This is a genomic window from Streptomyces sp. SID12501, from assembly GCF_010550245.1.
GTDB lineage: Bacteria > Actinomycetota > Actinomycetes > Streptomycetales > Streptomycetaceae > Streptomyces.
This window is the reverse complement of the sequence record NZ_JAAGLU010000031.1, coordinates 1-57,671: the sequence shown is the minus strand read 5'-3', so window position 1 is coordinate 57,671 and position 57,671 is coordinate 1. Positions and strand designations below refer to the sequence as shown.

The following is a 57,671-nucleotide window of genomic DNA, read 5'->3' as shown; positions in this document are numbered from 1 at the left end:
GAGTGCTGTTCCGAGGTCGTGCCCGCAACAGCTTCAGCGCGTCGTCAGTTGGTCGCGCGGTAACGGAATTGCCAGGACTGCCAGTTGGTCCCGGATGCGATGGACCAGGGTCTGCCACTGCCGGCTGAATCCCGGCTCCCGTTCCAGCACGTCCCACAGTGGAGCCAGGCTCCGGTGCACCCGTGCTCCGGGCATCCACAGATGCAGCAGGTGGTCGACGGCGGGGCGCAGCACATCCATCGTGCCCGGCCCGTCCGTCGATCCGAGTCGGCTGCTGCCTAGCAGCCTTGCGAGGGTCGTCAGCAACCAGTCGTGCCGCGCGAGATCCTCGCTCAGTCCGGCTACGACGGCCGGTTCCGTGCCGTCCGGAACCCGTAGCAGCAGGGTGCGCAGCTCGTCGTCGGCGACCGTGAAGCGTTCGATCGACGGGCCGCAGCCGGCCGGCGATGGCAGGGCCGCCCAACGCAGCTGGGTATGACGGGACTTCATGGGGACCTTGTTGTCGATCAGCGGGTGACGCAGCACCCGGGTGAGCAGGCCCTCGGTGATCTGCCCGAGATCCAGTTCACCGCGGCGGCACCCGGCGAGCACACCCTGTGCGGTCGCTTCCCCGGGCAGCTTCCCGAAGGGTTCCACCAGTCCGGGCCGTACGAGGTAGTGCCCCCAGGGCTGCCGCTCGTCGGGCCCTGCCGCGGGGGCCCGGAAGTAGGCGCTGGCCTGGAGGAGGCGACCCTCCGTGAGTACCGCGCGAGCGGCCACCGTGCCGACCGCGCGCACCTTCGAGCCGTTGGAGGTGGGCAGTCGGCAGTCCACTCCGGTGAGGGTGTCCGGCGACAGTACGTAGGAATTGGGGCGTTGCGAGACGAGGACCCGTTCGTCCGTACGCAGCCTGAGGAGTTGCTCGGCCGCCCCGACGTCCAGCGGGCGTGACGACCGCAGCAGACAGGTGCGTACTTCACCGCAGGCGAGCACGGCGCGCGTCATGTCCCCCGGGGCTCCCATGTCACGATCCCGTGTAGAAGACGTACGAGACTCGGTCGGCGACGGAGTCGGGGACCTTTATGCCCTCCTTGGCGGAGCGCTCGGCCACCTGTCCCAGCGCGCCCGCGTGAACGTCGGTCTGGTCGAGGACGACGCGCACGCCGTGCTCGACGGGCAGGAACCTGGACGGCAGCACGGAACACGTGCGGTAGGCGCAGAAGGCGGCGGCGGAGTCGTTGAGCTGAATCAGCGGCGCCAACTCGTCCCATTCGGCGGGGAATTCGCCCGGCTTGCGGGCCTGGGGAAGCAGCACGGCCTCGCCCTCGTTGCGGAGCAGCCCCAACCGGGCGAGTTGCCAGACCGCGGCGAGGAAGGGGCAGGACCAGGTACGCCGGCCACCCTCGTCGTCCCACAGTTCGACGTCCACGAAGACGGAGTGGCGGCGCGCCGCGGTCTCTCGGGGCGGCTGCCAGGCGCCGGCCGTCCTCATCGCCTGCTGGGTACGCGCCTCCGGGGTGCGTTCGCCGTTGGCCAGCCATCCGCTCTGCCCGACGGGTGGGCGCCGTCCGTCACTGCCGGGTGGTGGTGACTGGACCAGGCGGTTGGCCACGGATTCGGCGAGCGGGATCTTGTCCGCCACCGCGCAGGCGGACTCCCTGGCCAGGTAGTCGATGACCAGTCCGGCCCGCTCGGCCTCGGCGAGCAGCACGGGCAGGACGGCGGCGGGTGTGGAGAAGCGGGTGAAATAGTCGTCGATGAGGAAACACGTGCTGATCCGCGGGCGCTTGCCGCCTGCCTGAGCGGCGGCGTCGGCACGGACCGCGTCCGCCCAGGGCCGGACCCGCTCGAAGTGCCTGCGCAGCCGTCCGGGGCCACCCTCGAAGTCCTCCATGTACAAGTGCCCGAGTTCCAGGGAGAGATGGGACAGCGGAACGGACTGGGTGCGCGGCTCGGCGGTGGTCTCCCTGAACACGGATTCCGTCACGGCCGCCCCCAGTACGCGTCGTCCGTCAGCCGCCGGGCGATTTCCTCCAGGGCGTCCAGGGTCTCCTTGTTGGCGATCTGGGTGGCGATCACGTCTTCCTCGGTGATGAGTTGCTCACGCCAGTGAAGAATGGGCTCCAGCGGCACCGTTCCCAGCACCACGCTGTCACCTATGCCGTTCTCGGAAGCCAGACTTCTGAGCTTTTCGTCACACCGCTCCATCCATGTGGACTGGGCAGGCGTCGCATGGGACCGCAGCGGTGACTCGGGGCCCGGCACCGCGGCCCGTACGAAGCGGATCGCGTCCCGGAGCGCGTCCTCGTCGTGTCCCCGGTCCGCCCCGCCCTTCAGGATGCCGCGTTCCTTGAAGGCAAGCCCTGAGGCAGCGGTCACATGCTGCCGGGTCCAGCGGTGGAAGACGAGCCATCGGGCGTCGACGCCTCGCATCTCGGGCCGTGCGGTCGCTTCCAGGACCATGTCCATGGCGTAACTGCGCCCTGCGCTGAGATCCACGATGATCACGTCGAACTCGGCGTTGAGCCGGAGCATCAGGTCGACGCAGCGTCGCAGGGTCTCCTGGTCCGTGGCGAACTCTCCGCCGCTGAGATCACCGGGCATGAGGACGAGCCGGCCGGAGCCGTTGGGCCGGAGCCGCAGTACCGGGTGCTGGGTGCGGGCCCACACGTCCAGCCGGGCCGGCTCGGCCGTCTCGCCCTCCAGATAGGAGTGCAGACCGCCCTGTTGGACACCGCGTGTCGCCTCGGGCACATCGAAGACCACGGCGGCGGTGGGTGAACCGAAGTCGAAGTCGACGTAGCAGACGTCGTCGCCCGCAAGCGCCCGTTGGTAGGCGAGATTCGCGCTGGTGACGGAGCGGCCCGTGCCTCCCTTGTCGGAGGTGGCGAAGACGAGCATCGGTCACACCTCCTGCGCGGCGGCGGCCCTGGCCTGAGCCAGGGTGTCGAGTTCGCCGAGGACCGACAGTGTCAACGCACTGGCGGTCCCCGGCTGTTCGTCGATGATGCGGCGTGCGCGACGGAGCCTGATCTCGATACTTCTCAGTGACTTCCCTCGTTCGCTGTCGCCGGCCGCCGTGTGCTCCATCTGTTCGTAGCCGAAGAGATGGGTGGCCTCACTGAGCAACGCCCTTGCTGTGACAGCGAGTTCGGGACTGCGGATGGGCCGCTGTTCGTAGAGCTTGCGCGCCGCGACCAGGCACTCGGTGACGCGTTCGGTGACGCTCCAGGACGGTTGCTCCTCACTCGGCGGCGCACCGGGGTAGACGGCGTGGACGTTGTCCCACAGGCCTGCCCCCTCGCCGTCCTGGATACGTCGCTGCCAGAGATGGTCGAGGATGTCCTCGGCCAGCCGCAGCAGCCGGTCGTGCGAGGAGATGTTGCGGGACAACTCGCAGAGCTGGATGGTCCGTTTGAGCAGCTGCGCGGAGAAATCCGTCATCGTCCAGTGCAGTGGCGGGCCCGCTCTCTCGCTGCCTTGCAACGGCAGGGTGACACCCGGGTGGTGGAGTTCGACGGCGGGATCCGCGCGGGCCATGCGGCTGGTGATACGGCCTCTTTCAGCCAGGCGTTCCATGACGGCGACGGTGCGGGTGAGGTCGTCGTCGGTGGCGCGACGCCGTACGAGGTCGTGGACCACGATGGCCGCGACGGACAGCGAGAAGTAGTCGGACTCGAGCCGCTGTCCCGTCGTACGCCAGGGAAGGTCCTCCAGCGGCCAGCGGTCCGTGTCGAAGCGGGCGATGCCCGACCAGTACTGCTGGGTGATCTCCCAGCGGAGTCTGAGCGCGCCGGCGAGCGTCTGCTGCTCGGGGGTGAGCAGACCGAGGGTGAGTGTGCGGTCCGAGAACAGGTCCTGGATTCCGTCGAGGGCGACCACGGTGAAGTAGAGGTAGGGCACGGAGTCGGCGATGCCGGCGGGCTGACCGACATGCGGGGTGGTTTTCACCGCGGGCGCGTCCTTCACCAGGCTCCACGCCCAACCGCATTCGAACAGTTGCTGTTCGTCCCGGAGCGCCTCCTCGACGTCGACGCCCAGGGTGAGGCTCTCGGTGATGGTGGCACGCAGCGGCTTGAAGCGCGTCTGGAACTCCTGGAGCACGGCACGCTCGGAAAGCCGCCCCTGGCTGACGAGCCGGCGCAACCGCTGGCCCTGCGGGGAGTCGGGGTCGAAGACATTGACGGCGAAAGAGCGCAACAGACTGACCATCGCAGCGGTGAGCCGGACGCTGGTTGCCTCCCGGAGTCGCTTGATTGACTCCTTCATGTCCGAACGTGACGTCTTCTCTTCGTAGACCTTAAGGAATCCGAGCGTGGCAAGGCAGAGTGTGACCGACATGGAGAAGGAGTCGACGACTCCCAACTCCCGCTGTTCCCGGGTGACTTCCTGCTGTGGATCCTGGCTGCCGAAGTAGTGGCCGCCGCCGAATGTGGGGCTGCCCTCAGGTCCGGTGTGCATACTCATGAACTGGGTGAGCACCGTGACGAGGTTGCCCGGGATCTCCATACGCCCGCCGGCCCGCTTCAGGACCGCTTCGACGTCCCGCTTGGTGATGTCCGGCTCATCGAGACGGAAAGCGGGAATCTCGGTGGCGGGATACATGAGGCACAGCAGCCGCTCGGCGTCCGCCACACTGCTCAGACCTCCCCGTTCACCCCAGGACCACTTGCCTCCGTCGAATGAGTGCCTGGCAATGGCCTGCCAGATATCCAGCAGGTGCTGACGTGGCTTGATCTGCATCCCCATGCCCCCTCACACAGGTAGTGCCGCCATCTGCCAAATACGGGTGGCCGATTCAGAGGCGATTCTGGAATGCCCGATCGAGAAACCCGGAAATACCGCCAGAATTACCCGCGGTGATGACATCCGAGTCCCGGTGACCGAGTGCCAGGATGATTCCCGTGTGACCAGTACGCACCTCACCCAGACTGCAGAAGTCAACTTTCCCGGCGAACGGTTCCAAACTCTCCGCCACCTCCGCCTCATTGACGTCGCATGCCGGATAGAATTGATCGCCCACCGAATACCCCTTCGAGCCCTCCATGAACGCGGCGGCGAAAGGGGCACCCGGGGCGAGAGCGCGCATAAAACACTCGACAGCGTGCCGGAACTCGTCGTGGGAGCTCGACAGTGACTCGGCGACGAAGAACATGGTGCCGATCTGCCATCGCCCCCGACTTGGGCGGCGGCCCAGCAGATTGGGGCGCGCGAGGTCGAACAGATCACCTTTCCGGACCCGGACCACGTCGTGGAACCGCTCCCTCCGCCCGGAGTCGACCTCCTCGTAGGCCCGGTCGTCCTCGCGCAGCAGCTTCCAGAACGCGTCCCACTCCGGATCGAAGGCGCCCTGCTGGCCCTTCAGGTACGCCACGTTCTGCGGCGACCGCTCAAGCAGAGTGATCCGGCGACACCAGGGAAGCATGGACAGCGCCGGATAGAGGTTCGCTCCCGCACCCACGTCAATACCCAGAACCGGACGATGAGAATTCTCGCGAAAGTGATCACTGAAGTGCCGCCCAACCCGCTGGACGATCTCCTCGTCCGCGTCAAGCGGAACGCGGTAATTGTGATCGAAGTACACGCGAGGGTCGAAGGCATCCCACGGGGCGTCGGCGTTGAGCATATGGGTGCCCTCTGGAGATCTCAAGTCCATCGGTCCACGGTACACCTCGGCGACAACCCGCACCGTCTTTGCGGCGATGCGACAGAGCTGTGACACGAAGACACAGGGTCCTGCGAAAGGAATTTTGGTCCGGAACCGAACTTGATCGGCCCGACGCTGCCAGGGAATGCTGGTCGAACGCCCAGCGATTCCACAGATTGAGAGGAAGCAAGCCGTTCGGACCCTAATCACCCATATGAGGTCACAGGCCTCGACTCTTCACGAGGGGAGCGGCATGACTGCCGCATGGAAGAGCCTTCCCGAGGACCCGCCGTCACCGCTGAGAAACGTGACGGAGTCCGATCTTGACACCATCGCGCTGCTCGACCACGCGATCTTCACGAGGGACTCGTACTCGTACACCGTGCTGCGCCAGTTCTACGACCTCTACGCAAAGCACTTCCTCGTCCTCGACGACGACCGCGGCAACATCCAGGGGTACGTCCTGGTCGGCACGAACAGGGACGGCGAAAGCTGGGTGCTGGGCCTCGGCATCACGGAGGACCAGCGGGGACGCGGCCTCGGCCGACGGCTCATGTCGGACGTACTGTCCCGCCTGAGCACGGACGGCGTGCGCGAGGTGTCGCTCTCGGTCGCGCCCGGCAACGTCGCCGCGATCGATCTCTACAAGTCCCTGGACTTCACGACCGACGGCGAACTGCGCGAGAACTACTTCGGACCTGGCGGAGACCGCTACATCATGGTCCGGCACCTGTAAGCCCGGCCCCCTCAGCCCGTGAACCGCCTGACGTACCCGCGCTGCCAAGGCGTCTCCACCGCATGCCGGTCGTACCCCGCCCGCACGTAGGCCACCGCCTCCCCCGCCGGCACCCCGTCCAGTACCGCGAGGCACGCCAGCGCCGTCCCCGTACGTCCCCGCCCGCCTTCGCAGGCGACCTCCACCCGCTCGTCGGCCGCCCTTTCCCATGTCTCGACCAGGGCCGCGCGGGCGTCCACGCGGTCCTTCGGGAGCCGGAAGTCGGGCCAGTGGAGCCAGCGGAACTCCCAGGGAACTTCCGGGGGTTGGCGGCCGAGGAGATAGACGGCGTACGACGGGGACGGCGCCGTCGGGTCGAGGGGGCGGCGCAGGCCGCGTCCCCTGATCAGGCGGCCGGACGGCAGCCGCAGCACACCCGAGTCCCCCTCGCCCCAAAGCCCGTCGGCCCGATCGTCCATCCGCTCACCCATCCGCGCATCCCCCTGCCTCTCCATCCGTACATTCGAACGCGGTCCCGGAAGCAGGGCAACCGATTCCGGGGAAACGGTGGTCTGGTGGGCGAGAGGGTACTTGATGCAGGCCGAACAAGAGGCCCGGTTCCATGAGTTCGTCAGAGCGCGGTGGTCCCATCTGGTGCGCACCGCGTATCTGCTGACCGGCGACGCCCACCACGCCGAGGACCTGACGCAGACGGCGCTGGCGAAGGCGTACCGCTCCTGGCGGCGGGTCTCGCGTACCGACAGTCCGGAGGCGTACGTCCGTCGGATGCTGGTCAGTTGCAACAGTGACCGGTTCCGCAAGCGGCGTGTGCGCGAGGCGCTGACCGACGCGCCGCCCGATGTGGTGGGCCGCGACGAGGCCGTCTCATGGGCCGACGAACGCAGTGCACTCCTCGGCGCACTCGCCCAACTACCGCCCAAGCAGCGGGCGGTGGTGGTCCTGCGCTACTGGGAGGACCTGTCCGAGAGCGAGGTGGCCGACACCCTCGGCTGCTCCCAGGGCACGGTCAAGAGCCAGGCCTCCAAAGGGCTGGCGAAGTTGCGTGCGTATCCGGGCTGGCGCAGGTCATGGGCAACCCCGAGCCCAGTCAGACGTCACACGTTCGGGAAGGCATCCAGTGAACGGGGAACAGCGGCCGGAACAGCCGGAACAGTCAGAAGAAGCAGGGCAGCACGTGGGAAACGAGCACGAGAAGGGCTTCGAGGCACAGGTGCGCGGTTTAATCGCGGAGGACGCCTACACCATCCGGCCCTCGTCGGCGCCGCATCCGGCGATCCGCCAGCCGGGTGCGATCGAGCGGCGGCGCGTGGCGGCGGCCGGCGCGGTTCTGGTCGCGCTGACGGCGGCGCCCGTGGGTGGCGTACGCGCTGAGCGGGAACGGCGGCGTCAGGGCCCGGACACGGCGGCGGCGCCGGCCTCGGCCAGCGCTTCGCAAGGGAGGGCGCCGGCTCACGTGCAGTCGACGCCCGCTGGGCCAGCAGGACCGGCGACGCCGGGGCAGCTGCTCGACGGGATCACGCTGGCGCAGGCCTCGGACGGCCCGGAGAAGTGCCTCGCCTCGGCCCCTGGAGGCCAGAAGGGTAGGTCGCCCGCGGCGCGGACTGGGCAACGCTGTCGACTACCGGATCATCCTGGCCATGAACAGTGCTGCTGACTCCAACGCGCCCTGCGACCGCATCTTCGTCGACACGAGGGCGGTTTAACTCGATCGTGTGATGGTCGGCTTCCGGGCTTGCGGCACCTTAGGCCAGTCAGGCTACGGTGATCAGGCGATCTGGGACATCGGGGACGGTGCCAGCGTGCGGGGCCCCCGATCCACCGGAGTGATGGTTCGAGGCATCCCCGTCGCCTCTGGCCGTGCCCAATTGGTCAGGTCGCACAGGGAACTGGCCTCCCGGGATCGGACCACGGACAGGATCTGTGTCGGCGCCCCGGGGTCGAGTACGCCGGGGACCAGTACGCCCAAGACCGTTCGTGGCGCGCGGCTGAACAGACTCATCCCTGTTCAGTCCACAGGAACGGTACGACAACACGGGTAAGGCAACGATTCGGACTACGACCCGGGGTACGCGAAGACGCTGCCGTAGCCGAGTCACATATCCCGGGGCCGGAAATCCCGCGGGCGAAGGGGCGCCGTACAGGGTTCGGCGCCCTCCTTCGCGTCCGTGCCCATGCCTGTGTCCACGAACCTCCGGAGGGCAGAGGTCACCCCACTCCCCGTGACTCCTGGGCCACCCGTGCCTCGATCCCGCGGAAGTGCACCGCCAGCGCTCGCTGCGCGCTCTCCACGTCGTGGGCGCGCAACGCCGTCACGATGTCCCGGTGCCTGCGGGCCGTCAGCTCCGGCTCCGGGTCGTCGTGCCAGCCGCGGGCGCCCGAGACACGGCGGAACACCGTCCAGAAGGCGCCGAGCAACTGCGGCACGAGCGCGTTGCCGAGGGGGCCGTACAGGGCCTCGTGGAATTCGCGATCCAGTTCGGGAAAGCGTCGGCCCGAGCGCCCCGCCTCCTCCATCCGGGTGACGACCGACTCCAGCCGGTCCAACTGCGCGTCGGACAGCACGCCCGCGACCCGCCGGATGAGCCCGTCCTCCAGCACCTCCCTCACCTGGAGAATCTCGGCGAGCGCGGCACCGTCCCCGTCGTGCCGGGCGAGCGTACGGAACGTCAGTCCGTCAATCAGCGGCGTCAACGATGCCTGTCCGACGTACGTCCCGTAGCCGTGTCTGATCTCCACGATGTCGAGGGCCTGGAGTGCCTTGAGGGCTTCGCGGACGGAGTTGCGGCTGACCCCGAGGGTCGCCATCAGCTCGACCTCGGTGGGCAGCGGTGCGCCCGCCCGGAGTTTGCGGTCGAGGATCAGCTGCATGACCTCGCGCTGGACCTGGCCGCTCACCCGCCGCTCGGGCCGGCGTCGCTTCCCGGGCTCCTGAGACATGCGGCGCATCGTACGCTCGCCGGACATCCCACGTCCCACCTCCAGGCATATCAAAATCCAACTGCCGTGAATTCACCACACCCTTGATGCAAATATCAACTTCACCTTGGTCGAATTTCATATCGTCATTGGTCGCACCTTTGGCAGATACGCCATTCGTGTGCGATCTCTTGACCGGCCCCACCGCCCCTCTTATGGTCGCGCTGCCCCCTATGACGTAGGACGTCGTATCTCCTCACCTTTTCGGACCCCACCCCGCTGGAGGAATCGTGCGCGACGTGACCCGCTACGTGACCCACGACGTGACTCGCGACGTATCGACCGCCCCGCACCGCCGGTCGTTTCTGAAGTACACCGGCGCGCTGGGTGCCGCCGCCGCCATTTCCTCCTCCCTGTCGGCCTGTTCGTCCGGGCCGGAGTCGACGAACGACACCGGGGGCGGCACCGGGGGCGCGAACAGCACGCTCACGGCCGTGATCGGCTACGGCAACGACGGCAGCTGGGACCCCACGCAGACGGCCTCCGCCTTCTCCATGGCCGCCAACAACCACATCTACGAGGGTCTGATCGACACGGATCCGATCTCCCGCGAGCCGTACACGGCGCTCGCCACAGAGGTCCCCGCTGATCTCAGCAGCACCTCCTGGAAGTTCACGTTGCGGGCCGGGGCGACCTTCCACGACGGAAAGCCGGTCACCGCCGACGACGTGGTCTTCGTATTCGATCGAATCCTCGATCCGAACACGCAGACACTCGCCAAGGGGTTTTTCGCCAGTTGGCTGAAAGAAGTGAAAAAGATCGACGCGCAGAATGTCGAGCTGGTGCTGAAGTTCCCCTTCCCCGAAGGGGTTTCCCGGCTCACCCTGGCGAAGATCATGCCGAAGCACGTCTTCTCCCAGCCGGGCGGCTGGGACGAGGCGATCAAGGGAAAGGCGATCGGCTCGGGACCGTACCGGCAGACCGCGCACCACCCGAAGTCGAACACGACGTTCGAGGCGTTCGCCGCTTACAACGGGCAACGCAAAGCGGCGTTCAAGAAGATGAACTGGATGACGATAGTGGATGCCGCGCCCCGCGTCGCCAAGATCTCGGGGTCCAGTGCCGGCGCGCAGATCGCCGACAACATCCCGTACGCCAACATCCAGCAGCTCAAGAGCGGGGGGATGGACGTCCAGGGCGGGGCGGGGATGAACAACCTGTTCCTGATGTTCAACACCAAGCACAAGCCCTTCGACGACGTCCGGGTCCGCCAGGCGCTGCACTACGCCATCGACACGGAGAAGATGGTGGAGGTGGCCCTCAAGGGCCACGGCAAGCCGTCCTCGTCGTTCCTCAACGAGGCCAACCCCAGCTACCGGCGGGCGAAGACGGTCTACGACTACGACCCGGAGAAGGCGAAGGCGCTACTGAAGGAGGCCGGAGTCAGCGGGCTGGAGATCGAGATCCTGTCGGTGAACGTCAGCTGGATCCTCGACTGCCTGCCCACCATCAAGGCGTCCTGGGACGCGATCGGCGTCGAGACGACCCTCAACCCGCAGGAAACCACAGCGGTGTTCACGAAGATGGACCAGAAGCAGGACTACCAGGTCGTGTCCGCGGCCTCGAACCCCAACCAGTTCGGCCTCGACGCGGACCTGATCATGCACTACAACTACGGGCCGCAGAACCTCTGGATGGGCTACGCCCGTTGGGCCGACAGCGCTGTGGCCAAACAGCTCTTCAAGGACATGGACCGGGCGACCCAGGAGCCCACCATGGAGAAGAAGAAGTCGATGATCCAGGACTACATCGACGTCGTCGCCGAGGAGGCCGTGCTCTATCCGGTCGTCCACAACGAGCTGATGACGGCCTGGGACCCGAAGAAGCTCGCCGGTATAAGGGCACAGCCGTACCCGGGCATCAACCTCCTCCAGGCCAAGTGGGTCTGACCACAGCGGCTCTGACCACCGCCAAATACCGCTAGCTGTACGGGAGTTCGTACGTGGTCGCCATCGCCAGAATCCTGGCCCGCAGGATCGTCCTGCTCGTCCCGCTGATGCTCGGCATCGTGCTGTTCGTGTTCCTCGTCATGCGGTTCTCGGACGTCGACCCGGCCTCCGCGTTCTTCCAGGGCGCCAACCCGACCCCACAGCAACTGCACGACTTCCGCGAACAGAACGGCCTGCTCGATCCGTTCCTCGTCCGCTACTTCCACTTCATCGGTGACCTGCTCCACGGCGACATGGGCATCAGCGCGCTCACCCGCGCGCCGGTGCTCGACCAGGTCACCACCGCCCTGCCGCTGACCCTCCAACTCACCTTCCTGGGCCTGGCCATCGCGGTGGTCCTGTCCCTGCTGGGCGGCGTCACCGCGGCCATCTACCGGGACCGGCTCCCCGACCAAATCATCCGCGTCGTGTCGCTGACGGGGGTCGCGGCGCCGGGCTTCTGGCTGGCGCTGCTGATGATCCAGTACCTGGCCGTCGACCTGGGCTGGTTCCCGACCGGCGGCTACATCAACCCGGCCGACTCCTTCACCGGCTGGCTGAAGACGATGACGCTCCCGGCCTTCGCGCTCTCCCTCCCGGTCGCCGCGCAGCTCACGCGCATCGTCCGTACGGCGGTGGTCGAGGAGTTGGACAAGGACTACGTCCGTACGGCGATCGGCAGCGGCCTGCCCCCGAGGGTGGTGGTGGGCCGAAACGTGCTGCGCAACGCGCTCATCAACCCGCTCACGGTCCTGGGCCTGCGCGTCGGTTACCTGCTGGGCGGCGCGGTCGTCATCGAGACGATCTTCTCGCTCCCGGGGATGGGCAAGCTGATGATCGACGCCGTGAAGAACGGCGACCCGGCTGTCGTCCAGGGAGTGGTCCTGACGACGGCGACCGGCTTCGTGGTCGTGAACCTGGTCATCGACATCCTCTATCTCCTGGTCAACCCACGCTTGAGGGACGCGGCCTGATGTTCATGATGTTCGAACGGGGGCGCCTGGCCGCCCTCCTCTCCCGCCCGGGCATCCGCCTGCGCGGGTGGCGCCGCCTCCCGGTCATCTCCCGGATCGCGGTCTGCTTCCTCGCGCTGGTGGTGTTCGTGGCCGTCTTCGCCCCCCTCGTCTCCCCCGACGACCCCCTGGACCAACAGACCCTGACCGGCGGCACGGGAGCCCCCTCCGCCGAGCACTGGATGGGCCAGGACAGCCTGGGCCGCGACATCATGAGCCGCCTGATCCACGGCGCCCGCTGGTCCCTCGCCATCGGCCTCGGCGCCACCGCGCTCGCCCTGACGGTGGGCGCGCTGATCGGCGCGATCGCGGCGACGTCACGCAAGGCGGTCGACGAGACGCTGATGCGCTGCCTGGACGTGGTGATGGCGTTCCCGGGCATCGCGCTGGCCGCCGTGCTCGTCGCGGTCTTCGGCGGCGGCATCACGGTCCTGATCTGCGCGATCGCGTTCCTGTTCACCCCGCCGGTGGCGCGGGTGGTGCGGGCGAACGTCCTCGACCAGTACGGCGAGGACTACGTGACGGCGGAACGGGTGATCGGCGCCCGCACACCCCACATCGTCCTTCGCCACGTCGCGATCAACTGCGCAGCCCCCGTCCTGGTGTTCTGCACGGTGCAGGTGGCCGAGGCGATCGTCTTCGAGGCGTCGCTGTCGTTCATCGGCGCGGGCGTACGGCCGCCGGACCCGTCCTGGGGAAGCGTCATCGCGGACGGCAAGAACATGGTCCTGACGGGCGGTTGGTGGGCGACGGTCTTCCCCGGCCTGCTGATGCTGATCACGGTGTTGTCGTTGAACGTCCTCTCGGAGGGCGTGTCGGACGCCTGGGCGGCACCGGCGGCCAGGGACGTGAAGGTACGGGAGCAGGAGGACCCTCTGGAGGCTCCCGAGCCGGGGACGGGCAAGGTCCTGGCCCTGCCGGGCCTGACGGAGGCGGCGCAGCGCCTGCGCGCGAGAGCCCGCCCGGTACCGACCGGACAACCGGTACTGGCGGTTGAGAACCTGACGATCGGCTTCGCCGCGCGCCACTCAGGCGTGAACATCGTCGACGGCATCAGCTTCGAGGTCCACCCGGGCGAAGTCCTGGGCCTGGTGGGCGAGTCGGGCTGCGGCAAGTCGCTGACAGCGCTGACGGTGATGGGCCTGGAACCGAAGGGCACCCGGGTCACCGGCCAGGTCCGCTTCAACCAGCGGAACCTGCTCACAGAACCGATGCGCGTACGCCGCAAGCTGCTCGGCCACGAGATGGCGATGATCTACCAGGACGCCCTGTCGTCCCTGAACCCGGCGATGACGATCCGCTCCCAGCTGAAGCAGGTCGTACGCCGGGGAGGCCACCGCACACCGGAGGAACTGCTGGGTCTGGTGGGCCTCGACCCCGACCGCACCCTCCGCAGCTACCCGCACGAACTGTCGGGCGGCCAGCGTCAGCGGGTCCTGATCGCGATGGCCCTGTCCCGGGACCCGAAGCTGATCGTCGCGGACGAACCGACCACAGCCCTGGACGTCACGGTCCAGGCCCAGATCATCGAGCTGCTGCTGCGCCTGCGCGCGGAGCTGGACTTCGCCCTGATCCTGGTCTCGCACGACCTGGCCCTGGTGGCGGACGTGACGGACCGGGTGGTCGTGATGTACGGCGGCCAGATCGTCGAAACGGGCGTGACGGCCGACCTGGTCGGCGCCCCGTCCCACCACTACACCCGAGGCCTCCTGGGCAGCGTCCTGTCCCTCGAATCAGCAGCGATCCGCATGACCCAGATCAAGGGGACGGTCCCCTCCCCCGCCGACTTCCCCAAGGGCTGCCGCTTCGCGGACCGTTGCCCGATGTCGACGGAGGTGTGCCGTACGACGGCCCCCGATCTCCTGGGCATCCAGACCCACTTGGCGGCCTGCCACCACCCGGCGATCGACCTGACGGCGCTGGCGCCCACGGGAAGCGAGAGGGCGAAGTGAGCACCAATACGGCCACGGCTACGACTACGCCTGTGTCGACTCCTCTGGTGGAACTGTCGGACACACACGTGGTCCACAAGGCCCGCAGCGGCGGCCTGTTCACCCGTGACCGCGTGTACGCCCTGACAGGCGCAGACTTCACGGTCGCGCCCGGCGAGACAGTGGGCGTGGTGGGCGAGTCGGGCTGCGGGAAGTCGACGCTGGCGAAGGTGCTGGTGGGCGTACAGCCGCCGACGTCGGGCCAAGTGTCGTTCCGTGGCGACGACTTGTGGACGATGAAGCCGGCGGAACGCAGGTCGGCCATCGGAACAGGCACCGGCATGATCTTCCAGGACCCCTCGACGGCCCTGAACCGACGCCTGACGGTCCGCCAGATCCTGCGCGACCCGCTGGACGTGCACAAGCGAGGCACGAAAAGGGAACGAGACGAACGGGTAAGGGAGTTGATGGGCCTGGTGGGCCTGCCCCGCGCCCTGGCGGACGGCCTCCCGGGCCAGCTGTCGGGCGGTCAACGCCAACGGGTGGCTATCGCGAGGGCGTTGGCCCTGAACCCGGACCTGGTGGTGGCGGACGAACCAACCAGCGCCCTGGACGTGTCGGTCCGAGCCCAGATCCTGAACCTTCTCCTGGACCTGAAGGAGCGGCTGGGTCTGGCTCTGGTCTTCGTCTCGCACGACATCCAGACGGTACGGCGGATGAGCGACCGGGTGATCACGATGTACCTGGGCCGGATCGTGGAGGAGTCCCCGGCGGACGAGGTGACGGACGGGGCGCGTCACCCGTACACCCGGGCACTGTTCTCGGCGACGCCGGGCCTGCTGGACCCGATCGACCCGATCCCGCTGGTGGGCCCGGTCCCCTCGGCGACCCACCCCCCGTCCGGCTGCCCGTTCCGCACTCGTTGCTGGAAGGCGACGGAGGTGTGCGCGGAGGTGATGCCGGAGTTCACGGCCGCGTCAATCCCGGGACACCGGTTCCGTTGCCACCACCCTGTGGAGGAGGGCCGGGCGACGCGGGACCTGGTCGCCCAGGCGGTCGCCGCCGTGCCCGACGTACCCACGAAGCCTGTGGCTGACGCCCCCGACACCACCCCCTCCGTACAGCCGCACGGCCCGAAAGACCCCAGGGAGCCCTGATGACCTTCCCCACCCCGCTGACCGGTGTCGTCCCTCCCGTCTGCACTCCGCTGACACCGGACCGCGAGGTGGACGTACGCTCGCTCGTCAGGCTGGTCGACCACCTGGTCGAGGCGGGCGTGGACGGCCTGTTCGTGCTCGGTTCGTCGTCGGAGGCGGCGTATCTGACGGATGATCAGCGCAGGCTGGTGGTGGAGACGGTGGTGGGCCACGTCGCCGGCGCGCTACCGGTCCTGGCGGGCGCGATCGACATGACGACCCCCCGGGTACTGGACCACGTACGGTCGGTCTCGGCGGCGGGCGCGGACGCGGTGGTGGTCACGGCGCCCTTCTACACCCGCACGCACCCCTCGGAGATCTCCCGCCACTTCCGCCTGGTGGCGTCGGGCAGCCCGGTCCCCGTCGTGGCGTACGACCTCCCGGCCTCCGTGCACAGCAAGCTGCCTCCGGGTCTGGTTCTGGAGCTGGCGGCGGATGGCGTCCTGGCCGGCCTGAAGGATTCGAGCGGCGACCTGGCGTCGTTCAGGGCGGTGGTGACGGGGGCGCGGGAACACCCCGGAATCGGCGGGTTCAGCGTCCTCACGGGGAGCGAGCTGCTGGTGGACTCGGCGCTGGCGATGGGGGCGGACGGGGCGGTGCCGGGGCTCGCGAATGTCGACCCGGACGGTTACGTACGCCTGGACCGCTTCTGCCGGGCAGGCGACTGGGACCGGGCGCGGGCAGAGCAGGAACGGTTGTGCGTGCTGTTCGGGATGGTGGGGGCGGGGGATCCCGTACGGATGGGGGGCAGCTCGGCGGGGCTGGGGGCGTTCAAGGCGGCGCTTTATCTGCGGGGGGTCATCGACTGCCCGGTTACCGCCGATCCGCAGATCCCGCTGTCGGAGGACGAGGTGGAGAGGGTGGGGAAGTTCTTGGCGGGGGCGGGGTTGTTGTAAGGGCGCGCTGAGGGAGGGGCTGCGGTTTCGCGGTCCCTCCCTCTCCTTTCTTCTGGACCCGGTTCAGATCAGGGCCCCTCAGCCCACCCCACCCACCACCACCCGCCGGAACTCGATCGACTCGTAGGTCCCCTCGGTCCCCGTCTCGTAGAGCACCCCCACCAACCGTCGGTCCACGCGCACCAGATCCGAGTAGGCCGCCCTCCGGTCCGACAGCGTCAGCGCCTTCTCGAACGTCTCTCCCCCGTCCTCGCTCCGCCAGATGGCCATCGACCGTCGCTCCGTAGGTTCCGAGGGGCCTGCGAACAGCAACGCGTTCGAGCCGCCCCACAGTTGGAGGACGCTGCCCTGCACGATCGGGACGTCGTTCAGCGTCGGCTGGACGCTGTACGGGCGGTCCAGGGACTCCCCGCCGTCACTTGAGTAGGAGTCCAACCGGTTGCCCGGCATCAGGCCGTTCTGGTCCCTGGACGAGAAGTACAGCCTGCCGTCCGGGAGTTGGGCGGCGCTCGTTTCGTTGGCGTTCTCGATGCCGTCGTACGAGTCGTCCACGAAGCCCAGGTGCCAGGTGCGGCCGACGTTGTCGCTGTAGATCGCGTGGCCGCCGTAGTACTTGGACTCCTGGCCGGTGTCCGGTGAGCCCGTGGGAGGGGCGGCCGAGTGGTTGGACGGGATCACGATCCTGCCCGTGTGCGGCCCCCTCGACAGGTACACCGCGTGGCCCGGACCCGTCGCGTACCAGCGCCAGTTCGGGAGTTTCACCTGGGCCGTGATGTCGCGCGGGGGCGTGAAGCGGCGGCCGTCGTTCGTGCCGGAGCTGGTCTGGACGAAGACTCGGCGACTCTGCTGAGGCGTCACCTCGCCGCGCATGATCTGGGCCTCCGTCACCGCGCCGTCGTTGTACGACGTCACCAGGACGATGCGGCCCGTCTCCTCGTCCACCACCGGCGCCGGGTTGCCCCGCGTGTCACCGCGCCCGGCCGCGACCACCGACAGCGGGCCCCAGGTGCAGCCGCCGTCCGTGGAGCGACGCAGGACCACGTCGATGTTGCCGCTGTCGCCCGCGCCGCCGTGTCTGCCCTCGGCGAAGGCCAGGAGGGTGCCCTTGCGGGTCGTGACAGCGGCGGGGATGCGGTAGGTGTCGTAACCGCCCTTGCCCGCGATGTACGGCACGGACGAGGTGCAGTACGAGCGGGTGGCCGCCTGGGCCTTCGTCGCGGTGAGGTCGGTGCCGATGCCGGTGCCGGTGATCAGGGCCGCGCCGGTGGTGGCGGCGAGCAGGATGCGACTCAGGGGCGTCATCGCTCTCCCTTGCGGAGTGAGGGGGTCGGGACGCGGGAGTACCGGAGTGCCGGTACAACGGCGACAGGGTCCAACGGGGTCTGACAGGAAGTGACTGGATGCGACATTAACCCTGCTGACGAACCGTCACCACACGGGGGCGCGTACGGAACATACGTACCCGCACGCCCACCCCGCCCCTTTGCGCCACTCGCCCTCGGACCCGCTTCACCCCGCCCCCGGCGTCACCAACCCCGACTCGTACGCCACGATCACCAGTTGCGCCCGGTCCCGCGCGCCCAGCTTGCCCATGATCCGGCTGACGTGGGTCTTCGCGGTCAGCGGGCTCAGGCCCAGCGTCTCCGCGATCTCCGTGTTGTTGAGGCCCCGCGCGACCAGCCTCAGCACCCCGCGTTCCCGTTCCGACAGGCATTCGGGGCCGCCCGTCGTCGTCGGCGCCTCGGCGTTGCGCAGCAGGCGGGCTATCAGGCGGGCCGTGGGGCCCGGTGAGAGCAGTGCCTCGCCTGCCGCCACCGTGCGGATCGCGTCCAGGAGTTCCGCGGGCCTCGTGTCCTTGACCAGGAAGCCCGACGCGCCCGCGCGCAGCGCCTCCACCACGTGCTCGTCCGTGTCGTACGTCGTCAGGACCAGCACCTTCACGCCCGCCAGGTCCTCGTCGGCGGCGATCAAGCGGGTCGCCTCGATGCCGTCGAGGTCGGGCATCCGCAGGTCCATGACGACCAGGTCGGCGCGGGCGCTGCGGGCCAGTTCGACGGCCTGCCGACCCGTGCCCGCCTGCCCCACGACCTCCATACCCGGCGCCGACTCGACGAGCATCGCGAAAGCCGCCCGTACGAGCGTCTGGTCGTCGGCGAGCAGTACGCGAATGTCGGTCATCCGGCCACCTCCCGCTCACTCTCCCTCGCCCGGTTCACCGGCAGTGGAAGTACCGCGCTCACCGTGAACCCCCTGTCCTCCCCCGGCCCGGCGTCCAGTGTGCCGCCCACGCTGCGCGCCCGTTCCCTCATCCCCACCAGCCCGAACCCGGTGATCCCGTCGGCGCAGGACGCGTCCTCCCCCACCCCGTCGTCCGTCACCTCGACGCGCAACGCGCCCTCACCCCCGTACAGCAGCACTCGTACCGTCAGATCCTCCCGTCCCCCGTGTCGTACGGCGTTCGTGAGCGCCTCCTGGACGATCCGGTAGGCCGCCGCGCCCACCGCCGGGGGCACCTCGTGCGCCCGTACCTCCAGCTCGACCTCGGCGCCCGCCGCCCGCGCGGTCTCCGCGAGGTCGGGCAGGCCGGCTATGCCGGGGAGCGGGCCCCGTCCCTCGGCGCCGCCCTGGCCCTCGCGCAGCACCTCCAGCGTCGTACGCAGCTCACCGCGTGCCGTTCGGCAGGTCTCGGCGATGTCGTCCAGGGCCTTGGCCACCGCCGTCCGGTCCAGACGGTCCGGATCGGCGGCCAGGACGTGTGCGGCCACGGCGGTCTGGACGCCGACCAGAGTGATGGTGTGGGCCAGCAGGTCGTGCAGGTCGCGGGCGACGCGCAGGCGTTCCTCGGCGACGCGGCGGCGGGCCTCCTCCTCGCGGGTGCGTTCGGCCCGTTCGGCACGCTCGACGATGGCCGACACGTACTGGCGGTAGAAGCGGACGTCGATGCCGCAGAAGAGCACCGCGACGACCCAACCGGAGATCCGCACCAGCTCGACGGCCTGGTGCATGCTCACGGCGAGCATCACGCTCAGGGTGATGCCGAGGACCACGACTCCGGTCACGATCGTGCGCAGCGGGCGGCCGGTGACGGCGACCGTGTACAGCGCGATGTACGAAGCCGGGGTCGGCGCGGTGTGGTTGTAGTCGAGCGCGTGGTACGGCACGACGCACGCCAGCACCCCCACGAGCACCAGCGTCGGACGGCGCCGCCGCCACACGATCGGCACGTACGCGCCGAGCAGCAACGCCCAGCCGAGCGCGTTCGGACGGCCGCCCTGGTCGAGGGTGTCCGGTCGGCTGCTTCCCCCGTCGGTGAGCAGAGCGAGGGCCGTGGCGATCAGCGCGCCGGTCAGCGCCAGCAGCACGTCGTTGCGCATCGCGTGCGGGGCGCTGCGCGGGTCGCGGATGATCGCGGCCATGATCCGCTCGCCCACCCCGACGGGGGCCGCTCTTCCGGTAGTTGGCTGCACAGGGTCATCCTGCGTCAGCGGGCGCCCCGCCGTCAGGGAGGGGCGCCCGCCCGCTCGTACGACGGAGGTCATACGGGTTCCGGCTGCCGTTCCCGTCGTACGGCGTCCGGGTCGGGCCTGCGGGACAGCGCGCCCGGCCACCACACACGCCGGCCCAGTGCCACGCTCGCGCTCGTCACCAGGTACGTCCGGACGAGGAACGTGTCCAGGAGCACCCCGACGGCGATCACGAAGCCCAGTTCGACGAGTTGCACGAGGCCCATGTTCGTCAGCACCGCGAAGGTCGCGGCGAGGACGAGACCGGCGGAGGCGATGACCCCGCCCGTCGTTCGCAGCGCCGTGAGAGCCGCCGCCACCGGTTCCGCGCCGCGCAGCGCCTCCTCGCGCATCCGGTGCATGAGGAAGATGCCGTAGTCGACGCCCAGCGCGACCAGGAACACGAAGGACAGCAGCCCGAGTCCGGGGTCCGTGCCCTCGAAGCCGAGCAGCGGGCCGAACACCAGTCCGCCGATGCCGAGCGCGGCACCCCACACCGCGACCACGGCGACCACCAGCATCAGCGGCGCGACGAGCGAGCGCAGCAGCGCGACGAGGATCAGCAGCACGGACAGCAGCACGATCGGTACGACCACCCACACGTCCCGCGCGTTGGTGTCGACGAGGTCGATCTGCTGGGCGCTCGGTCCACCGACGTAGGAGCCCTTCAGCTCCGCCCTCAGCCGCTCGATGGTCGCGGTCTCGGCGGCCGACTGGGGCGCGTCCTCGGCGAAGACGGTGATCTCGGTCCAGCCGTCTCCCGTACGTCCCTTCTGCGCGTCGCCGATCCCGTCGGCGCCCCGGATCGTCGCGAGTGTCGCCTCCGCCTGTCCGGCCGGGGTGATGACGCCGATGGGCTGGGTACCCCGGTCGGGGTAGGCCTCGGCGAGGGTCCGCATCGCGGCTACGGCTTCCGGCCTGTCGACGAAGGCGTCCTGCTGCTTGACCGGTCCGGCCAGGTTCAGCACGCCCAGGGCGAGCGCGCCGAGCAGGACGGCACCGCCGGCGAGGACCACCAGGGGCCGGCGTCCGGCGGAGCTGCCCATCGCGGCGAACAGAGACAACCGGCGCGCCTTGGGCGTGCTGCCGTACGCGGGGACGAGCGGCCAGAACACCCGGCGGCCGAGGAGGACGAGGATCGCGGGGAGGACGGTCAGCATGGCGACGAGCGCGCACAGCACACCCACCGCGCCCAACGGGCCCATGCTGCGGCTGGAGTTGAGGTCTGCGGCGAGCAGGCACAGCACCCCGGCGGCGACCGTGCCGGAGGAGGCGAGGACAGCGGGGCCGCAGCCGCGCAGGGCGGCGGCCATGGCGTCGTACGGCCGCTCGACGAGCCGCAGTTCCTCCCGGTAGCGGGAGACGAGGAGGAGGGCGTAGTCCGTGCCCGCGCCGAAGACGAGGATCGTCATGATGCCCGAGCTCTGGCCCGAAACCGTGGTGCCGAAGGCCTGGTTGAGGCCGTAGGCGACGCCCATCGCCAGGAAGTCGGCGACGCCCGCCACGACGAGCGGGACCAGCCACAGCACCGGACTGCGGTAGATGAGGATCAGCAGGACGGCGACCACGGCGACGGTGGTGTAGAGCAGCGGTCCGCCGAGCGAGCTGTAGACCTCTGCGGCGTCGGTGGCCAGCGCCCCCGGACCGCCGACCTCGACGGCCAACCCGCCCTCGCTGTGGGCGACTTCGCGCATGTCGTCGACGAGGGCGTCCCGCTTCTTCTCGTCGGTGCCGGGCTCGTTGCTGCTCACCGGGTACATGAGGGTGGCGCCGTCGGCGGACGGTACGCCCTGCGGGGTGGCCGTCAGGACGTGCTCGCCGGCGATCCGGTCGACCTGTTCGGTGGCCGTCGCCCTGTCGGCGGCGGTGAGGCCGCCGTCGCGGTGGTAGACGAGAACCAGCTGGGTGGTCTCGCCGCCGGGCAACTGGTCCTGGATACGCGCGACTTGGGTCGAGTCGGCGTTCGCGGGCAAATAGTCGGTGATCCGGTTGTGCTGCACCTCGGAGAGCTTCGCCGCGAACGGCCCCACGATCGCGAGCACCCCGACCCACAGCCCGAGCACGAGCAAGGCCACGGCCCGCCCGCGCCGTGCGCCCGGCGCTGTCTTCTCTGCTTCCATGGACCCCCTGGTACCCATGGCCCCCATGTCGAGTCCCTCCCCTCGTCCGCACATCTGGATGACGCTCACCAGAATTCCGTCACGCGGGGGTGGATTCGTCACGCGGGAGGGCGAGTTCGGGAGTACTACCGGGGGTGACCCGGGGGCCGCACTACTCCCCCGGGAGTAGTGGCGGGCCGATGACGGGCCAACGACAGGCCGCCGAGGACCTAGGAGTGCGTACGCGCCGCCGCCAGCAGCCGTGTCACGTCGTCCCCGCAGATCGTCAGCGCCGCGCCGACCGTCGCGAGGACGTCGCGTTCCGCCGGGGTGTACGGGCCGTCGGCCAGGGCGATACGGGCGCCCTGGAGGAGAATCGATTCGCGGCCGGGGGCGGCCAGGTGGGGGGCCAGGGGGTCCAGTGCCTCGTGGAGCTCTATGGCGAGGCCGGGGCCGCACGGGGGGCCGAAGAGGCGGCCCGTGTCGGCGGCCAGGGCGTCCACCAGGGCCGCGAGCTGGTCCTCCGTACAGTCGTCGAAGCCCGCCGCGCGGACGCCGGTCACCGCCGTCTCCAGGGTGGGCCGGGCCTGGGTGCCGCCGGCGGCGAGGACCGCGAGGGCGACCGTGTGGACCGCGTCGCGGAGCATCGCGGAGAAGCGGGTCGTGGTGGGGTGGTCGAGGACGTCCGTGCCGAAGTGGCTCTGGCAGGCCGCGCATTCGACGACCGGGCCGGTCTCACCGCGCGGCAGGATCGGTACGCCGAGAAAGGTGAAGCGGCGACGGCCCGTCAGGCGCTGGTAGTTGCGGTCTCCACCGCAACCGGGGCAGAAGAACTCGCCGTCACCGACACCGGCCCAGACCGTACGGGAGCCCAGGACTCGTGCCGTCCGGCCTCCGCGCACGGCTCGGCCGCCCCGGCCGTCTCGTCGCTGTCCTGGGAGCACGTCGCACCTCCGGTAACTACCCCCAACTGCCTGCAGGGCGCGGGAGGTACCCCCACCGGCAACACCGCCGCGCTGGCGTGATGTTAGCCACATTGTTGATGTGTAGTCAGTACCCAGGACCAGACCTGCCCATGACCGACCCTTGGTTTGGCCGGTAAACGACGGCCGCCCCGCCCGCCACGGAGGGCGGACGGGGCGTGAAACCAACCGGTCGGGTGAAGTCAGCGACCTGCGCGGTTGACGGCGGAGACGACCGCCTTCAGCGAGGCGCGGGTCGTGTTGGCGTCGATGCCGATGCCCCACAGGACCTTGTCGCCGATGGCGACCTCGATGTAGGAGGCGGCCTGCGCGGAGGCGCCCTCGCTCATCGTGTGCTCGGTGTAGTCCAGGAGACGGGCGTCGATGTCCAGACCCTGCAGGGCCTGGAAGAACGCCGAGATCGGGCCATTGCCGGTGCCCACCAGAGTGCGCTCGACGCCGTCGACCTCCGCCTCGACGGTGAGGGTGTCCACGCCGTCCTTGTCGGTGGTCGACTGACCGGCGCTGACCTGGATCCGGCCCCAGGGGTTCTCGGGGTTCGGCAGGTACTCGTCCCGGAAGATCGTCCAGATGTCCTTCGGCGTGACCTCGCCGCCCTCGGCGTCCGTCTTCGCCTGGATCAGCTTCGAGAACTCGATCTGCATCCGGCGCGGCAGGTCCAGCTTGTGGTCGTTCTTCAGGACGTACGCGATACCGCCCTTGCCCGACTGGGAGTTGACCCGGATGACGGCCTCGTAGGACCGGCCGACGTCCTTCGGGTCGATCGGCAGGTACGGGACCGCCCACTCGATGTCGTCGACGGTGACGCCCTTCGCGGCGGCGTCGGCCTCCATGGCGTCGAAGCCCTTCTTGATGGCGTCCTGGTGGGAGCCGGAGAAGGACGTGTAGACCAGGTCGCCCACGTACGGGTGGCGTGGGTGGACCTCCATCTGGTTGCAGTACTCCCACGTACGACGGATCTCGTCGATGTCGGAGAAGTCGATCTGCGGGTCGACGCCCTGCGAGAACAGGTTCATGCCCAGGGTGACCAGGTCGACGTTGCCGGTGCGCTCGCCCTGGCCGAACAGACAGCCCTCGACACGGTCGGCGCCGGCCATCAGCGCCAGTTCGGCGGCGGCGACGGCCGTACCCCGGTCGTTGTGCGGGTGGATCGACAGGACGACGTGCTCGCGGCGGGTCAGGTTGCGGCCCATCCACTCGAAGCGGTCCGCGTGTGTCGACGGGGTCGAACGCTCCACCGTGGCAGGCAGGTTGAGGATGATCTCGCGGCCCGGACCGGGCTGCCAGACGTCCATGACCGCCTCGCAGACCTCCAGCGCGAAGTCCAGCTCGGTGTCCGTGAAGATCTCCGGGCTGTACTGGTAGCCGAACTCCGTCTCGGGGCCCAGCAGTTTCCCGGCGTAATCCACGACCAGCCGCGTGCCGTCGACGGCGATCTGCTTGATCTGCTCCTTGGAGCCGCGGAAGACCACCCGGCGGAAGACGGGGGCGGTGGCGTTGTACAGGTGGACGTTCGCGCGCCTGGCGCCCTTCAGCGACTCGACGGTCCGCTCGATCAGGTCCTCGCGGGCCTGGGTCAGTACGGAGATGGTGACGTCGTCCGGGATCGCGCCCGGCTCCTCGACGATCGACCGTACGAAGTCGAAGTCCGTCTGCCCGGAGGCCGGGAAGCCGACCTCGATCTCCTTGTAGCCCATCTTCACCAGCAGGTCGAACATCGCACGCTTGCGGGCGGGGGACATCGGGTCGATCAGGGACTGGTTGCCGTCGCGCAGGTCGGTGGAGAGCCAGCGGGGGGCGACGGTGATCCGGTTTCCGGGCCAGGTGCGGTCGGGGATGTCGACCTGCTCGTACCGGCCGTACTTGTGGATCGGCATGGAACTGGGCTGCTGGCGATTGGCGCTGTGGGCCATGATGCGTGGGCTCCTCGTGGTGTCCTGAAGGACGGCCGACGGCGCAACGCCAGACTCCGCGGGGAGGGGGTCGGCCTCTACTTACAGGCCCTCGCCGCGGCAGCTAAGGAGGAGCAGCCCGATACGCATGATGCTCCGCACTGTAGCCGAGCCGCGCCGGACGCGCGGGCCTGTATCACTATGCGGGACCCTCAGTATGCGGGAGCGCGAGAACAAAAGGTGCAAAAAGTGCGCCACTCCACCAGGCGTCACTCGATGCCGCCCGCCTCATACCACTGCGTCACCGAATGATGGGCTCCTTGTCCGGGTATTTCACCAATCATGGTTGCGGGTGGTGACAGCCGCATGACTCGGTGCAAGGGTGCCGGGCATGACGACAAACGGGGGCTCTGAGCCCGTCTTCTGCACGATCGTGCCACCGCACCTCCTCAACAAACTCGCCCGCCACGAGGACCCGGCCGTCTCCGGCCCCGCACTGCGCACCCTGCTGCTCGACGCCCAGAAGCGAACCGAGCGCCGCCTCATCACCGAGTTCGGCCTGGCCGTCGCCCCGGCCGTGAAAGCACCCTCCGACCAGCCGCTGCGCACCATCTACGATGCCGAGCACCGCACCGAGCTGCCCGGCACAGAGGTGCGTGCCGAGGGCTCCGAACCCGGCCAGGACGCCACCGTCAACCGCGCCTACGCCGGCCTCGGCGCCACCTTCGAGCTCTACCTCAACGCCTACCAGCGCCACTCGATCGACGGCGACGGCCTGCCCCTCGACGCGACCGTCCACTACGACGAGGGCTACAACAACGCCTTCTGGGACGGCAACCAGATGGTGTTCGGCGACGGCGACGGCGAGATCTTCGTCGACTTCACCAGCTCCATCGACGTCATCGGCCACGAGCTCACCCACGGCGTCACCCAGCACACCGCGAACCTCACGTACTACGGCCAGCCCGGCGCCCTCAACGAGTCGATGTCGGACGTCTTCGGGTCGCTCATCAAGCAGTACTCGCTCGGCCAGACCGCCGCCGAGGCCGACTGGCTCATCGGCGCGGGCCTGCTCGCCCCGAGCGTCACCGGCACGGCCCTGCGCTCCATGAAGGAACCGGGCAGCGCGTACGACGACGACGTGCTCGGCAAGGACCCGCAGCCCGCGACCATGGACGGCTATGTCCGCACCGGCCGCGACAACGGCGGCGTCCACATCAACAGCGGCATCCCCAACCACGCCTTCTACCTCGTCGCCACCGCGCTCGGCGGCAACGCGTGGGAGCGGGCCGGGCAGATCTGGTACGACGTGCTGACCGGCGGTGAGCTGAAGAAGGAGGCGTTCTTCGACGACTTCGCCCAACTGACCGTCGCCACCGCGAACGAGCGCTACGGCGACGGCGAGGAACTCCAGTCCGTACTGAAGGCGTGGGAGCGGGTCGGAGTACCCATCACGCCCCGGGCCCGCCTGTAGCCCCTACGGCCCGCCCCTGCCGGCCGCACTCGGCATCAGGCACCCGCATCAGGCACCCGCATCAGGGCACTCGTCACTCGTACTGGAACCGTTCTCGTACTAGACAGGAACCCATGCTTATTCAGGTGCGACGTACGGGCGGATTCGCGGGCATCGAGCGGTGCGCCGAGGTGGACACCTCGGGACTGCCCGACGCCGCCGAGTGGCACACCCTGGCCGATTCTGCGATCGCGGCCGGCGGGGGCACCCCGCCGGCCGGCGTGCCGGACGGTTTCAGCTACGAGATCACGGTGGACGGGAAGACGGTGTACTGCGCCGATCCCCGGCTCACGGAAGAGCAGCGGAAGCTGATCTCAAGGGTGTTGAAAGAAGGGGCATAACGGGTGTCCCGGGTGCCGACGGGCAGGGTGTGACCGCATCGTCACCCCGGCCCGTTGACACCCGTTACTCCCGGTACCGATGATCCGGCGCATGGCGATCAACCCGATACCCCAGTTCCCGGCCGGCTTCCTGTGGGGTGTGTCCACCTCGGCGCACCAGATCGAGGGCGCGGCGGACCAGCGCGAACAGTCCGTGTGGGACACCTTCACGGCAGAGCCCGGACGCGTGAAGGACGGCTCGACGGCGGCGGTGGCCTGCGACCACTTCCACCGCTACCCCGAGGACGTGGCCCTGCTGGCCGGCCTCGGCGTGGACGCGTACCGCTTCTCGATCTCCTGGCCCCGCGTGAACTCCCCCGGCGGCCTCGACTTCTACGACCGGCTGGTGGACGAGCTGTGCGCTGCGGGCGTACGTCCCGTCCCGACCCTCTTCCACTGGGACCTGCCGGTGACCCTGGACTGGCTGGAGCGGGACACGGCGTCCAGGTTCGCCGAGTACGTGTCCGTCGTCGCCGAGCGGCTCGGCGACCGCGTGAACAAGTGGATCACGCTCAACGAGCCCGCCGAACACACCCTGTTCGGACACGCGTTGGGCGCGCACGCACCGGGGAAGCAGCTGATGTTCGACGCGCTCCCGGCCGCCCACCACCAACTCCTCGGCCACGGACTGGCTGTACAGGCTCTCCGCGCAACCGGTGCCACCGACATCGGTATCGCCAACTCGCACGGGCCGACCTGGCCCGCGTCGCAGGAGCCGGCGGACCTGGAGGCGGCCGGGTTCTACGACCTCCTCCTCAACCGGCTGTTCGCCGACCCGATCCTCCTGGGCGAATACCCCGACGGTCTGGGCGAGTTGATGCCGGGCGACGTGGCGGCCGACCTGAAGGTGATCGCGGAGCCGCTCGACTTCTACGGCGTCAACTACTACGCGCCGACGAAGGTGGGCGCGCCGCAGGGCGCCGACATCGAGTTCGGCGGCCTGACGATCCCGGCCGAACTCCCCTTCTCCGTCCAGGAGATCGCGGACGTCCCGGTGACGGACTTCGGCTGGCCCGTCGTACCCGAGGGCCTCACGGAGCTGCTCACCACCTTCCGGGACCGTTACGGGGACCGGCTGCCGCCCGTCGTCATCACCGAGAACGGCTGCTCGTACGAGGGGCTCGACGACCAGAACCGCATCGCCTACCTGGACGGTCATGTCCGGGCACTGCACCAGGCGTTGGAGGCGGGCGTGGATGTGCGCGGCTACTTCGTGTGGTCGCTGCTGGACAACTTCGAGTGGGCGGAGGGGTATGCGCAGCGGTTCGGCCTGGTCCACGTGGACTTCGACGACCCCACCACTCTCAAGCGGACGCCCAAGGCCTCGTACGACTGGTTCAGGGGCGTCCTCCGGGCGCAGCGCGAGGAGTCGAGAGCGGGCGGGGCGGTGACTCAGGAGTGACGACGACCCAGGGCGCGGAGGGGGCGGAACGGGCCTCGGCCACGTCGGCGGCGCTCGCCGAGCCCGTGGAGCCGGTCGGGCGGGGATGGACCGCCTCGCTCTCGCTCGCCAACGGGGCGATCTGGGTGGGCTGGTTCGGGCCGCTGCAGATCCTTCTCGCCTCCCAGGCCGAGGACTTCGCGCCCGGCACCGGGATGTCGAAGGAGACCCTGCTGGCCTGGGTGGCGGGAGCGGGCGCCCTGGTGTCACTGGCGGCGAACCCGTTCTTCGGCGCGCTGTCGGACCGTACGACGTCGCGGTGGGGGCGCCGTACGCCGTGGATCGTGGCCGGCGCGGCGGGCGGTGCCCTGTCGTTGCTGCTGCTGGCGGGGGCGAGTGGGCTGTGGACGATGGTGGCGGGGTGGTGCCTGGTCCAGTTGGCCCTGAACGCGGCCTTCGCCGCCATCACCGCCGCCGTCCCGGACCGCGTCCCCAGGCTTCAACGGGGCTCCGTGGGCGGCTGGTTGGGGGTCGCGCAGATCCTCGGCGTGGTCGGCGGGACGGGGCTGGCGACGGCGGTGGGCGGGGTGGGCGCGGGCTATGCGGCGTGCGCGGCGTTCACTCTGCTGGGCGTGCTGCCGTACGTGCTCCGGCACAAGGATCTGCGGCTCGCGGTCGAGGAGCGGCCGGTGTGGTCCGCGCGGAGCTTCCTGACCGGGTTCTGGCTGAGCCCGCGCCGCTATCCGGACCTGGGCTGGGCATGGCTGACCCGTTTCCTGATCAACCTGAGCAACGCGCTGGTACTGCTGTACCTCCTGTACTACCTGCGTGACCGCCTCGACTACTCCGACCCCGAGCAGGGTGTCCTGATCCTGACGGCGGTGTACAGCGTGACGCTGATGGCCACGGTCGTCGTCAGCGGGGTCTGGTCGGACCGGGTGTGCCGCCGCAAGCCGTTCGTGAAGTGGTCGGGCGTGCTGATGGCGGCGGCCACGGCGATGATGGCCGCCTGGCAGACCTGGCCGGGGGCGATCGTCGCGTCGGCGGTCCTCGGGATCGGCTTCGGTGTGTTCACGTCGGTCGACTTCGCCCTGATGACGGACGTGCTGCCGAAGGCACTGGACCGGGGCAAGGACCTGGGCGTCATCAACGTGGCCAACGCCCTGCCCCAGGTGATGGCACCGGCCCTCGCTGCACCGATCGTGACGTATCTGGGCGGGTACCCGGTGCTGTACCTGGTGTCCGCGGTGATCGGGCTGGCGGGGGCGGTGCTGGTGGGGCGGATCAGAGGCGTCGACTGACCGCCGGTCGACTCACAGCGCGCCGGCGTCCCGGGCCGCGTAGACGCTGGGATACAGAGGGCGGTAGCCGAGTTCCCTGCGGATGCGTTCCGTGGAGGTGATCCCGAACCACGGGTCGGGGTCGGTGTTCTCGTACAGTTCGGCGGGGACCTCCACCCCGTTGAGCTGGTGGAGTTCGACCGCCGTGACGGGGGCGTAGTCACCGATGTTGTAGATCCGGCCGGCGATGCCCGGGGCGTGCAGGATGCGGAGCAGACCCTGGGCGACGTCCGCGTGGTGCCCCATCTGCAGCCGCTGCGCCGCCGCCCAGCGCGCGGCCCACATCAGCGACTGGGCCAGGTGCGGATCGCCCTCGCCGTAGACGAAGGGGAGCCGGCCGACGCGTACGTCCAGACCCTCCAGCGCGAGCAGTTCCCGTTCGGCCGCCGCCTTCGACTCGTTGTAGGCGCCCCACATCTGGCCGCCGGGCCGGCTCTCGTCCTCCTCGACGAGCGGGCGGCCTCGCCCGACGCCGTACACCATCCCGGTGCTGACCTGCACGAAGCGCCGTACGCCGGAGGTCAGCGCCGCCCGTCCCAGTTCGACGGCCGCGTCCCGGTTGACGGCCCGCGCCTCCTCGTCCGGCACCCCGCGGAAGGAGGCCGCGACGTTCACGACCGCGTCCACCCCGGCGACCGCCTTGCCGAGCGCCTCCGTGTCACGCAGGTCCCCGACCACGACCTCGGCGCCCAGCTCGGCGAACCGCTCCCCGCGGGCCGCGTCACGCACCAGGACCCGCACCCGCTCCCCCGCCCGGCTCTGCGCCAGCAGCCTCGGCACGAAGCGCCGGCCGACCTGTCCCGTCGTACCCGTCACCAGTGTCAGCATGATCTTCTCCTTCGGTCTGGTGCCACCACTGTCCGGCGGAGCCGTCGGGCGCGGGAGAGACCCGTCGATCAGGGGATCAGGAGTCCCTGGATAAGCCGGGCGGGCGGCGACATCCTGGAGGGGTGAACCGAGCCGAACTCGCCGACTTCCTGCGCCATGGGCGTGCCCGCCTGGAGCCCTCGGCGGTGGGCCTCGCGCCCGGCGCCCGCCGTCGTACGCCCGGTCTGCGCCGCGAGGAGGTGGCGGCGCTCGCCGGTATGTCGGTGGACTACTACACGCGCCTGGAGCAGGCCCGGGGCCCGCACCCGTCCCGCCAGATGCTGACCGCCCTGGCCCGGGCCCTGCGCCTCACCGACGACGAACGGGACCATCTCTTCCACCTGGCGGGCGAGGAACCTCCCCGGCGTGTGAGCGGGTCCGGGCATGTGCGGCCGGGGCTGCTGCTGATCCTCGACCGGCTGCACGACACCCCGGCGGCGGTGGTGACCGACTGCGGTGATGTCCTGGCGCAGAACGCGATGGCGAGCGCGTTGTCGGGCGACGTGTCGGCCCGTCCGTCACGGGACCGGAACCTCGTACGCCGTTTCTTCACGGACCCGGCCGCCCGTGCGCTGTTCCCACCGGAGGACTTCGCCGAGCACGCGCGCTCCCACGTGGCGAACCTGCGGGCGGTCGCCGCGGCCCGTCCCGACGATCCCGTGCCGGGCGCTCTGGTGGCCGAACTACGGGCGGCCAGTGCGGAGTTCGCCCGCTTGTGGGAGTCGCACGAGGTGGCGGTACGGCGGGCCTCGACGAAGCGGTTCGTGCACCCCGTGGTGGGGCTGCTGGAACTGGACTGCGAGATCATGCTGGCCCCCGACCACCGCCAGCTGCTGATCGTGCACACGGCCCGGCCGGGGACGGAGTCGTACGAACGGCTGCGGTTGCTGCGGGTGGTGGGGGTGCAGGACCTGTCGCCGAGTGGCGGGTGAGGTGGGCCGGACGGAGTGGGCCGTGTCAGTGGCCGACCGTCGCGACGAGGCGTTCCAGCGCGGCCTGTGCGGGTGGGCCCCAGGTGGGTTTGCCTCCGGGGCGGCCCTGGACGCCTGCCTCGCCGATGAGGATGCCGCTGAGGGCGCGCAGCACCGCCCAGCCGCGGGCGCGGCGCAGGGTCGCCGGGTCCAGGGCCGGCCGATAGGCGCCGTGGAAGCGATCGATGGCACCGTCCGGCAGCAGTATCCACGGGGCGGCGAGGTCGCAGGCCGGGTCGCCCGCGCAGAGATCGCCGAAGTCGACCACGCCGCAGAAGGTGCCGTCCGTGGTGAGGACGTTGGCCGGATGCAGGTCGCCGTGCAGCCACATGGGCGGCCCCGTCCAGACGGGCGCCGCGACGGCGTCCTCCCAGACGGTGTGGACGGCGTCCGGGTCGGGGATCAGCCCCGACTCGGTGGCCGAGGCGATCTGTTGGGCGAACTGCTCGACGTAGTCGGTCAGCGGCCCTCCACGGCCACGGCCTGGCGGCGCCTCCTCGGGGGCGGGCCGGTGAAGAGCGGTCAGAAACGCGGCCAGGGTGTCGGCCGCCTCCGCGGCGCGGGTGGCGGGGGCGGGGGCGGGGGCCTCGCCCGGCACCCAGGTGGTGACGATCCAGGGCCGCGGAAACCGCTCGGAGGGCTCACCGAGGCGCTGCGGGACGGGGACTTGGAGAGGAAGGGCCGGGGCGAGCGTCGGCAGCCAGGCATGCTCCTTGAGCAACAACTCGTCCGCGGAGAGCGTCGCCCAGGGCAGCCGCACGGCGAGGTCGGCGCCGAGCCGCCACAACTGGTTGTCCCAGCCACGCGCACCGAGCCGCAAAGGTCGATCGGCCAGGTCGGGGTACTGGTCACGCAGCAGATCCCGGATCAGCTCCGCGGTGATCTCGATCTCGGTGTGAGTCATGCGGAGCCACGGTAGCCGGGCGGAGGGCGAGAGCCGGTGCCGCCCAGCCGGCATCGAGGGTTCAAGGGCGCCCGGCAGCCGGCTACTGGACGCAGAGGGCCAACTGAAGCGCTCCCGACCGCACTTGGGCAGCGGGAGCTGATACCGGCTTCTCCGACGCCGGGCGCGCTGAAAACGCGGGCCGGCACCGAGGAATTCGAGGGTGCCCGGCAAACAGTCTGGAAACGGGCGGGCCGACGGGAAAGGAAACCCCTCAGAACCCCAGCTTCCGCAGCTGACGAGGATCCCGCTGCCAGTCCTTCGCGACCTTCACGTGGAGGTCCAGGAAGACCGGCGTACCCAGCAGCGCCTCGATCTGCTTGCGGCTCTTGATGCCGACGTCCTTCAGGCGCTTGCCCTTCGGGCCGATGATGATGCCCTTCTGGCTGGGCCGCTCGATGTAGACGAACGCGTGGATGTCGAGGAGCGGCTTGTCGGCGGGGCGGTCCTCGCGGGGGATCATCTCCTCGACCACGACCGCGATCGAGTGGGGAAGCTCGTCGCGTACGCCCTCCAGCGCGGCCTCCCGGATCAGCTCCGCGATCATGACCTGCTCCGGCTCGTCCGTGAGGTCACCCTCCGGATAGAGCGCCGGGCCCTCGGGCAGCAGCGGGACGAGCAGGTCGGCGAGCAGGCCCACCTGCTGGTCGGCGACCGCCGAGACCGGCACGATCTCGGCCCACTCGAAGCCGAGCTCCCGGCCGAGCTGGTCGATCGCGATGAGCTGTTCGGCCAGTGCCCTGCCCTCGACCAGGTCGGTCTTCGTCACGATCGCGATCTTCGGCGTCTTCTTGATCGCCGCCAGTTCCTTCGCGATGAAACGGTCACCGGGGCCGAGCTTCTCGTTCGCCGGAAGGCAGAAGCCGATGACGTCCACCTCGGCCCACGTCGTACGCACCACGTCGTTCAGGCGTTCGCCCAGCAGTGTGCGCGGCTTGTGCAGCCCCGGGGTGTCGACCAGGATCAGCTGCGCGTCCGGGCGGTGCACGATGCCCCGCACCGTGTGCCGCGTCGTCTGCGGCTGGTCCGCGGTGATCGCCACCTTCTGGCCGACCAGAGCGTTCGTGAGGGTGGACTTGCCCGCGTTGGGGCGGCCCACGAAGCAGGCGAAGCCGGCGCGGTGCGCGGCCGGGACCTCGGTCGGAACGGTCGGCTCGGTCGGCTCGGATGACGGGGTACGAACACTCATGGCGCCCATTGTCCCTGATCCATGGAGACCCATCGCACGCCGAGCCCCCGCCAGGGCTCTCCAGCCGCCCTTCGTTGGCACTTCCACGGCACTTCCACGGCTCTTCGGCAGCACTGCGGCAGCCCTTCACCGGATCTCCGTGAGCTTCCGGAAACTCCCTCGCAACACGAAACGCGCCGGAAACACCCCCGTACGGAACCCGAAACGCGCAGCGGTGACCCTCTGACGAGCCCCCGCCCCCCGTTGGAGAGACCGGAGACACCGTGCCCACCGCGCCCACCGAGATCACCGTGAACCTGGCCGCCGCCACCGCTGCCCGGATCGACACCGGCGACACCGCCTGGCTGCTCGCCGCCACCGCCCTCGTACTCCTCATGACCCCGGGCCTGGCCCTCTTCTACGGCGGCATGGTCCGTACGAAGAGCGTGCTCAACATGCTGATGATGAGTTTCGTGTCGATCGCCCTGGTCACGGTGGTGTGGCTGGCCGCCGGCTACTCCCTCGCCTTCGGGGACGACATCGGCGGCGGGCTGATCGGCGGACTGGAGCACGCGGGCATGTCGGGGATCGGCCCCGACAGTGTCCAGGGCACCGTCCCCACCCTCCTCTTCGCCACCTTCCAGCTCACCTTCGCGATCATCACCGCCGCCCTGGTCAGCGGCGCGGTCGCCGACCGGGCGAAGTTCGGGGCGTGGCTGGTCTTCGTGCCGGTGTGGGCGCTGCTCGTATACGTTCCCGTCGCCCACTGGGTGTGGGGCCCGGGCGGCTGGATTCTCGAGCATCTCGGCGCCCTCGACTTCGCCGGTGGCCTGCCCGTCGAGATCACCTCCGGCGCCTCCGGGCTCGCCCTCTGCCTGGTCCTCGGCCCGCGCCTCGGGTTCAGGAAGGACGCCATGCGGCCGCACAACCTGCCACTCGTGGTGCTGGGCGCCGGTCTGCTCTGGTTCGGCTGGTTCGGGTTCAACGCCGGGTCCGCGCTCGGCGCCAACGGGCTGGCCGCCGCCGTCTTCCTCAACACCCTCGCCGCCGGCTGCACCGGCCTCCTGGGCTGGCTCTTCGTCGAGCAGCGCCGCGACGGTCATCCCACGACCCTGGGCGCGGCCTCCGGCGCGGTCGCCGGACTGGTGGCCGTCACGCCCTCCTGCGGGTCGGTCTCGCTCCTCGGCGCGCTGGTCGTGGGGCTCGCCGCCGGTGTCGTCTGCTCGTACGCCGTCGGGTGGAAGTTCCGGTTCGGATACGACGACTCGCTCGACGTCGTCGGCGTCCACCTGGTCGGCGGAGTGATCGGCACCCTGCTGATCGGCGTCTTCGCCGCCGAGTCCATGACCGGCGGGGCCGAGGGGCTGTTGTACGGGGGCGGGCTCGGGCAGCTCGGCCGGCAGGCGGTCGCCGTGGCGGCCGTGGGCGCGTACGCCTTCACCGTCACGTACGGCATCGGAAAGGTGATCGACCGGATCATGGGGTTCCGGGCGAGCGAGGACGAGGAGCACACCGGTCTCGACCTTACGGTGCACGCCGAGACGGCATACGATCACGGCGTCCTGGGCCAAGGCGCCCTGGTCTCGTCCGCCGCACACTCCTCCCGCTCCTCCGCGCAGAAGGCCGACAGCCAGTCATGAAGCTCATCACCGCGATCGTCAAGCCGTACCGCCTCGACGAGGTCAAGACCGCGCTCCAGGAAGTCGGTGTGCACGGTCTGACCGTGACCGAGGCCAGCGGGTACGGGCGTCAGCGCGGGCACACCGAGGTGTACCGCGGCGCCGAGTACCAGGTCGACCTCGTCCCCAAGGTCCGTATCGAGGTCGTCGTCGACGACGCGGACGCCGAGACCGCCATCGAGGCGATCGTCAAGGCCGCACGGACGGGGAAGATCGGGGACGGGAAGGTGTGGGCTCTTCCGGTGGAGACGGTGGTGCGGGTTCGGACGGGCGAGCGCGGTCCTGACGCGCTCTGAACCATCTGACCCCCAGTACGGACCCCACCGCGCCGAACACCACGACCACCACCGCCATGAGCCACGGAAGCGCGAAGAAGGACACGCTCGCCGACTCCCGGGTGTCCTTGGCGGACGCCGTCAACGTGACGTCTCCCCAGTCGAGTTGGGGTGCGTCCTGCCAGGGTTCGGTGAGCCGGACCCGTTGGCCGGGCAGCAGCTCGGAGGGGATCCTGGTGAGGTCGCGGGCGAGCAGCGTACGGCCGAACAGGCCCTGTGCCCGCACCTCCACCCGGGGGTCGAGGGTGACGTTCCCGGTGTTGTGGAGGGTGTAGGAGATCGTGGCGGTGCTGTCGCCGATGCCGGGTACGAGGGGCTGGTGGTGGCTGATCCGGACCCGCTCGACGGCGATGGCGGAGACGGCGGGCCCGTTCACCCGCAGATAGATCCGCGCTCCGACCGCCCGCTGCACCCCGAGTGCCAGTGAGCCGTCGCCCGCGTCGATCCGTTCGTCGAGAGCGACCAACGCGCCCACGTGGTCACCGGGTTCGGCCCGTTCGGGCACCCGGAGAGTGAAGGGGACGGTGACCGACCTGTGCGGGGGCACGGTGACCCGGGCCTTCGCGGGCCGCGCCCAGGCGCCGACGCCGCGCTGTTTCTCTTTGAGGGTGCGTACCGCGAACCCGCCGTCGCGGACGGTGTTGTAGGCGTCGGCCGCGTACAGCCGGAACGTGAGCGGCTTGCCGGTCTTGTTGGCGACGGTGACCTTGTCCTGGACCGTCGTACCGGGATCGGCGGAGAGGTAGAAGTACGGGCGCTGTGCCACGACGGAGGCGATGGGGAAGACCGACCAGCTGCCGTTGTCGGCGGCCCGGGCGGGGACGGACGTCAGAAGTGACGTGCCGAGCGCTGCCAGCAGCAGCATGGGGAGCGCGAGAAGGACGTACGGCTTACGCATGGGTGCGGACCCCCACGGAAGAGGTAGGTGGGCGGGCGGGTGCGCGCCCGGCCACCGGATGACCAACAGCCTTACAGGTGCAGGTTGTTCAGGTGCAGGTCGTTCGGATGAGCGTGTTCTGAAGAGCGTTGTCCGGACGGACGCCGCTCAGGTGAGGGTGAGGGTGAGTACGCCGGAGTACGAACCCGGCGGGGTGAACGCCGGTACGTCCAGCGACAGTTCGGAGTTGACGGTGAACTCACCGCCGGTGACCGTTCCGGCGGGTGCGGAGGCCAGGGTGGCTCCCGTACCGCCCACCACACCGGGGGAACCGGCCTGGCAGGTGCTGGGACTTCCGGCCTTGGTGGTGCAGGCCGGGGTCCAACTGAGCTTGCCGGCATCGATCTTGGCGCCGGGTCCGGTGAAGTCGGTGACCTTGCCTGTCAGGGACCAGCCCGCGGGTCCGCCGCGGAAGTCCTTGACGGTCACTGTCTGCAGATCACCCTTCGAGGGCCCGCCCGTGCCGAAGTCGACTGCCTTCAGCTTGACGGCGTCCCCGGCCTGGGTCATGGACAGGAGCCCGGCGTTGACGGTGGTGGTGAGCTTCTGGCTGTTGTCGGGAATGGGCGTGTCGTCGATGACGACGTAGGCGGCCGGGCCGGCACCCTTGGTGTCGCTCCACGCGCTGCCCTCGTACGCCACGACCCCGGTCGTCGTCTTGTCGCTGACGGCGAGGGTGCCGCTGAAGGCGCCCTGGGAGTCGGCGGTCACGGTCGCGGTGTCGGCGGTCTGGGTGGCCCCGGACCGGCCGGCGAGTGTGACCGTGGCACCGGCGGTGAAGTTGGCGCCGTTCACGGTGACGTTGGCCCCGGGTGCTCCGGAGGCCGAACCCAGTGTGATGGCACGGGTGTTGGTCTGGGTCCCGTCCGTCGCCGTGATCGTCTCGGAGACGGGCGCGGGCGGGGTGATGACCGTGCACGGGGTGTCCAGCTCAAGGATGTAGCTGGTGTGGATGTTGTAGTCGCTGGGCGAGAGAGTGATCGTGCCGGGCGCGGTGACCGTGAAGGTGCCGGTCATCTCGAAGCCCGGGAAGGCTCCCTTGCCGGGCACGGGGTCGTTCTTCTTCGGCCCCGCGACGGTGATGTCGCCGGTCTGTGCTCCGCCCAGGGTGACCTTTCCGCTGGGTGTCATGATGTCGGCGGGCAGTGCGAGATCGGTGGGATTGCTCGCGGCCGGCTTGACCACCGCGTACGTCACGGTGACGGTGTCGCCGACCTTGGGCGTGGCGTTGTCCACCGTGATCTGCGCGGTGGTGGTGCCGTCGATCGCCGGAAGACCCGCGATCGGCGGCGGTACGCAGTGCGTGGCGAAGTCCACGGCGGCGGACGCCGTGGCGACTGCTCCGGCCGGGACGGCCAGCGCACCGCCCGCGGCGACCGCGAGTGCGGTCGCCCCGAGCAGCGCGACCAGACGTCGTCGTCTTCGACCGGTCGAACCCATGGATGCCGTGTTGGCCATGGTTGCCCCCTCTGAGGGATGCGGGCGCAGCGGCTCGTCTGCGCCGACAGGGGGCCATTGATGTGCAGGCTGTGTGAGAAGTCAATGCAATCCGACGGAAAAACGCGTAATCACAGCAAGTGACCTGACGACCCATCAGTTCACGATGGCAAAGGCCGACGCCGCCGCGGAGCGGGCGACGCCGGCCGTTTCACCTGAGGTGGTGCGGGGAGGCGGGCCGTCCCTAGAAGACGAACGGTCCCGGTGACTGGTTTCCGGTCGGGGTACAGGTCACGGTGATGCCGAAGAGCACCATCTTGAGGGTGCCGCCACCCGCTTCGAGGCTGTCACCGGAGGCGACGGTGCCGGTCAGCGGGCCGACGGTGACCGTGGCACCGGTGGCCGTGGCCGGGTTCTTGGTGCCGGTGAAGGCCGTGGTACCGCCGCTGGCCTTCGCCAGGGTCAGCGTGGAGACGATCGAGTCGGCGGCGAGAGGGAGCGGGGCAGCGATGTTCGAGCTGACGGTGATCGTGGCCGAGGTGCCGTCCTGTACGGCGGTGAGAGTTGTCGCACCACCGCCGAACAGACCGCAGCTGTAGGTGATGGTCGCGGTGGTGGGGGTGACGGCCGCGGCGGCCGGCGCGAAGGCCAGACCGGCGACGGCGAGCGAGCCCGCCGCGAGTACCGCACCGATACCGAGCCGCCTGCGCGCAGGCCGGCGTACTGTAGTGCTTTTCATCGATCGGATTCCCTTCCCTGGTACGGGAATTGCCATGTGGGGAATTGCGATGTGGGGGGTACGGCGGCCGGGTGCGGTCAGCCGCGGGGCGGGTGCGGGGCGCCGCGCGGTGGAATCTGACGGTCCGTCGGAAGAACGGGTTCCATTGAGGCGTGGGTTGCTCGCGATTGCAAGAGACGCTCTGCGAGTTCTTCCGGGGCGCGGCGAAAGTGGCCGAAGATCGACCCTCGTCCCAGCGCCCGGACTCATCTCACCCGGCGGACACCGTTCAGCCCGCGGACACCGTCACCCGCACCACGCCGTCCGGCGCGGCCACGTGCACCGGGGTCGCGGGCCCACCCAGATCCCGTACGACCGCCAGGTCCCCCGCCGATACGCCCTCGGCACCGGTCACAACCGCCGCCGCCTCCAGCGACTTCGCCCCTGACGCCACCGCCATGGCCACCGCCGTCTGCAGCGCGCTCAGCTTCAGCGAGTCGAGGTCGACCGTGCCGGCGACATACGTACGTCCGGTCTCGTCCCGTACGGCTGCCCCCTCGGGGACGCCGTTGCGGGCCCGGGCGGAGCGGGCCAGGGTGACGATCTTGCGGTCCTCGGGATCGAGGTCGGGCGCGCTGCTGTCGGTCATGCCATGAGCATACTTACGCGGTTTGTCCCCTGCTGAGGCCGCCTGAGGCTTCATGACACAAGGAAGTCACACAAGAACAGGTATCAGGTACCGGCGATCAGGGCATGACCCAGGAACCGCGAGCCATGAGGAGGCGTTATGAACCGCCAGACCCGCATCCGCGTCATTCGTCGGCCCAGCGCTCCTTCGCCCCGCGACCTCCCCATCGACCGCAGGACGCCCTCGGGCCGCATCCTGCCGTACTAGGACCGGGCCGACCCCTGTCAGGGCCGGTCGAGCCGCAACCGCTCCGCGCGCGGCAGACCGGCCACCACCAGGTCGTACGAGTCCTCGATCAGCTCCCGTACGAGCTGGTCGGGCAACTCCCCGTCCACCGTCACCGTGTTCCAGTGCCGTTTGTTCATGTGGTACCCCGGGTTGATCATCCCCGGGTGGTCGGCGCGCAGCCGGATCGCGTCCTCCGGGCCGCACTTCAGGTTGACCTTCAGGGGCAGGCTGTCCGTCCAGGACAGGGCGAACATCTTGCCCAGCACCTTGAAGACCGAGATTTCCGGCCTGAACGGGAAGTCCTCGACAGCGGAGTTGAAGGACAGGCAGAAGGCACGCAGTTCCTGCGGAGTCACGCGTCGTTCCCCTGCTTCTCTTCCTCCGGTGCAGCGGCGTGGTCGGTCGGCTCGACGAGCACCGTCACGATCTTGTTCCGGCGACCGGCCGCGGCCTCCGCCGTGAGCCGCAGTCGGCGCCCGTCGGGCAGCTCGACGACGGACGAGGCCCCGGCGATCGGCACGCGGCCCAGCGCCTTCGCCAGCAGCCCGCCGACCGTCTCCACGTCCTCGTCGTCGTACTCCTCAAGGCCGTACAGCTCGCCGAGGTCGGTGATGTCGAGGCGGGCGGTGACGCGGTGCCGCTCGTCGCCCAGCTCCTCCACCGGCGGGAGTTCACGGTCGTACTCGTCGGTGATCTCGCCGACGATCTCCTCCAGGATGTCCTCGATGGTCACGATGCCGGCCGTGCCGCCGTACTCGTCGATGACGACGGCGACGTGGTTGCGGTCGCGCTGCATCTCGCGGAGCAGGTCACCGGCGTTCTTCGTGTCGGGTACGAAGGCGGCGGGCCGCATGGCGCTCGACACCAGCTCGCTCTCCGCGTCCCGGCTGATGTGCGTCTTGCGGACGAGGTCCTTCAGGTACACGATCCCGACGACGTCGTCCTCGCTCTCCCCGGTGACCGGAATGCGCGAGAACCCGGAGCGCAGCGCGAGGGTGAGCGCCTGCCGGATCGTCTTGTACCGCTCGATGACGACCAGGTCCGTACGCGGGACCATGACCTCGCGTACGAGGGTGTCGCCCAGTTCGAAGACGGAGTGCACCATGCGGCGCTCGTCGTCCTCGATCAGGGACTCCTTCTCGGCCAGGTCGACGAGCGCGCGCAGCTCCGCCTCGGAGGCGAACGGGCCGCGCCGGAAGCCCTTGCCGGGGGTGAGTGCGTTGCCGATGAGGATCAGGAGGTAGGGGATCGGCCCCATGACACGGGCGAGCGGCAGCAGGACGTACGCGGCTGCCGTGGCCGTGTTGAGGGGGTGCTGACGGCCGATCGTGCGCGGCGAGACCCCGACGGCGACGTACGAGACGAGCACCATCACACCGATGGCGACGGCGAGGGCCTGCCAGGTCCGGTCGAACTCCTTGAGGCAGGAGTACGTGACGAGCGCGGCGGCGGCCATCTCGCAGACCACACGCACCAGCAGAGCGACGTTGAGATAGCGGGTCGGGTCGGCGGCGATCTGCGCGAGCTTGGCACTGCCGCGCCGCCCACTGCGTACCGCTTCCTCTGCGCGGAAGCTGGAGACGCGCGCGAGGCCCGCCTCCGCGCAGGCGGCGAGCCAGGCTACGACGATCAGCGCTATGGCACCGGTGACGAGTTGGGGGTTCATGAGGAGACCGTCGGCGCGGGCGACGGACCGGTCATCCCCCGCTCGCCTCGCCAGCCGTCGACGATGGCGGCCTGGAGGCCGAACATCTCGGCCTTCTCGTCCGGCTCCTCGTGGTCGTAACCGAGGAGGTGCAGCACGCCGTGGACGGTGAGGAGCTGGAGCTCCTCGTCCATGGAGTGCTGCGTCTCGGCCTCCTTGCCCTGCTTCTCGGCGACCTCGGGACAGAGCACGATGTCACCGAGAAGCCCCTGCGGCGGCTCGTCGTCGTCCTTCGACGGCGGGCGCAGCTCGTCCATCGGGAAGGACATGACGTCGGTCGGACCGGGCAGGTCCATCCACTGGATGTGCAACTGCTCCATGGCGTCGGCGTCCACGGCGATCACCGAGAGCTCGGAGAGCGGGTGGATGCGCATCCGCGCGAGCGCGTAGCGGGCGATGTCGAGGATCGCCTGCTCGTCGACCTCGGTTCCGGACTCGTTGTTGACGTCGATCGACATGGTGCTGGTTTGTCTACTTCCGCTTGTTACGGACGCCCTTGTGGGTGCCGTTCTCCGTACCGTTCTCGCTGTCGTACTTCTCGTACGCGTCGACGATACGGCCGACCAGCTTGTGCCGGACGACATCCTGGGAGGTGAGCCGCGAGAAGTGGACGTCGTCGAGGCCGTCGAGGATGTCCTGCACCTGCCGCAGGCCCGACTTCGTCCCGGAGGGGAGGTCGACCTGCGTCACGTCACCCGTGACCACGATCTTCGACTCGAAGCCGAGCCGGGTGAGGAACATCTTCATCTGCTCGGCGCTGGTGTTCTGCGCCTCGTCCAGAATGATGAAGGCGTCGTTGAGCGTACGGCCACGCATGTACGCCAGCGGCGCCACCTCGATGGTCCCCGCAGCCATCAGCTTCGGGATCGAGTCCGGGTCCAGCATGTCGTGCAGCGCGTCGTACAGCGGGCGCAGATACGGGTCGATCTTGTCGTAGAGCGTGCCGGGCAGGAAGCCCAGCCGCTCGCCCGCCTCCACCGCCGGGCGGGTCAGGATGATCCGGCTGACCTGCTTGGCCTGAAGCGCCTGCACGGCCTTCGCCATGGCGAGGTACGTCTTGCCGGTGCCCGCCGGGCCGATGCCGAAGACGATGGTGTGCTTGTCGATGGCGTCGACATAGCGCTTCTGGTTGAGGGTCTTGGGGCGGATGGTGCGGCCCCGCGAGGACAGGATGTTCTGCGTGAGGACGTCGGCCGGTGTCTCCTGGCCGTCACCCTCCCCGTTCTCGCTCGCTCTGAGCATGGCGATCGAGCGTTCCACCGCGTCCTCCGTCATCGGCTGTCCGGTGCGGAGCACCAGCATCATCTCGTCGAACAGCCGCTGGACCAGGGCGACATCGGCCGCTTCGCCAGTGGCGTTGACTTCATTGCCCCGGACATGGATGTCGACCGCCGGGAAGGCCTTTTCGATCACACGCAGGAGGGAGTCGCCCGAACCCAGCAGGGACACCATGGGGTGGGCGGCCGGGACGGTGAACTGTGCTCGTGCCTGCCCCGGCGCAGGGGGCTGAGCTGTGGGTGTCTGAGTCATGGGCCGGCTCGTAGGCCTGCACGACCTCCTCGATGAGGCTCGCTTACCACGTGGGTAGCCTTCCGCTCCCAGCCTACGACGGTGCACTGACAACGTCGTAAGGCTTTTCGAACACGGCCCGGTGTACGCGGTCACGGTCCGGTGTACATGGTCACGGTCCGGCGTCTGTGATCACCGTCCGGCGTCCGCGCTCAGGCCGATCTGCGGAAACCGATCGTCGGAACGGCCCGCCGCAGCGGCCACGGGCGCGGCCTGGCGCTCCTGGGCACCAGGTCCGCGAGGAACGCGTACCGGCGCAGGGCCGCGGGGTCCTGGTGCTCGTACGACTGGATCTCGCGCCACCAGGCCCCCACCTCGGACCAGCCGGGTGCGGAGAGGGAGCCGCCGAAGTCCTGGACGGAGAGGGCGGCGGTGAGGCCGGCGAAGGCGAGGCGGTCGGCGAGCGGCCACTCGGCGAGGGTGCCGGTGACGAAGCCCGCGACGAAGACATCGCCGGCGCCCGTGGGGTCGAGGGCCTCGACGGCGATGGCGGGCACCTCGGCCGTCTCCCCCGTCCGCCCGTCCACCGCGTACGCGCCCTCGGCGCCGAGGGTGACGACGGCGAGCGGCACGTGGTCGGTGAGGGCTCGGGCGGCTTTGCGGGGGCAATCGGTGCGGGTGTAGCGCATCGCCTCCTCCGCGTTGGGCAGGAAGGCCTCGCAGTGCTCCAGGTCGGCGAGGCCGGCGAGATCCCAGCGGCCGGTGTCGTCCCAGCCGACGTCGCCGAAGATCCGGGCACCCTTACGGGCGGCCTGGGCGATCCAGGGGGAGCGGACACCGGGGGTGAGGGAGGCGACGGCGGCCCGGGCGTGCGGCGGGCACTCCGGCGCCGGTTCCTCATGAGGCGGCTCGTGGCCGTGGGAGACCATGGTGCGCTCACCCTCGTACGCCATCGAGACGGTGACCGGGGAGTGCCAGCCGGGAACCGTGCGTGAGGTGGAGAGGTCGATGTGCTCGCCCTGTTCGAGGGCGTCCCAGCAGTACTCCCCGTAGTGGTCGTCGCCGAAGGCGGCGGCGAGGGAGGTCCGCAGGCCGAGCCGGGCGAGCGCGGTGGCCATGTTGGCGACCCCGCCGGGGCTGGACCCCATCCCGCGCGCCCAGGACTCGGTGCCGCGCACGGGGGCGGAATCAAGCCCGGTGAAGATGATGTCGAGGAAGACGGTGCCCGTCAGATAGACATCCCACGGAGGTTCGTCGGGCGTGCGCAGGGCGGCCAGGGGATCGACCTGGGCCTGACGGTAGGACGATCCCTCTCCGGTGGACGCGGTGGACGCGATCACTGTGCGCTCCCTGACGATGGTGCGGATCAGGCCAGTCTGCACCACACCACTGACAGCGGACCGCTGCTCCCACCCCGAAATCGCCCCGAAATCGGCGCGAAGTCGGCGCGAAGCCGACGCGCGGCGCCTGGGGAGGGAGTACTCAGCCCTCGAACTCGTACGCCTCCACCTCGGCGAGGTACCGCGCCCGGCGCTCCTCGTCATGCTCCAGGAACGACGCCAGGAAGGAGTTCCGCGCCAGTTCCCGCAGCCGCTCCTCACTCAGGCCCAGGGCTTCCCGTACCGCCCCGAAGTTGTCGCCGGCGTATCCGCCGAAGTAGGCGGGGTCGTCGGAGTTGACCGTGCAGAGGAGACCGGCGTCGAGCATCGCGGGCAGCGGATGCGCGGCCAGGACATCGACGGCCCGCAACCGCACATTCGACAGCGGGCACAGCGTCAGCGGCACCCGGTCCCGCACGAGCCGCGCGACCAGATCCGGGTCCTCCATACAGCGCAGCCCGTGGTCGATCCGCTCGACGCCGAGGATGTCGAGGGCCTCGGTGATGTACTCGGGCGGGCCCTCCTCCCCCGCGTGCGCCACCCGCCGCAGCCCCAGCCCGGCGGCGGCCTGGTACACCTCGCGGAACTTCACCGGCGGATGCCCGACCTCGGCGGAGTCGAGCCCGATGCCGACGATCCGGTCGAGGTAGGGCTTGGCCGCCTCCAGCGTCTCCATCTCCGACTCGGCGGACTCGTCGCGCAGGAAACACATGATCAGCTGCGTGGAGACGCCGTACGCCGACTCGCTCTCCCCCAATGCCCGCCACAACCCCTCGACGACCGTCCCCATGTCCACGCCACGGGCGAGGTGGGCCTGCGGATCGAAGAAGATCTCCGCGTGCCGTACGCCCTGCGCGGCGGCCCGCGCGAGATAGGCGTTCGCGAGGTCCGCGAAGTCCTGCTCGGTGCGCAGGACGGCCATGAGCCCGTAGTACAGGTTCAGAAAGGACTGCAGGTCGTCGAAGAGATACGCCTTCCGCAGCTCGTCGGTGTCGGCGTACGGCAGCGACACACCGCCCCGCGCAGCGAGCGCGAAGGCCAGCTCGGGTTCGAGGGTGCCTTCGATGTGCAGGTGCAGTTCGGCTTTGGGGAGGGACATCAGGGACATCGAAGAATCGTACGACCGGTTCACCGACGTTTCGGAACCGGCACCCTCAGCAGGTCGTGGGCGACGGTCAGCTCCCCCTCGTACCCAGCGGCCCGCGCCTGCCGCTCGAACTCGGCCGGTTCGGAGTACCGCTGGCTGAAGTGGGTCAGGACGAGATGCCGTACGCCGGCCTCCCGCGCGACGGCCCCCGCCTGACCGGCGGTCAAGTGCCCGTGATCGGCGGCGAGTTGCAGATCCTCGTCGAGGAAGGTCGACTCGATGACAAGCAGGTCGCACCCCTCCGCGAGCGCGTGCACCCCGTCGCACAGCCGGGTGTCCATGACGAACGCGAACCGCTGTCCGCGCCGCAGCTCACTGACATCGTCGAGGGTGACGGAACCGAGGGAGCCCTCCCGCTGGAGGCGTCCGACGTCCGGCCCCCTGATCCCGTGCTCGGCGAGCAGCTCGGGCAGCATGCGGCGCCCGTCGGGCTCGACGAGGAGATAGCCGTAGGACTCGACGGGGTGCGAGAGCTTGCGGGCTTCGAGGCGATAACCGCCCGCCTCCGCCAGCACCCCACCGTCCCCCGCCACCGGCTCCTGCCGGATCTGGACGGTCTCGCGGTAGGCGGTGGCGTACCGCAGGCGGTCGAAGAACTTCTGCCCGGAGCGCGGGTAGTGCGCGGTCACCTCGTGCGGGACGCGGTCGAGGTTGATGCGCTGGATGACTCCGGCGAGCCCGAGCGAGTGGTCCCCGTGGAAGTGCGTGACACAGATCCGGTTGAGGTCGTGGGCGGCGACCCCGGCACGCAGCATCTGGCGTTGCGTGCCCTCGCCGGGATCGAAGAGGAGCCCCTCGCCGTCCCAGCGGAGCAGGTAGCCGTTGTGGTTGCGGTGCCGGGTGGGTACCTGGCTGGCGGTGCCGAGGACCACCAGTTCACGTGCGGACAAAGGAAGTTACCGACCTTGATTCGTTGTGCCGACCAGACCGGCTACCCGGGCGGCCACTGGAGGCCGCGCCCGCCGAGGATGTGCGCGTGGGCGTGGAAGACGGTCTGCCCGGCGCCGCTGCCCGTGTTGAAGACGATGCGGTAGCTGTCCAGCTTCTCCTCGTCGGCGATCTCCCCGGCCTCACGCAACACGTCGGCGGCGACGCCGGGCTCGGCTGCGGCGAGGGAGGCCGCGTCGGGGTGGTGGACCTTCGGGATCACCAGGATGTGCGTCGGCGCCTGGGGGTTGATGTCCCGGAAGGCGAGGGTCGTGTCGGTCTCCCGGACGATCGTCGCCGGGATGTGCTTCGCGACGATCTTGCAGAACAGACAACTCTCGTCCGCCATGCGTGTGCCTCCTCACGCTCGCCGATCAATACGTGGGAATCGTACGACGGTGAGTCAACTGTGAGATGCACCTCACCAAACACCCTTGGTCAACACAGAGTTACCGGTTAATCTCCGTTCGTTCAAAAGATAATCAAAATCTCATAAATAGCGGGGGGAAGAGTGCGACCGACCAGTCGCAGTCGAGTCATGCGCGGGGCGTTGACCAGCGCTTGCGCGGCGCTCGTCCTGGCCGGCGGCCTACAGGCCGTGCCGGTGCGGGCGGCGGACACGGGGAGTTCCGGCCTCACGGCCGACGACGGGGCACGGGGCAAGGACTTCTGGGAAGACGACGAGTTGCCGGCCGCCACGGCCGAGCGGCATGCTTCCGAGCGGGCGGTCGCGTCCGGAAAGCCTGTCGAGATCGATGAGTTGACGTCCACGACGAGCAGGGTCGTCGCCAATCCGGACGGTTCCTTCACCGCCGAGGCGGCGACGTCGCCCGAGCGCGTCCGCAAGGACGGCGAGTGGATGGGCGTCGACACCACGCTCGTCACCCGCCCGGACGGCAGCCTCGCGCCGCGCGCGGCCGAGGACATCCGCCTCTCGGGCGGCGACACCGACGCACCGCTGGCCCGGCTGGTGACGGCGGGCAAGGAGTACGCGGTGTCGTCCCCTTGGGCGCTGCCGAAGCCGGAGATCGACGGCTCGTCGGCGATCTACCGCTCGGTGCTGCCTGACGTGGACCTCGCCGTGCAGGCCCACCCGGACGGGTTTACCTACCACTTGGTGGTGCACAGCCGGGAGGCCGCCGCCAACCCCGCCCTGAAGAAGGTGAGTTTCCCGATCCAGTCCAAGGGGTTGTCCGTGCGCGCGGACGACTCGGGCGCCACCTCGTACGTGGACGCCTCGGGGTACGCCGTGGTCTCCAGCGGTTCCGCGCTGATGTGGGACGCGGGAAGGGGCGCGAGCGCCCTTGCGGGCACGGCGAAGAAGGCCACCTTCAGGTCTGCCTCCTCGGCTCCCGTCGCCGCCTCTTCCGCCGAAGCCACAGCCACAGCCGTCGCCGACACCCTCAGCGCCGACTCCAACTCCCGTACCGCCGTCATGGACACGGCGGTCACCGACGACACCCTCTCGATCGTTCCGGACCAGAGCTTCCTCGCGGACGAGGCCACCTCGTACCCCGTGGTTCTCGACCCGCCCGCGGTCAAGGCGACCCTGACGGGCTGGACCTCGCTGTGGTCCAACTCGCCCGGCACCAGTTTCTGGAAGACCAAACACGCGCTGGGCGTGGGCTACGACGCGTTCGTCGACAACAAGAAGGCACGCTCGCTCTTCCAGTTCGACACCCGCAGGGTGGCCGGCAAGAAGATCGTGAACGCGACCTTCACGCCGTACGCGATCTGGTCGGCGAACTGCGTGAAGCAGGACGTCCACCTGTACCGCACGAGCCAGATCTCCTCGGGCACCACGTGGAACTCGCAGGACTCGTCGCTGAAGTGGTACACGAAGGTGGACACGGTCTCGGCCTCGAAGGGGCACTCCTCCGACTGCCCGGACGGGGACATCGAGTTCGACGCGACGGCGGCCGTCGCTCACACCGCGAAGGCGAAGGACACGCTGACCACGCTCGGCCTGCGGGCCGACGAGAGCGACCCGATCGCCTGGAAGCAGTTCATGTCGCCGCTGGACCCCGACGCCACGTCCTCCCGCAAGCCCCGGCTGTCCATCACGTACGTCACACCGCCGGACAGCAAGCCGTCGTCGGTGAAGATGTCCGACCCGAAGGTCTCCTGCTCGGCGTCGACGGCGCCCGCACAGATCCGGGACACCACGCCCAGGCTGACCGCGACGCCGACATCGAGCGACGCATCCAGTGCCTCGCTGCGCCCCAACTTCGAGCTGTACAAGGGCAGCAGCACCACGGAGACCTCGCTCAAGCCGTCCACGTGGACGGACAGCGGCACAGCCGGAACAGCGGTCACGGCAGCGTTGGACCAGACCGTCAGCTACAAGTTCCGCGCCCGCACCGAGTACAAGTACACGTGGAAGGGCGCCACTCACTCCCTGTTCGGGCCATGGTCGAGTTTCTGCTACTTCAAGGTGGACTCCAAGGGCCCACTGCTGCCGCAGGTCTCCTCAACCGTGTACAAGGAGTGCGCAGGCACCAGTTGTGACGCCGCCGACCCGGAGCTGGGCAGCGTCGGCATGACCGCCGGCTTCAAGGTCGAGGGCGGCGCGGGTGACGTACGCCGCTACGACTGGTGGCTGAACGGCGTGAAGCTCGGCAGTAAGACGTTCACCGCCAACACGCCGACGTACGAGATCGAGGCCGCGCCCGACAAGCGGCTGACCAACACCCTGCGGGTGCAGACGTACGACGGCGCGGGCAACGCGAGTCCCCATGCCGACTACCAGTTCCGGGTGGCCAAGGGCTCCGACCCGGTGGCGAGCTGGAAGTTCGACGAGGGCAGCGGCACGACCGCCGAGGACTCCTCCGGCAGGAACCGGCCGCTGACCCTCACCTCTACGGCCTGGACCGACAAGGCGCGCCTCGGCGGCGGTGTGAGCACCGACGGCACGAGCGGTGCGGGTGTCACCACGTCCTCCGTGCTGGACACCACCAACAGCTTCGCTGTCAGCGGCTGGGTGCGGCTGACCGGGAAGGACCACGTCTCCACCCTGGCCTCACAGAGCGGCACCCGGATGGGCGCCTTCCAGCTGTACTACTCACAGTCGTACGACCGGTGGATCTTCAACCGGTACTCGACCGACACCGACGACACGACGATCGTCCGCGCGGTCTCCAAGAAGCCGCCGGTGGCGGGCGCGTGGACGCATCTGATGGGTGTGTACGACCACAACAAGAAGCAGATCCGGCTGTACGTCAACGGGCAGCTCCAGGCGGCCACGGAGTTCACCACGCCGTGGGCGGCGAAGGGCACCTTCGAGGTCGGCCGGATGAAGGGGCTGGGGATCTACTCCTCCTGGTTCGAGGGCGACCTCGACCAGGTCCAGGTGTGGAACCGGGTGGTATTCGAGAACGAGCTGTGGGCGATCGCCAACGCCGAGAGCCCGGCCACAGGCCGGACCGAGGCCGCGCTGCTCGCCAACTGGAGGTTCGACGCGGTCGTCCGACGTAGCGTTCTGGACGCATCCGGCCGGGGCAACGAGCTCCGGCTGGACACGGGCGCGACCATCGCCACGACCGACGATCCGGCCCACGGTGACGTGTTGGCACTCGACGCGGCGAATAACGGCCGGGCCATCTCGCCCGTGCCGCTGGACGAGTCCGGCAGCTACAGCCTGGCGGGCTGGGTCGACCTGGCCACCCAGTCGAAGCTTGAGGACACCACCACGGCGCACTCGGCGACCGTCTTCTCCCACCCGGGCGAGGCGCGGAACTCCTTCCGGCTCTGGTATCGGCAGGAGGCGGGGCAGTCCGTCGGCGACTGGCGCTTCGGGCGGTACGAGACGGACGTGCTCAACGGCCCGGCCGCCGAGGTCAGTTCTGACGAGGTCGAGTCCCCCGGTGGCTGGGTGCACGTCGTCGCCGTCTTCGACTCGGTGAACAGCTCCATCAAGCTGTACGTCTCCGGGCAGCGGCAGGGCGACGAGGACGGTGTCCTCAGCAAGGACACCTACCAACCGACCGGCTCACTGATGGTCGGTGCTTCACTCCGACACGACAACGGCCAACTGGGCAACCCGCTGCCCGGCCGGCTCGACGACCTCCGTGTCTACGCGGGCGTGCTCTCCGACGCGGAGATCACCCAGCTCGCGACGGTGGACGAGCCTCCGGTGCCGATCGAGTAGTCGCCGCGCGACTCTCTTCCTTTCTTCTTCTTTCATACGGCGTGCCGGGCTGCAGGTCCGGCACGCCACCACCCCTCTACAACCAGGAGTACTCCCTCCGTGTTGTCCAGGAACAGCTCACTGCTGCCCAAAAGCTGGGCATGGAGCAGAGCGAGCCGGCGCCGGCTGGCGTCCGTCGCCCTGCCCGTGTCCGCGGCGGTCGTCGCCACCCTACTGAGCGCCACCCCGGTGCTCGCGGCCGACGACGACCGCGATCACACCGCCCTGCCGAAGGCCAGGTACGGCAAGGCCCAGCCTTTCGACCCGAAAGCCGCCAAGGTCGACGACCCGACCGTGGCCGCCGCGCGCGAGACCCTCGCCAAGGCCCGTGCGAAGGTGACATGGCCGGACTCGTCGGCCGTACGGGTCCGGCCGACGAAGGCGGTCCGGGCGACCAGGACCGCCGAGGGCGGCGAGAGCAAGTCACAGGCGCCCACGGTGCGCGTGCTCGGTCGCGAGGCCACCGGCCGACTCGGCATCGACGGCCTCGTGTTCGCCGTCTCCGGCAGCGACGGCGGCAAGGCGGCCACCACCGTCGACTACAGCTCCTTCGCCGACGCCTACAGCGGCAACTGGTCCTCGCGGCTGCGTCTCGTCCAGCTCCCCGAGTGCGCCCTGACCACCCCGGAGAAGGCGGAGTGCCGCAGGACCACCCCGGTGGCCTCGGAGAACGACGCCGAAGCGGAGACCGTGACCGCCCAGGTCACCCCGCCGAAGGCCGGAACGGGTCGGGCCCGGTCCGCCTCCATGGTCATGGCCCTGTCCGCTGCGGCCGGCTCCGACCAGGGCACCTACGAGGCCACCCCGCTCGCGGCCTCCTCCACCTGGTCGGCCGGCGGTTCCAACGGCGACTTCACCTGGAACTACCCGCTGGAGACCCCGCCGACCCCGGCGGGACCGGCCCCGAACCTGTCCATCGGCTACTCCGCGCAGAGCGTGGACGGCCGCACCTCCTCCACCAGCGCGCAGCCGTCCTGGATCGGCGAGGGCTTCGACCTGTCGACCTCGTACGTCGAGCGGGCGTACGGCAGTTGCGAGGACGACGGCCAGGACAAGAAGTACGACCAGTGCTGGAACGAGGACAACGCCTCCCTCGTCCTCAACGGCAAGTCCACGCCCCTGGTGAACGAGGGCGGCAAGTGGCGGCCCAAGAGCGACGACGGCGAGCGGATCGTCCACGACACCGGCGCCGTCAACGGCGACGACGGTGACGCGGGCGACAAGGGCGAGTTCTGGACGGTCACCTCGACCGACGGCACCCAGTACGTCTTCGGCAAGAACCGTCTGCCGGGCTGGACTTCGGGGAAGGCCGAGACCAACTCCGTATGGACGCTCCCGGTCTTCGGCGACGACTCCGGTGAACCCGGCTTCGCCTCCGGCGACTCCTTCTCCGGCCGCGCCAAGACACAGGCCTGGCGGTGGAACCTCGACTACGTCGTGGACCCGCACGGCAACGTCATGACGTACTGGTACGACAAAGAGCTCAACCACTACGCCAAGAACGGCACCACCGGTAACGGCACCGAGTACGTCCGGAGCGGCTGGCTCAAGCGCATCGCCTACGGCCAGCGCACCGACACGATCTTCTCCACCACCCAACCGGCCGCGGCCCGGGTGAACTTCACGGTCGCCGAGCGCTGTCTGCCGGTCTCCGGTGGTGAGACCTGCGGTTCGCTGACGTCCTCCAGCCGCAACGCCTGGCCGGACGTCCCGTTCGACCAGATCTGCGCCGCCGACAAGCCCTGCACCGACCAGCCCAGCCCGTCGTTCTTCACCCGCAAGCGCCTGACCGATGTGACGACGCAGGTGTACGACGGTGCGGGCAGCGCCGACACCGACTACCGCGCGGTCAACGCCTGGCACCTCGGGCAGACCTTCCCCGACCCGGGCGACGGCTCGGACGCCGGCCTGTGGCTGGACTCCATCAAACGCACCGGCAAAGCGGGCACCGACGCCTCCCTGCCCTCGGTCACCTTCAGCGGCGTCCAGCTGCACAACCGCGTCGACCGGACCGGCGACCAGGTCGCCCCGTTCATCAAGTGGCGAGTCCGCACGGTCACTTCGGAGACAGGCTCCAAGCTGACCGTCAACTACTCCGAGGAGGACTGCGTCGCCGGCTCGGACGTCCCGTCCGACCTGGACTCCAACACCCGCCGCTGCTACCCCGTGAAGTGGATTCCGCCGTCCAACCCGACGCCGGGCACCGACCCCCAGCCGCGCACGGACTTCTTCCACAAGTACGTCGTCACCCAGGTCACCGAGTCCGACCCGTACGGCGGCGCCCCGCTGAAGCAGACGGACTACAACTACAGCGGCGGCGGTGCGTGGGCGTACGACGACGAGTCGCCCATCACCCAGGCCAAGTACCGCACCTGGGGCATCTGGCGCGGCTACCAGAAGGTCACCACGACCACCGGCGAGCCCTCCGGCACCCGCTCGAAGTCGGCCTCCCTCTACTACCGGGGCATGGACGGCGACAAGCAGTCCGGGGCCACCACCCGCAAGGAGACGGTCACCGACTCCACGGGCAAGGCGGTGACGGACTCCGAGCAGTTCGCGGGCCAGCAGCGTGAGCAGATCACGTACAACGGGGTGGACGGCGCCGAGACCAGCGGCACCATCAACACCCCCTGGTCACGCACGACCGCCACGGACAAGCACTCCTACGGCACGGTCAACGCGTACATGGTCCGCACGGCCTCCTCGGCAACCCGCACCCCGGTGACCGGCGGCACCACACTGACCTCCACCAAGTCGACGACGTACGACCCGACGAGCGGTCTCGCGCTGAAGGAGGAGACCGACGCCGGCGGCGAGAAGGACTGCGTCGTCACCGAGTACGCCGTCAACGAGTCGGCCTGGATCCGGTCGCTGCCCAAGCGGGCGGAGAAGGTTTCCACCGGGTGCGACGCCACGCCGAAGCGGACGAACGACCCGAAGACCACCGACGTGATCTCGGAAGTGCGGGTCTCGTACGACGACCAGGCCTACGGCAAGGCACCCACGAAGGGCGACGCGACCCGGCAGGAGCGGGTCACTGGCTACAACGCCGACGGCACCGCCGTCCTCCAGGCCGTCACCACCGCCAAGTACGACGCCCTGGGCCGCCTCATCGACAGCTGGGACACCAAGGGCACCCGGACCAACCACGCCGTGTACACCCCGGCCGCGGGCGGTCCGCTGACCAAGCTGACCGAGACCAACGCCCTCGACCACTCCACCACCACCGAGTTCGCCCCTGACTGGGGTGTGCGGACCGCCACCATCGACCCGAACGGCAACCGCACGGAGCTGGCATACGACAGCTTCGGCCGCCTCACCGACGTATGGCTCGCCGACCGTGACCGCGGCGCGAACCAGACGCCCACACACAAGTTCGAGTACAAGGTCCAGAACACCGACGCCTCCTGGGTCGCCACCAAGTCGCTGAACAACGACGGCACCACATACCGCACCGAGTACGCCATCTACGACGCGCTGCTGCGGCTGCGCCAGACCCAGACGCCCGCCGCGTCCGGCACTGGCCGGGTCGTCACCGAGACCAAGTACGACACTCGCGGCCTCGCCGTGTCGGCGGCGGCGGACTACATCGACACCACCGCGCCCTCCGGCAAGCTCGCCGACCTGCTGACGGCGGCCCCGGCCGGCACGGAGACCGTGTACGACGGTGCCGGGCGGCCCGTGATCGAGAAGGTGCTCACCAACGAGAAGGAGTTCTCCCGCACCACGCACACCTACAACGGCGACACGACCACCGTCGAACCGCCCGCCGGTGCCCCGGCCGTGCGGGAGAAGGTCGACGCCCGCGGCCGGCTGACCGAGAAGCTGGAGTACGACGGCAACCGGCCGACCGGCTCCTTCAGCCGCCTCACCTACGGCTACGACCACGCCGACCGGCTCACCTCCGTCAAGGACGACGACGGCAACACCTGGTCGTACGCCTTCGACTTCCTGGGCCGGCAGACCGACGTCACCGACCCCGACGCGGGCGTCGGCTCCTCCGAGTACAACGACCTCGACCAGGTCGTCGCGGCCACCGACGCCCGGCAGAAGACCGTCGGCTTCACCTATGACCTGCTCGGCCGGACCACCGGCAAGCTCGACGGCAAGGTGCCGGTGGTGAACGGCGCTCCCGCGCCGGAGGACGCCAAGTACCTTGCGCGCTGGACGTACGACTCGATCGCGAAGGGGCAGCCCACCTCGGCCATCCGCTATGTCGGCGGCAAGGCCGGCAGCGTCTACGCGACCACCAACGCCAAGTACGACAAGGTCTACCGGGTCCTGAACGAGCAGTACACGGTCAGCAAGACCGAGGGGGCCCTGGCCGGTACCAACGGCACCTGGACCATCGCCAACGCCTACAACGTCGACGGCACTCCGCAGAAGCGCACCATCCCCGCGATGGGCGGCCTCGGCCAGGAGGTTCTGGACTACGGCTACACCGAGCAGCGGATGCCGGACACCCTCAAGGGGCTCACCGGCATCGTCCAGAACACGGACTACCTGCCGGCCGGCGAGCAGATCCGCACCACGCTGGGTGTCTCCTCGACGGCGGACTGGACGGAGATCAACCGGTCCTACGAGACCGGCACCAAGCGGCTGGCCCGCCAGAACGTGGTCTCCGAGACCCACACCGGCACCGACGCGGACGCGTACTACCGCTACGACATCGCCGGCAACCCGGTCGAGATCGAGGACAAGGCCACCAGCCCGACGGACCGTCAGTGCTTCACCTACGACGGCCACCGCCGCCTGAAGACCGCCTGGACGACCACGGCGGACTGCGCGACCGCGCCCGCCACGGACAACGTGGGCGGTCCGGGCAAGTACTGGCAGTCGTTCTCCTACGACAGCGCGGGCAACCGCAAGACGTCCACCGACCATCTGTCCGGCGCGACCACCTCGTACGCCTACAAGACGGCCGACCAGCCCCGCCCGCACGCCCTGGCCTCCACCGAGACCAAGAAGGACGGCGCGGTCACCGCCACCACCGGCTACACCTACGACAAGGCGGGCAACACCGACCTCAGGACCGTCGGCGGCAAGACCCAGGACCTCGACTTCAACACCGAGGGCAGCCTGGAGAAGGTCACCCAGGCGGACAAGTCGACCACCGAGTACCTGAACGACGCCGACGGCAACCGCCTCATCCGCCGCGACGCAACCGGGACCACCCTCCACCTGGGCGAGACCGAACTGCGGCTCGACAAGGCGAGCGGCAAGGTGTCGGCGACCCGCTACTACGTCCACGGCGGCGAGACCGTCGCGGTGCGCAGCACAGCCGGCCTGACCTGGATGGCCGGTGACCACAACGGCACCGCCAGTGTCCAGATCGACGCGGCGACCCAGCGGGTCACCCGGCGCCAGCTGAAGCCGTTCGGCGAGGACCGGGGCACGGGCGCCACCGCGTGGGTCGGCGAACGGGGCTTCGTCGGCGGCACACAGGACCCGACGGGCCTCACCCACCTGGGAGCACGCGAATACGACCCGTCCACCGGACGGTTCGTCAGCGTCGACCCGCTGGCGGACCTCAAGGACCCGCAGCAGATCAACGGGTACGCCTACAGCAACAACAACCCGGTCACCTTCGCGGACCCCGACGGCAAGTTCCTCTTCGCCCTCTTCGCCCTCATCGTGGCGGTCATCAGGCTGGTGGTGGCGTACATCAGCTACGTCAGCAACAAGTCCTCCGGGTCCAACGGCTCCGGCGGCATGTCGACGATGGGCAGCGCCAACTACGCCTCGTCCTCCGGCGGCGGCAGCGACTGCCCGCTGGTCCAGCAGAACTACGGCCTCTGCAACAACAAGGAGCCCGCCGACCCGCGCGCCGAGGGGTCTTTCAAGGACGCTGCGGCCGGCTTCGGCCACAACCTGCTCTCGGGCTGGGAGGCCATGGCCGAACTCACCCCGAGCTGCTGGTTCCAGGACTGCGGAGCCCCTACCGACGCGTACGACGACTTCGTCGAGGGCAAGGGCGTCGACGAAGACTCCCAGGCCTACGACACCGGCGACGACGTGGCCGAGGTGGCCAGCATGTTCAACCTTCCCGGTCTGCTCAAGTCGCTGTCCAAGAAGCTGCTGAAGAACACGAGCAAGAAGGCGGCGAAGGACGCAGACGTCCCGAAACCCGGCTGCAAGTGCTTCCTCGCCGGCACGGACGTCCAGATGGCCGACGGTTCCACCAAAAACATCGAGGACATCGAGGTCGGCGACGAGGTCCTGGCGACCGATCCGAAGACGGGGGAGACCGGCGCCCGCAAAGTCGTCCGTGTCATCGTCACCGAGAGCGACAAGCACTTCAACGAGCTGTCCATCGCCACCGAGGACAGCGTCGAGAAGCTGACGGCGACCCACGAGCACCCCTTCTGGTCACCGTCCGAGAGGGACTGGATCGCCGCGGGCGACCTCGCGCCGGGTATGACGCTGCGTACGGACGAGGGCGACACCGTCGTCGTCACCGGCAACCGCGCGTACGCGGACCATGCCCGCACGTACAACTTCACGGTCGATGAGCTGCACACGTACTACGTGCTAGCCGGTACAGTGCCCGTGCTGGTGCACAACGCGGGATTGTGTCCCGAGGAAATCGACAACGTCTTCAACAACCCCAGCAGCAGGTCCTCTCAGGATCAGTTCGAATACCACTGGGAAAAACATGCGAAGGCGCGCGGTTTCACGCGCGAGCAGTACCTCCAAGATGCGAAGGACTGGGCGACTGGTATTGCGCAGCCAGGAGGGAAGAGAGGTCTCAACGCCAAATTGGAGACGCTGGTGGACGGGTCGCGCGGAATAAAATACGTGGACCCCCAGACGGGTAAGGGCGGGCTCATCGGCCCCGACGGCAAGCCCGTATCCTTCTGGTATGGCGCCGACAACTGAAATGGGAGGGGGAGTCGAGTCGATGTCGGATTTCATGGAGGACTACGTCCTCTGGCGGCGCTTGCCGTTCCCCGGTCTGCGCCGCGGCCAGAATCTGGTGCGCGCGGGCGAGAACCTGGCACTCATTCATGGCGACCTGGCAGTCACTGACGAACATGTGACCCAGGTGATCCTTTTTGTCGACGAGGGGGTATTCGAGCCGGCCCGGGGGGACGTCATGGGTTCGCTTGAAGAGATCATCTCCCGCCTGGAAAGATTCACTGAGGGCATGACCACGGAAGAGCGTGAAGCTGTCGAGGCCCATTGCCGGTATGCAGCTCTGCTGCATCGAATCTATGGTGAATTTCTCCGCATAGGAGCCCCGTAGCCCGGCACCTGACCAGTAGCGAACAACGATGAGCCGCCCACAGCGTGTGGGTGGCTCATCGTTGTTCGCAACCCGAGGTGGCCTAGACGAGTCATTCCGATGTGATCAGTGGTCGTAGGCGATCAGGGATCGCAGGACCGGCTGGCCTGTCCTGTGGTTGTGCCAGATCGCGGCGGCCATCGCGAGGACGCGCTGGGCGACGCGGACG

General features: G+C 69.2%; 44 protein-coding genes and 2 pseudogenes. 17 read left to right on the top strand and 29 right to left on the bottom strand.

Annotated features, from left to right (window positions below; translation table 11 throughout):
- Positions 1-33: 33 nt before the first annotated feature.
- The 5 genes from G3I71_RS32135 to G3I71_RS32115 are packed head-to-tail and all read right to left on the bottom strand — an operon-like array spanning position 34 to position 5,605.
- Positions 34-984: an SCO2521 family protein gene (locus G3I71_RS32135; RefSeq protein WP_239149465.1), complete on the bottom strand. Its 951-nt coding sequence runs from the start codon at positions 982-984 to the stop codon at positions 34-36.
- A gap of 19 nt (positions 985-1,003) precedes the next feature.
- A complete protein-coding gene (locus G3I71_RS32130) occupies positions 1,004-1,966 on the bottom strand; it encodes an SCO2522 family protein (RefSeq protein WP_164320127.1) in 963 nt (320 codons plus the stop codon).
- On the bottom strand, positions 1,963-2,880 hold the full coding sequence (locus G3I71_RS32125) for an SCO2523 family variant P-loop protein (RefSeq protein WP_164320125.1): 918 nt from the start codon (positions 2,878-2,880) through the stop codon (positions 1,963-1,965). Before G3I71_RS32125 ends, G3I71_RS32130 begins: the two co-directional genes overlap by 4 nt.
- 3 nt (positions 2,881-2,883) lie before the next feature.
- On the bottom strand, positions 2,884-4,722 hold the full coding sequence (locus tag G3I71_RS32120; RefSeq protein ID WP_164320123.1) for an SCO2524 family protein: 1,839 nt from the start codon (positions 4,720-4,722) through the stop codon (positions 2,884-2,886).
- Between the two features lie 55 nt (positions 4,723-4,777).
- Positions 4,778-5,605: an SCO2525 family SAM-dependent methyltransferase gene (locus G3I71_RS32115; protein ID WP_164320121.1), complete on the bottom strand. Its 828-nt coding sequence runs from the start codon at positions 5,603-5,605 to the stop codon at positions 4,778-4,780.
- Between the two features lie 274 nt (positions 5,606-5,879).
- Between G3I71_RS32115 and G3I71_RS32110 the strand changes: the two genes are divergently transcribed.
- Positions 5,880-6,362, top strand: coding sequence for a GNAT family N-acetyltransferase (locus G3I71_RS32110; protein ID WP_164320120.1), 483 nt, complete (start codon positions 5,880-5,882; stop codon positions 6,360-6,362).
- 11 nt (positions 6,363-6,373) lie between these two features.
- Here the strand turns inward: G3I71_RS32110 and G3I71_RS32105 are convergent, their stop codons facing one another.
- Complete coding sequence (locus tag G3I71_RS32105; protein WP_164320234.1) at positions 6,374-6,820, bottom strand: protein-tyrosine phosphatase family protein; 447 nt, start codon at positions 6,818-6,820, stop codon at positions 6,374-6,376.
- Positions 6,821-6,935: 115 nt separating this feature from the next.
- Here G3I71_RS32105 and G3I71_RS32100 point away from each other — a divergent pair.
- Positions 6,936-7,418: pseudogene (locus G3I71_RS32100) on the top strand (SigE family RNA polymerase sigma factor); the annotation flags it as partial.
- A 1,149-nt stretch (positions 7,419-8,567) separates the two neighbouring features.
- Here G3I71_RS32100 and G3I71_RS32095 read toward each other — a convergent pair.
- Positions 8,568-9,299 carry a FadR/GntR family transcriptional regulator gene (locus G3I71_RS32095; RefSeq protein ID WP_203731934.1) on the bottom strand — a complete coding sequence of 244 codons (732 nt, stop codon included), beginning with the start codon at positions 9,297-9,299 and terminating at the stop codon, positions 8,568-8,570.
- A 290-nt stretch (positions 9,300-9,589) separates the two neighbouring features.
- On the opposite strand from G3I71_RS32095, the gene G3I71_RS32090 reads away from it, so the two are divergent.
- From G3I71_RS32090 to G3I71_RS32070, 5 genes are read left to right on the top strand one after another with little or no spacing between them, the layout of a single operon-like run.
- The gene (locus G3I71_RS32090; protein WP_164320230.1) at positions 9,590-11,227 is read left to right on the top strand and encodes an ABC transporter substrate-binding protein; all 1,638 of its coding nucleotides are present in this window, start codon (positions 9,590-9,592) and stop codon (positions 11,225-11,227) included.
- A gap of 53 nt (positions 11,228-11,280) precedes the next feature.
- Positions 11,281-12,240 (top strand): ABC transporter permease, encoded by a 960-nt coding sequence (locus G3I71_RS32085; RefSeq protein ID WP_164320118.1) that lies wholly within the window; start codon positions 11,281-11,283, stop codon positions 12,238-12,240.
- Positions 12,240-14,231, top strand: a complete 1,992-nt coding sequence (locus G3I71_RS32080) for a dipeptide/oligopeptide/nickel ABC transporter permease/ATP-binding protein (RefSeq protein WP_203731932.1) — start codon at positions 12,240-12,242, stop codon at positions 14,229-14,231. Before G3I71_RS32085 ends, G3I71_RS32080 begins: the two co-directional genes overlap by 1 nt.
- 32 nt (positions 14,232-14,263) lie before the next feature.
- Complete coding sequence (locus G3I71_RS32075) at positions 14,264-15,367, top strand: ABC transporter ATP-binding protein (protein ID WP_164320116.1); 1,104 nt, start codon at positions 14,264-14,266, stop codon at positions 15,365-15,367.
- A complete protein-coding gene (locus tag G3I71_RS32070; protein WP_164320114.1) occupies positions 15,367-16,302 on the top strand; it encodes a dihydrodipicolinate synthase family protein in 936 nt (311 codons plus the stop codon). The genes G3I71_RS32075 and G3I71_RS32070 overlap by 1 nt, the downstream gene beginning before the upstream one ends.
- A 78-nt stretch (positions 16,303-16,380) precedes the next feature.
- Here G3I71_RS32070 and G3I71_RS32065 read toward each other — a convergent pair whose 3' ends face one another.
- From G3I71_RS32065 to leuA, 6 genes are all read right to left on the bottom strand, one after another.
- Positions 16,381-17,604 carry an exo-alpha-sialidase gene (locus G3I71_RS32065; RefSeq protein WP_164320112.1) on the bottom strand — a complete coding sequence of 408 codons (1,224 nt, stop codon included), beginning with the start codon at positions 17,602-17,604 and terminating at the stop codon, positions 16,381-16,383.
- Between the two features lie 207 nt (positions 17,605-17,811).
- The gene (locus tag G3I71_RS32060; RefSeq protein WP_164320110.1) at positions 17,812-18,480 is read right to left on the bottom strand and encodes a response regulator transcription factor; all 669 of its coding nucleotides are present in this window, start codon (positions 18,478-18,480) and stop codon (positions 17,812-17,814) included.
- Positions 18,477-19,718, bottom strand: coding sequence for a sensor histidine kinase (locus G3I71_RS32055; RefSeq protein WP_239149475.1), 1,242 nt, complete (start codon positions 19,716-19,718; stop codon positions 18,477-18,479). Before G3I71_RS32055 ends, G3I71_RS32060 begins: the two co-directional genes overlap by 4 nt.
- A gap of 119 nt (positions 19,719-19,837) precedes the next feature.
- Positions 19,838-21,925 (bottom strand): MMPL family transporter, encoded by a 2,088-nt coding sequence (locus G3I71_RS32050; protein ID WP_203731930.1) that lies wholly within the window; start codon positions 21,923-21,925, stop codon positions 19,838-19,840.
- 209 nt (positions 21,926-22,134) lie between these two features.
- Positions 22,135-22,848 carry a TerB family tellurite resistance protein gene (locus tag G3I71_RS32045; protein WP_164320106.1) on the bottom strand — a complete coding sequence of 238 codons (714 nt, stop codon included), beginning with the start codon at positions 22,846-22,848 and terminating at the stop codon, positions 22,135-22,137.
- A gap of 221 nt (positions 22,849-23,069) precedes the next feature.
- Complete coding sequence (gene leuA / locus G3I71_RS32040; protein WP_164320104.1) at positions 23,070-24,800, bottom strand: 2-isopropylmalate synthase; 1,731 nt, start codon at positions 24,798-24,800, stop codon at positions 23,070-23,072.
- Between the two features lie 370 nt (positions 24,801-25,170).
- On the opposite strand from leuA, the gene G3I71_RS32035 reads away from it, so the two are divergent.
- The 4 genes from G3I71_RS32035 to G3I71_RS32020 all read left to right on the top strand — a co-directional run bounded on the left by G3I71_RS32035 (position 25,171) and on the right by G3I71_RS32020 (position 29,354).
- Complete coding sequence (locus G3I71_RS32035; RefSeq protein WP_164320102.1) at positions 25,171-26,253, top strand: M4 family metallopeptidase; 1,083 nt, start codon at positions 25,171-25,173, stop codon at positions 26,251-26,253.
- A 113-nt stretch (positions 26,254-26,366) separates the two neighbouring features.
- The gene (locus tag G3I71_RS32030; protein ID WP_164320101.1) at positions 26,367-26,633 is read left to right on the top strand and encodes a protealysin inhibitor emfourin; all 267 of its coding nucleotides are present in this window, start codon (positions 26,367-26,369) and stop codon (positions 26,631-26,633) included.
- A 79-nt stretch (positions 26,634-26,712) separates the two neighbouring features.
- Positions 26,713-28,074: a GH1 family beta-glucosidase gene (locus G3I71_RS32025; RefSeq protein WP_164320099.1), complete on the top strand. Its 1,362-nt coding sequence runs from the start codon at positions 26,713-26,715 to the stop codon at positions 28,072-28,074.
- The gene (locus G3I71_RS32020) at positions 28,071-29,354 is read left to right on the top strand and encodes an MFS transporter (RefSeq protein ID WP_164320098.1); all 1,284 of its coding nucleotides are present in this window, start codon (positions 28,071-28,073) and stop codon (positions 29,352-29,354) included. Before G3I71_RS32025 ends, G3I71_RS32020 begins: the two co-directional genes overlap by 4 nt.
- A gap of 12 nt (positions 29,355-29,366) precedes the next feature.
- Here the strand turns inward: G3I71_RS32020 and G3I71_RS32015 are convergent, their stop codons facing one another.
- Positions 29,367-30,221 carry an NAD(P)-dependent oxidoreductase gene (locus G3I71_RS32015; protein WP_164320096.1) on the bottom strand — a complete coding sequence of 285 codons (855 nt, stop codon included), beginning with the start codon at positions 30,219-30,221 and terminating at the stop codon, positions 29,367-29,369.
- Positions 30,222-30,343: 122 nt separating this feature from the next.
- On the opposite strand from G3I71_RS32015, the gene G3I71_RS32010 reads away from it, so the two are divergent.
- A complete protein-coding gene (locus tag G3I71_RS32010) occupies positions 30,344-31,192 on the top strand; it encodes a helix-turn-helix transcriptional regulator (RefSeq protein ID WP_164320095.1) in 849 nt (282 codons plus the stop codon).
- 25 nt (positions 31,193-31,217) lie between these two features.
- On the opposite strand, the gene G3I71_RS32005 is transcribed toward G3I71_RS32010, so the two are convergent.
- Both G3I71_RS32005 and era read right to left on the bottom strand, forming a co-directional pair.
- Complete coding sequence (locus tag G3I71_RS32005; RefSeq protein WP_164320093.1) at positions 31,218-32,135, bottom strand: aminoglycoside phosphotransferase family protein; 918 nt, start codon at positions 32,133-32,135, stop codon at positions 31,218-31,220.
- A gap of 253 nt (positions 32,136-32,388) precedes the next feature.
- Positions 32,389-33,372 carry a GTPase Era gene (era, locus tag G3I71_RS32000; RefSeq protein WP_203731928.1) on the bottom strand — a complete coding sequence of 328 codons (984 nt, stop codon included), beginning with the start codon at positions 33,370-33,372 and terminating at the stop codon, positions 32,389-32,391.
- A gap of 281 nt (positions 33,373-33,653) precedes the next feature.
- Between era and G3I71_RS31995 the strand changes: the two genes are divergently transcribed.
- Positions 33,654-34,982, top strand: a complete 1,329-nt coding sequence (locus tag G3I71_RS31995; RefSeq protein ID WP_164320225.1) for an ammonium transporter — start codon at positions 33,654-33,656, stop codon at positions 34,980-34,982.
- A complete protein-coding gene (locus G3I71_RS31990) occupies positions 34,979-35,317 on the top strand; it encodes a P-II family nitrogen regulator (RefSeq protein WP_164320090.1) in 339 nt (112 codons plus the stop codon). The genes G3I71_RS31995 and G3I71_RS31990 overlap by 4 nt, the downstream gene beginning before the upstream one ends.
- Here the strand turns inward: G3I71_RS31990 and G3I71_RS31985 are convergent.
- The 12 genes from G3I71_RS31985 to G3I71_RS31930 form a co-directional block, all read right to left on the bottom strand.
- Positions 35,211-36,254 carry a DUF916 domain-containing protein gene (locus tag G3I71_RS31985; protein ID WP_164320088.1) on the bottom strand — a complete coding sequence of 348 codons (1,044 nt, stop codon included), beginning with the start codon at positions 36,252-36,254 and terminating at the stop codon, positions 35,211-35,213. The two genes, G3I71_RS31990 and G3I71_RS31985, sit on opposite strands and share 107 nt — an antisense overlap.
- A 147-nt stretch (positions 36,255-36,401) precedes the next feature.
- Positions 36,402-37,733: a beta-xylosidase gene (locus G3I71_RS31980; RefSeq protein ID WP_164320223.1), complete on the bottom strand. Its 1,332-nt coding sequence runs from the start codon at positions 37,731-37,733 to the stop codon at positions 36,402-36,404.
- Between the two features lie 241 nt (positions 37,734-37,974).
- Entirely contained in the window at positions 37,975-38,469 is a 495-nt protein-coding gene (locus G3I71_RS31975) for a hypothetical protein (protein WP_164320086.1), read from the bottom strand.
- Between the two features lie 268 nt (positions 38,470-38,737).
- Complete coding sequence (locus G3I71_RS31970) at positions 38,738-39,097, bottom strand: cytidine deaminase (protein WP_164320084.1); 360 nt, start codon at positions 39,095-39,097, stop codon at positions 38,738-38,740.
- Between the two features lie 263 nt (positions 39,098-39,360).
- A complete protein-coding gene (locus G3I71_RS31965) occupies positions 39,361-39,720 on the bottom strand; it encodes an MmcQ/YjbR family DNA-binding protein (RefSeq protein WP_164320082.1) in 360 nt (119 codons plus the stop codon).
- Entirely contained in the window at positions 39,717-41,030 is a 1,314-nt protein-coding gene (locus tag G3I71_RS31960) for a hemolysin family protein (protein WP_164320080.1), read from the bottom strand. Before G3I71_RS31960 ends, G3I71_RS31965 begins: the two co-directional genes overlap by 4 nt.
- Complete coding sequence (ybeY, locus tag G3I71_RS31955; protein WP_164320078.1) at positions 41,027-41,527, bottom strand: rRNA maturation RNase YbeY; 501 nt, start codon at positions 41,525-41,527, stop codon at positions 41,027-41,029. The genes G3I71_RS31960 and ybeY overlap by 4 nt, the downstream gene beginning before the upstream one ends.
- 13 nt (positions 41,528-41,540) lie before the next feature.
- A complete protein-coding gene (locus tag G3I71_RS31950; RefSeq protein WP_164320076.1) occupies positions 41,541-42,599 on the bottom strand; it encodes a PhoH family protein in 1,059 nt (352 codons plus the stop codon).
- 191 nt (positions 42,600-42,790) lie between these two features.
- Positions 42,791-43,918, bottom strand: coding sequence for a PfkB family carbohydrate kinase (locus G3I71_RS31945; protein WP_164320221.1), 1,128 nt, complete (start codon positions 43,916-43,918; stop codon positions 42,791-42,793).
- A gap of 142 nt (positions 43,919-44,060) precedes the next feature.
- On the bottom strand, positions 44,061-45,056 hold the full coding sequence (locus G3I71_RS31940; RefSeq protein WP_164320220.1) for an adenosine deaminase: 996 nt from the start codon (positions 45,054-45,056) through the stop codon (positions 44,061-44,063).
- 29 nt (positions 45,057-45,085) lie between these two features.
- Complete coding sequence (locus tag G3I71_RS31935) at positions 45,086-45,994, bottom strand: ribonuclease Z (protein ID WP_164320074.1); 909 nt, start codon at positions 45,992-45,994, stop codon at positions 45,086-45,088.
- Positions 45,995-46,035: 41 nt separating this feature from the next.
- Positions 46,036-46,380: a histidine triad nucleotide-binding protein gene (locus G3I71_RS31930; protein WP_164320072.1), complete on the bottom strand. Its 345-nt coding sequence runs from the start codon at positions 46,378-46,380 to the stop codon at positions 46,036-46,038.
- A gap of 189 nt (positions 46,381-46,569) precedes the next feature.
- Between G3I71_RS31930 and G3I71_RS31925 the strand changes: the two genes are divergently transcribed.
- From G3I71_RS31925 to G3I71_RS31915, 3 genes are all read left to right on the top strand, one after another.
- Positions 46,570-50,178: a LamG-like jellyroll fold domain-containing protein gene (locus G3I71_RS31925; protein WP_164320070.1), complete on the top strand. Its 3,609-nt coding sequence runs from the start codon at positions 46,570-46,572 to the stop codon at positions 50,176-50,178.
- A gap of 99 nt (positions 50,179-50,277) precedes the next feature.
- Positions 50,278-57,096 carry a polymorphic toxin-type HINT domain-containing protein gene (locus G3I71_RS31920; RefSeq protein WP_164320068.1) on the top strand — a complete coding sequence of 2,273 codons (6,819 nt, stop codon included), beginning with the start codon at positions 50,278-50,280 and terminating at the stop codon, positions 57,094-57,096.
- Positions 57,080-57,463, top strand: a complete 384-nt coding sequence (locus G3I71_RS31915) for a hypothetical protein (RefSeq protein WP_164320066.1) — start codon at positions 57,080-57,082, stop codon at positions 57,461-57,463. Before G3I71_RS31920 ends, G3I71_RS31915 begins: the two co-directional genes overlap by 17 nt.
- Before the next feature lie 105 nt (positions 57,464-57,568).
- On the opposite strand, the pseudogene G3I71_RS51495 reads toward G3I71_RS31915, so the two are convergent.
- Positions 57,569-57,671, bottom strand: a pseudogene (locus G3I71_RS51495) (IS982 family transposase); the annotation flags it as partial.

Coding starts and splice junctions, on each gene's coding strand:
- G3I71_RS32025 (WP_164320099.1), top strand. CDS start 26,713: ATGATCCGGCGCATGGCGATCAACCCGATACCCCAGTTCCCGGCCGGC.
- G3I71_RS32125 (WP_164320125.1), bottom strand. CDS start 2,880: ATGCTCGTCTTCGCCACCTCCGACAAGGGAGGCACGGGCCGCTCCGTC.
- G3I71_RS31950 (WP_164320076.1), bottom strand. CDS start 42,599: ATGACTCAGACACCCACAGCTCAGCCCCCTGCGCCGGGGCAGGCACGA.
- G3I71_RS32005 (WP_164320093.1), bottom strand. CDS start 32,135: ATGACTCACACCGAGATCGAGATCACCGCGGAGCTGATCCGGGATCTG.
- G3I71_RS31970 (WP_164320084.1), bottom strand. CDS start 39,097: ATGACCGACAGCAGCGCGCCCGACCTCGATCCCGAGGACCGCAAGATC.
- G3I71_RS31915 (WP_164320066.1), top strand. CDS start 57,080: ATGGCGCCGACAACTGAAATGGGAGGGGGAGTCGAGTCGATGTCGGAT.
- G3I71_RS32115 (WP_164320121.1), bottom strand. CDS start 5,605: ATGCTCAACGCCGACGCCCCGTGGGATGCCTTCGACCCTCGCGTGTAC.
- G3I71_RS32080 (WP_203731932.1), top strand. CDS start 12,240: ATGTTCATGATGTTCGAACGGGGGCGCCTGGCCGCCCTCCTCTCCCGC.
- G3I71_RS32095 (WP_203731934.1), bottom strand. CDS start 9,299: ATGTCTCAGGAGCCCGGGAAGCGACGCCGGCCCGAGCGGCGGGTGAGC.
- era (WP_203731928.1), bottom strand. CDS start 33,372: ATGGGCGCCATGAGTGTTCGTACCCCGTCATCCGAGCCGACCGAGCCG.
- G3I71_RS31930 (WP_164320072.1), bottom strand. CDS start 46,380: ATGGCGGACGAGAGTTGTCTGTTCTGCAAGATCGTCGCGAAGCACATC.
- G3I71_RS31975 (WP_164320086.1), bottom strand. CDS start 38,469: ATGAAAAGCACTACAGTACGCCGGCCTGCGCGCAGGCGGCTCGGTATC.
- G3I71_RS31925 (WP_164320070.1), top strand. CDS start 46,570: ATGCGCGGGGCGTTGACCAGCGCTTGCGCGGCGCTCGTCCTGGCCGGC.
- G3I71_RS32120 (WP_164320123.1), bottom strand. CDS start 4,722: ATGCAGATCAAGCCACGTCAGCACCTGCTGGATATCTGGCAGGCCATT.
- G3I71_RS32035 (WP_164320102.1), top strand. CDS start 25,171: ATGACGACAAACGGGGGCTCTGAGCCCGTCTTCTGCACGATCGTGCCA.
- G3I71_RS32135 (WP_239149465.1), bottom strand. CDS start 984: ATGACGCGCGCCGTGCTCGCCTGCGGTGAAGTACGCACCTGTCTGCTG.
- G3I71_RS32055 (WP_239149475.1), bottom strand. CDS start 19,718: ATGGCCGCGATCATCCGCGACCCGCGCAGCGCCCCGCACGCGATGCGC.
- G3I71_RS31960 (WP_164320080.1), bottom strand. CDS start 41,030: ATGAACCCCCAACTCGTCACCGGTGCCATAGCGCTGATCGTCGTAGCC.
- G3I71_RS32110 (WP_164320120.1), top strand. CDS start 5,880: ATGACTGCCGCATGGAAGAGCCTTCCCGAGGACCCGCCGTCACCGCTG.
- G3I71_RS32065 (WP_164320112.1), bottom strand. CDS start 17,604: ATGACGCCCCTGAGTCGCATCCTGCTCGCCGCCACCACCGGCGCGGCC.
- G3I71_RS32070 (WP_164320114.1), top strand. CDS start 15,367: ATGACCTTCCCCACCCCGCTGACCGGTGTCGTCCCTCCCGTCTGCACT.
- G3I71_RS32015 (WP_164320096.1), bottom strand. CDS start 30,221: ATGCTGACACTGGTGACGGGTACGACGGGACAGGTCGGCCGGCGCTTC.
- leuA (WP_164320104.1), bottom strand. CDS start 24,800: ATGGCCCACAGCGCCAATCGCCAGCAGCCCAGTTCCATGCCGATCCAC.
- G3I71_RS31980 (WP_164320223.1), bottom strand. CDS start 37,733: ATGGGTTCGACCGGTCGAAGACGACGACGTCTGGTCGCGCTGCTCGGG.
- G3I71_RS31940 (WP_164320220.1), bottom strand. CDS start 45,056: ATGTCCCTCCCCAAAGCCGAACTGCACCTGCACATCGAAGGCACCCTC.
- G3I71_RS31990 (WP_164320090.1), top strand. CDS start 34,979: ATGAAGCTCATCACCGCGATCGTCAAGCCGTACCGCCTCGACGAGGTC.
- G3I71_RS31985 (WP_164320088.1), bottom strand. CDS start 36,254: ATGCGTAAGCCGTACGTCCTTCTCGCGCTCCCCATGCTGCTGCTGGCA.
- ybeY (WP_164320078.1), bottom strand. CDS start 41,527: ATGTCGATCGACGTCAACAACGAGTCCGGAACCGAGGTCGACGAGCAG.
- G3I71_RS32105 (WP_164320234.1), bottom strand. CDS start 6,820: ATGGACGATCGGGCCGACGGGCTTTGGGGCGAGGGGGACTCGGGTGTG.
- G3I71_RS32030 (WP_164320101.1), top strand. CDS start 26,367: ATGCTTATTCAGGTGCGACGTACGGGCGGATTCGCGGGCATCGAGCGG.
- G3I71_RS32050 (WP_203731930.1), bottom strand. CDS start 21,925: ATGGAAGCAGAGAAGACAGCGCCGGGCGCACGGCGCGGGCGGGCCGTG.
- G3I71_RS32060 (WP_164320110.1), bottom strand. CDS start 18,480: ATGACCGACATTCGCGTACTGCTCGCCGACGACCAGACGCTCGTACGG.